Source organism: Sphingomonas sp. PEI4 (assembly GCF_056679955.1).
In genome coordinates, this window is sequence record NZ_CM155258.1 from 57672 (window position 1) to 115342 (window position 57671).

Consider the following 57671-nt stretch of genomic DNA (forward strand, 5'->3'; position numbering starts at 1 on the left):
CGCAATCCTGCTGGTGGGCACCAATCTGCGCTGGGAAGCGCCGTTGGTGAACACGCGGATCCGCAAGGCGATCAAGCGCGGCGCGAAGGTCTTTGCGATCGGGCCGGAGACGGACCTGACGTACAAGGTCGAGTGGCTCGGCGATGATCTGGCGTTGCTCGGCAACCTGCCCGAGGCGGTGACCGAGGCATTCGGCAAGGCTGAACGCCCGATGGTAATCGTCGGTGGCGGCGCGCTGAAGGGTGGCCACGGCGCTGCGCTGAAGCTGGTCGATACGCTGGGCCTCGTGAAGGCGGACTGGAACGGCTTCAACGTCGTGCACATGGCGGCATCGCGGATGGGCGGGCTGATGCTCGGCTATGCGCAGAAGGGCGGCATCGCCGACGTGATGGGGGCGAAGCTCGGCTTCTTCCTTGGCGCGGACGAGGTGGATTACTCGAAGTTTGCGGGCTTCAAGGTGTTCGTGGGGCATCACGGCGACAAGGGTGCGGCGGCTGCCGACGTCATCCTGCCGGGTGTCACCTACGCGGAGAAGTCGGGTACGTGGGTCAATCTCGAAGGTCGTGTCCAGCGCGGCGAGCGTGCGGTGTTCGCACCGGGCGATGCGCGCGACGACTGGTCGATCTTCCGCGCGCTGTCCGATACGCTCGGCCACACGCTGCCGTTCGACAGCCTCGAGGGTCTCCGCGAGGAAATGTACGCGGACGTGCCTGCGCTGCGTCATCAGGCACTCGCGACGTTCGAATGGAACCCGCCTTCGCTCAACGGTGAAGGGCAGGGCGTCCTCACCGGCTATCCGATCAAGGACTTCTACCTGACCAACGCGATCTGCCGCGCATCGCCGACGATGCAGCGCTGCTCGGCCGAACTGCTCCACGGTGAAGACTTCGCGGAGGCAGCCGAATGATCTCCTGGTTCGAATCCTCGCTCGGTTACGACTGGGCGTTCTTCCTCGCGACGATCATCGACATCCTCGTGATCGCACTGCCGTTGATGCTGGCGGTGGCGATGATCATCTATGCCGACCGTAAAATCTGGGCGGCGATGGCGTTGCGGCGTGGTCCCAACGTCGTGGGGCCCTTTGGCCTGCTGCAAAGCTTTGCCGATGGCCTGAAGGTGTTCCTGCAGGAGACGATCGTCCCCGCAGCCGCCAACCGCACGCTGTTCCTGCTGGCGCCGATCATTACCTTCACGGTCGCGCTGATCGTCTGGGCGGTGGTGCCGTTCCAGACCGGCGTCGTCCTGTCCAACATCAACGTCGGCCTGCTCTACGTCCTCGCGGCGTCGTCGCTCGGCGTGTACGGGATCATCCTGTCGGGTTGGGCATCGAACTCGAAATATCCCTTCTATTCGGCGCTGCGTGCAGCCGCGCAGATGGTGTCGTATGAGGTCGCGATCGGCTTCATCCTGATCTCGGTCGTGCTGTATGCGGGGACGTTCAACCTGTCGGGCATCGTGCTCGCACAGCGGAATATGTTCGGGTTGCACATCAACGGGTTCATCATCAATCCACTGATGATCCCGATGGCGGTGATGTTCTTCATCTCGAGCCTTGCCGAAACACAGCGTGCGCCATTCGATCTGACCGAGGCCGAGAGCGAACTCGTCGCCGGCTACCAGACCGAATATTCGTCGATGTCGTTCGCGCTGTTCTGGCTTGGCGAGTACGCCAACGTCATCCTGATGTGCGCGCTGAATGCGATCCTGTTCTGGGGCGGGTATCTGCCGCCGATCGATTGGGCGCCGCTCTATTACGTGCCGGGCATCATCTGGCTGTTCGCCAAGATGGCGTTCTTCTTCTTCCTGTTCAGCTGGGTGAGGGCGACCGTGCCGCGCTATCGCTACGATCAGCTGATGCGGCTCGGCTGGAAGATCTTCCTCCCGGTCTCGCTGTTCTGGGTTTTCCTCGTGTCGGGCGTGCTGATGCTGACGCGCGTTGGAGTGGGTTCATGAGCGTTGCTCAGATCATCAAGTCGTTCACATTGTGGGAGTTCGTGAAGGCGCACGCGTTGACGCTTCGCTATTTCTTCAAGGAAAAGGCGACGATCAACTATCCGTACGAGCGCAATCCGCTGTCGCCGCGGTTCCGCGGCGAGCATGCGCTGCGTCGCTATCCGAACGGTGAAGAGCGGTGCATCGCGTGCAAGCTGTGCGAGGCGGTGTGCCCGGCGCAGGCCATCACGATCGAGTCCGAGCCGCGCGACGACGGCAGCCGCCGCACGACGCGCTACGATCTCGACATGACCAAGTGCATTTACTGCGGTCTGTGTGCCGAGGCGTGCCCGGTGGACGCGATCGTCGAGGGTCCGAACCTCGAATTCGCGACGGAAACGCGCGAAGAGCTGATCTACGACAAGTCGAAGCTGCTCGATAATGGCGACCGTTGGGAAAGCGCGATCGCGGCGAACCTTGCCGCCGATGCGCCGTACCGTTAAGCGCGCCGCACGATGACACAGCAACCCGCCGTCATCCCAGCGCACGCTGGGATCTCCCCGTTTCAGAGCGCGCCCGCGCGGCTTGAGACCCCAGCGTTCGCTGGGGTGACGAGGACCTCATGATCCAGGCCTTAGCCTTTTATCTCTTCGCCTTCGTCGTCGTCCTGTCGGGCGCGCTGACGATCGCGTCGCGCAACCCGGTCCATTCGGTGATGTGGCTGATCCTCGCGTTCTTCAACGCGGCCGGCCTCATGATCCTGGTCGGCGCCGAGTTCATCGCGATGCTGCTCGTCATCGTCTATGTCGGTGCCGTCGCGGTGTTGTTCCTGTTCGTCGTGATGATGCTCGACATCGATTTCACCGAGATGCGTGCCGGCGTTGCGCGATATTTCGGTATTGGTCTTGCACTCGCCGTGGCGCTCGCCGCCGAGGTGATGATCGCGATCGGTGCATGGAGCACCGGCCCGATCCAGCTCGCACGTCGCGCCGCGCCGATCGACGACACCGTTCCGAACATCCAGGCGATCGGTAACCTGCTCTACACGCGCTATCTGTTCGTGTTCGAGGGTGCCGGTCTGGTGCTTCTGGTCGCGATGATCGGGGCGATCGTGCTGACCCACCGCCAGCGTGGCGGCGTCAAGGCGCAGAATGTCAGCCGCCAGAACGCGCGTCGTCCGCAGGATGCCACGCGCAACACGCAGCCAACCGTGGGTGGGGGCGTCGAGATATGATCGCCTCTATCCGTCACCCCGGACTTGTTCCGGGGTCCGCCGTTGCGCTTGATCCATTGGCCGCTGAGTTCGCGGACCAGTGGATGCCGGAACGAGGCTCTCCTGAGCTACGCCGAAGGGCCCGGCATGACGAAGTAGGAGTCGAACTGTGACGATCGGTCTCGTCCATTACCTGGTCGTCGCGGCGATCCTGTTCACGATGGGGGTGCTCGGCATCTTCCTGAACCGCAAGAACCTCATCGTCATCCTGATGGCGATCGAGCTGATCCTGCTGGCGGTGAACATCAATCTCGTCGCGTTCTCGGCGTTCCTCCACGATCTCGTCGGACAGATTTTCGCGATGTTCGTGCTGACGGTCGCCGCGGGTGAAGCCGCGATCGGCCTCGCCATTCTCGTGATCTATTTCCGCGGTCGCGGCACCATCGCGGTCGACGACGTCAACCGGATGAAGGGGTAATACGGTTGATCCAGCTTATCGTCTTCCTGCCGTTACTGGCCGCGATCGTTGCCGGGTTCGGCAATCGCGCGATCGGCAACGTGCCGGCGAAAATCGTCACCACGGCCGCGCTGTTCGCGTCGTGCCTGTTGTCTTGGCCGATCTTCATCGGTTTCCTGTCGGGCACCAGCACGGCCACCGTCGCGCCGCTGCTCGATTTCATCCATTCTGGCGACATGAACGTCGCGTGGTCGTTGCGCGTCGATGCGCTGACCGCGGTGATGCTCGTGGTCGTCACGTCGGTCTCGGCGCTCGTCCATCTGTATAGCTGGGGCTATATGGATGAGGATCCGGATCAGCCGCGCTTCTTCGCGTATCTGTCGCTGTTCACCTTCGCGATGCTGATGCTCGTGACCGCCAACAACCTCGTCCAGATGTTCTTCGGCTGGGAAGGCGTGGGGTTAGCCTCTTACCTCCTGATCGGCTTCTGGTTCCGCAAGCCCTCCGCAAGCGCCGCCGCGATCAAGGCGTTCGTCGTCAACCGCGTCGGCGATCTCGGCTTCATGCTCGGCATCTTCGGCACGTTCCTGGTGTTCGGCACGGTTTCGATCCCCGAAATCCTCGCCGCGGCTCCCGGCATGGCTGGCGCGACGCTCGGCTTCCTCGGCTACCGCTTCGATACGATGACGGTGCTCTGCCTCCTGCTGTTCGTCGGCGCGATGGGTAAGTCGGCACAGCTCGGCCTGCACACCTGGTTGCCGGACGCGATGGAAGGCCCGACCCCGGTGTCGGCGCTGATCCACGCGGCGACGATGGTCACCGCCGGCGTGTTCATGGTGTGCCGCCTGTCGCCGATGTTCGAGATGAGCCCGGTCGCGCTGACCGTGGTCACCTCGGTCGGTGCCGCGACCTGCCTGTTCGCTGCGACCTGCGGCCTCGTCCAGACCGACATCAAGCGCGTGATCGCGTATTCGACCTGTTCGCAGCTCGGCTACATGTTCTTCGCGGCCGGTGTCGGCGCGTACGGCGCGGCGATGTTCCACCTCTTTACGCACGCATTCTTCAAGGCGCTGCTGTTCCTCGGTGCCGGCTCGGTCATCCATGCGATGCACCACGAGCAGGACATGCGCTATTATGGCGGCCTGCGTAAGAAGATCCCGGTGACGTTCTGGGCGATGATGGCGGGTACGCTCGCGATCACCGGCGTCGGCATCCCCGGCATCTTCGGCAACACCGCGATCGGTTTCGCCGGCTTCCATTCGAAGGATGCGATCATCGAGGCAAGCTGGGCTGCGGGTCAGCCGGGCGTGTGGTTCGTCGGCGTGCTCGTCGCGCTGCTGACCAGCTTCTATTCGTGGCGCGTGATGTTCCTGACCTTCTGGGGCAAGCCCCGCTGGGCCGCATCTGAGCACATCCAGCATGCACTCCACGACGCTCATGGGCACGACGCTCACGACGCGCATCATGCGGACGATCATCACGGCAACCCGGCGCAGGCCGAGGGCGCCGGGCATGCACCGCACGATCACCACGACGCGCAGCATGCGCCGGCCGAAGGCGACGGTGGCTATCACCCGCACGAGAGCCCGCTGCCGATGCTGATCCCGCTGATCGTGCTGTCGATCGGTGCGGTCCTCGCCGGCTTCGTGTTCCACGGCTTCTTCATCGAGCCAACCGCAGGCGAGGAGTTCTGGAAGGGCGCAATCGCGTTCCGCGAACATCTAATGCACGAGATGCACGGCGTGCCGTTGCTCATCAAGCTGTCGGCGACCATCGCGATGCTGCTCGGCCTGTTGACCGCCTGGTATGCCTATATCAAGAACCCGTCGTTCCCGGCCAAGGTCGTCGAACAGTTCGGCGTGCTCTACGACTTCCTGCTGCATAAGTGGTATTTCGACGAGCTGTACGACCTGATCTTCGTCCGTCCGGCGTTCGCGATCGGCCGCTTCCTGTGGCATCGCGGCGACGAGAAGACGATCAACCGGTTCGGGCCAGACGGCTCGGCCTGGGTCGTCCAGATCGGCAGTCGTGTCGCCAACCGCTTCCAGACGGGATACCTCTACACCTATGCCTTCGTCATGCTGATCGGGCTGACCGCAGCCGTAACCTGGGCGATCGGACTGTAATGACCGGCTTTCCTATCCTCTCCGTCCTGATCGCGGTCCCGATGATCGCGGCCGTTGCGTGCCTGTTCGTCTCGGCGAACACGGCCCGGATGCTGGCGCTGGCGGCGACGCTCGTCGACTTCGTTCTCGGCATCATGCTGTGGATGAATTACGATATCGGCGGCGCGCAGTGGCAGTTCGTCGAGCATGCCCCCGGCATCTTCGGTCCGTTCGGCTGGTCGCTTGGCATCGACGGCTTTGCGCTGATGCTGATCATGCTCAGTGTGTTCCTCATGCCGATCTGCATCGGCGCCAGCTGGCGTTCGATCACGACGCGCGTGCCGGAATACATGGCGGCGTTCCTGTTCACCGAAGTGCTGATGATCGGCACGTTCGCGGCGCAGGACCTGTTCCTGTTCTACGTGTTCTTCGAAGCCGGCCTGATCCCGATGTACCTGATCATCGGCATCTGGGGTGGCGCGAACCGGATCTACGCGTCGTACAAGTTCTTCCTGTACACGCTGCTCGGCTCGGTCCTGATGTTCGTCGCGATGTTGTACATGGCGAAGACCGCGGGCACGACGAGCATCCCGGCGCTGATGAACTACGACTTCCCGGTGCATGTGCAGATCTGGCTGTGGCTGGCGTTCTTCGCCTCGTTCGCGGTCAAGATGCCGATGTGGCCGGTCCACACCTGGTTGCCCGACGCGCACGTTCAGGCGCCGACCGCAGGCTCGGTCATCTTGGCGGGTGTGTTGCTGAAGCTCGGCGGCTACGGCTTCCTGCGCTTCCTGCTGCCGATGTTCCCCGAGGCCTCGGGCCAGCTCACCTGGCTGATCTTCGGCCTGTCGGCGGTCGCGGTGATCTACACGTCGCTCGTCGCGCTCGTGCAGTCGGACATGAAGAAGCTGATCGCCTATTCGTCGGTCGCGCACATGGCGATCGTCACGATCGGTCTGTTCGCGTTCAACCGGCAGGGCATCGAAGGCGCGATGCTGATGATGCTGAGCCACGGCCTGGTATCGGGTGCGTTGTTCCTGTGCGTCGGCGTGATCTACGATCAGCTCCATACTCGCGAAATCTCGCGCTATGGCGGTCTCGCGATCAACATGCCGAAATACGCGATCTTGTTCTTGTTCTTCACCATGGCCTCGATCGGCCTCCCAGGCACCAGTGGCTTCGTCGCCGAGTTCCTGTCGCTGATGGGCACGTATCAGGTCTCGACCTGGACCGCGCTGCTCTGCACCACCAGCATCATCCTCGGCGCTGCGTACATGCTGTTCCTGTACCGTCGCGTGGTGTTCGGTGAGATCAAGTCGGACGACGTCCGCGCGATGGTCGACCTGTCGGGCCGCGAGATGTGGCTGCTCGCACCGATCGCAGCCGTCGTGCTTTGGATGGGCGTGTACCCCGAGAGCTTCCTGGCACCGATGCGCAAGGACGTGGCCGTGCTTCTCGACCGTGTCGACCACGCCAAGCCGGCCAATGACTCGAACCCAACCGCCGGGCACGCAGCCCCGATTGCAGCGCACGCGGAGGCGCACTGATGGATTATTCCGCAAATCTGGCGATGACCTTGCCGGAGATCGTGCTGTCGATCGGCGCGATCGTGCTGATGCTCGTGTCGGCATGGGGTGGCAACGCCTCGACGCGCGCCGTCTCGTGGGCCTCGGTTGCGGTGCTGGCAGGCGCCGGTATCGCGCTCATCGGCCCCGCCTCCAGCGGCGGATCGGCGTTCGGTGGCCTCTACCGCGCGGATGCGTTCGCAGCGTTCGCCAAGGTGCTGATCTACATCACCACCGCCGTGTCGATCATCATTGCCCCGAACTTCTTCCAGAAGAGCGCGGGCGAAGATCTGCGTCCGGAATATCCGGTGCTGATGCTGCTTGCCGCGGCGGGCATGGGCATGATGGTGTCGGCTGGCGACATGCTGACGCTGTATGTCGGTCTCGAACTGCAAAGCCTGGCGTCGTACGTGCTCGCAAGCTTCATGCGTCGCGACGGTCGGTCGGCTGAGGCAGGCCTCAAGTATTTCGTACTCGGCGCGCTGGCGAGTGGCATCCTGCTCTACGGTATCAGCCTGGTCTACGGCTTCTCGGGCACGACGTTGTTCTCGGGCATCGCCGACGCTTATGCCGGCACGCATTCGATGGGCCTGTTGTTCGGTCTCGTATTTGTGTTCGCGGGCCTTGCTTTCAAGATCGCGGCGGTGCCGTTCCACATGTGGACGCCAGACGTTTACGAGGGCGCGCCGACCCCGGTGACGGTGTTCTTCGCGTCCGCATCGAAGGTGTCAGCGCTGGCGCTCGCGTTGCGGGTCGCGATTGAGGCGATGGGACCGGCGACCGACGAATGGCGCCAGATCGTGATCTTCGCCGCGCTGGCATCGATCATTCTCGGCGCGGTTGCAGCGATCGGCCAGACGAACGTGAAGCGCCTGCTCGCCTACTCGTCGATCAACAACGTCGGCTACGCGCTTGTCGGCCTCGCCGCGGGTACACAGGAAGGCGTTTCGTCGGTGCTGATGTACCTCGTGATCTATATCGCGATGACACTGGGGTCGTTCCTGGTCGTGCTGCAGATGCGTGGGGAAGACGGCGAAGCGATCGAGAGCATTGCCAGCCTGTCGGGCATGTCGCGCACGCGGCCCGCGTTGGCGGCGGCGCTGGCGATCTTCATGTTCAGCCTCGCCGGCATTCCACCGCTGTTCGGCTTCTACGCAAAGTTCGCGGTGTTCAACGCGGCGATTGGTGCGGGTCTCTTCCCGCTCGCGGTGATCGGCTACGTCGCCTCGGTGATCGGTGCCTATTATTACCTGCGCGTGGTGAAGACGATGTACTTCGACGATCCGGCGCCTGCGTTCGCGCCGATGGACAGCAAGGTCGAAGGCGGCCTCATCGCGGTCGCCGCGGTGTTCGTGTCGCCGGTCGGGTACTTCCTCATCCCCGTGCTCGGCGCATGGACGATGACGGCCGCACGGGCGCTGTTCTGAGCATCATTCGCACCGTCGCGGAAACAGGATCGACCAACGCCGACCTGCTGAAGCTCGCACGCGGCGGTGCCGAAGACGGTCTGTGGCTGCGTGCCATCCGGCAGACGGCCGGGCGGGGGCGGCTCGGGCGCGAATGGTCGTCGCCGGAGGGTAACCTTTATGCCAGCACGCTGGTCCGGTTGCGACCAAGCGATCCTCCGGCGGCCAGCCTCGCGTTGGTCGCCGCTGTCGCCTTGCAGGAAACCGTGTCGACGTTCCTTGTCGCCGGGATATGCCAGGGCACGACCGACGCGAGCGAAACGCTGGTCCTGAAATGGCCGAACGACCTTCTGCTCGCGGACGCCAAGCTGTCGGGCATCCTGCTCGAACGTGCGGATAACGCAGTGATCGTCGGCTACGGCGTCAACATCGCACATCATCCCGATCTGCCCGACCGAGCGACGACTGATCTGGCCGCCCACGGCGTCGTGGTCGAGCCGGCGATGTTCCTCGATATCCTCGCCGACAGTTTCGCGCGTTGGATCGGCCGTTGGCGCACCGAAGGCATTGCGCCGGTTCGCGATCGCTGGGTCGACTGTGCCCACCCCGCTGGTACTGCGCTCACGGCAAGACTGCCCGATGGCACCGGGATCGACGGGCTGTTCGTCGGGCTCGACACGGACGGCGCGCTGATCCTCCGCTTGGCGTCTGGCGAGCGGCGTGTCATTCACGCTGCCGACGTCTTCCTGCTTTGAGGCCCCGCTGATGCTGCTCGCGATCGATGCCGGCAATACCAATGTCGTGTTCGCGCTCGTCGAAGCCGGCGAGATCGTAGCGCGCTGGCGGATCGCCACCGATCCGCGGCGCACGGCGGACGAGTATGCGGTGTGGCTGAGCCAGTTGATGCAGCTCGGCGGTCATGATCGTGCTGCCGTCGAGGGCGTGATCATCGCCACCGTCGTCCCGCGCGCGCTCCACAATCTCCAGGTCCTCGCGTCGAAATACTTTCACACCGAAGCGCTGATCGCCGGCCATGCGCCGGTTGAATGGGGCATCGCTATCGACGTCGACGAGCCCGCCTCGCTCGGTGCCGACCGCGCGGTCAACACGATCGCGGCGCACGCGCTGCATCCCGGCGACCTGATCGTCATCGATTTCGGCACCGCGACCACGTTCGACGTCGTCGACTATAGCGGCGCGTACAAGGGCGGGATCATCGCGCCGGGCATCAACCTCTCGCTCGACGCGCTCGTCACTGCGGCCGCCAAGCTGCCGCGGATCGCGATCGAGGCACCGACGGATATCAGCGTCATCGGGCTCAACACCGTTTCGCAGATGCATATCGGCATCTATTGGGGCTATGTCGCGATGATCGAGGGGCTGGTCGCGCGCATGAAGCGCGAGATCGGCCGCCCTGTGAAGGTCGTTGCCACCGGCGGCCTCGCCACCTTATTCGAGAAGCAGACCGACGTGTTCGACGTCATCGAAGCCGACCTGACGATCCAGGGGCTGGCGATGATGTGGGAGCGTCACCATATCTAGGGCCAATTGGGCTCGCGCCGACCGGCCTGCGGGCCATATTCCTGTATAATCCTGAAAGTAATCAATGACTCCGAAGAACGAACTCCTTTTCTGTGGCCTTGGCGGCTCCGGCGAAATCGGCATGAACGTCAACCTGTACGGGTGCCAGGGCAAGTGGGTGATGGTCGATCTCGGCATCACCTTCGCCGATCCGCAATATCCCGGCGTCGACGTGATCCTGCCCGACCTGTCCTTCATCGAGGACCGGATCGACGATTTGCTCGGCATCGTCATCACGCACGGCCATGAAGATCACATCGGCTCGCTGCCGTACCTCGCTGAAGACCTTGGCGTGCCGATCTACGCGACCCCGTTCACGATGGGCCTGATCCGCGGCAAGCTCGAGGAAGAGGGCATCGCCAACCGCGTGAAGCTCAAGATGATCCCGATGGGCGGCAATTTTCAGCTCGGGCCGTTCGGCTTCACCTTCGTCGAGATGTCGCATTCGATCCCCGAGGCGAACGCGCTGCTGATCGACACGCCTTATGGCCGCGTGTTCCACACCGGCGACTGGAAGCTCGATGCGAATCCGGTGATCGGCAATCCGACCAAGCCCGAGGGCTTCATGGCGATTGGCGACAAGGGCGTCGACGTCCTCGTCTGCGATTCGACCAACATCTTCAACACGACCGCGTCGGGCAGCGAAAGCACGGTCCGCAAAGGCCTGTTCGAGGAGGTCAGCAAGGCCAAGGGCCGCGTGATGATCACCAGCTTCGCGTCGAACGCGGCGCGGCTCCACACGTTCGGCGAAGTCGCGAAGGAAACCGGCCGCAAGCTGTGCGTGACCGGGCGTTCGCTCGACCGGATCATCAAGGTGGCGCGTGCGACGGGCTATCTGAAGGATTTCCCGGACACGATCAGCCCCGACGAGGCGATGCGCCTGCCCAAGAACAAGGTCTTGGTCATCGCGACCGGTGGCCAGGGCGAGGAGCGCGCGGCGCTCGCACGCGTCGCCAATGGCAGCCACACGATCACGCTCGATCCCGACGATACGGTGATCTTCTCGTCGAAGCAGATCCCCGGCAACGAGGTCCAGATCGGTCGCATCCAGAACACGCTGGCGGCCAAGGGCATCCGCATGGTCACTGAGCGCCAGGCACACGTCCATGTGTCGGGTCATCCAGGGCAGCCGGAGCTCGCGCAGATGTATGACTGGCTGCGGCCGGACGTGCTGATCCCGACGCACGGCGAGATGCGGCACATGATGGAGCATGCACGCTTCGGTCTCGCGCAGGGCGTTCCGCGTGCGCTGGTCCAGAGCAATGGCGATATCGTTCGCTTGGCGCCAAAGGGCCCGGCGAAGATCGGCAATGCGACGGTCGGACGCCTCGTGCTCGACGGCGACGTGATCCTGCCGGCCGAGGGCGCGACGCTGAACGAGCGCCGGAAGCTGGCAATCAACGGCCAGATCTCGGTCGCCGTCGCGCTTGGCAAGGACGGCCGCATGATGGGTCAGCCCCAGGTGCGCGTGCAGGGCGTGCCGGTCGAGGAAGATCGCGCGGCGTTCATCGCTGATGCGGTGCAGGCGGCAGGCGATACGGCACGCGGCGGCAAGCGTGAAAGCGAGAAGATGCGCGAGCAGATCCGCCTCGCAGTGCGCAAGGTCGCCAAGCGCTGGACCGGCAAGCAGCCTATTGTAGATGTCCTGCTGATCGAGGGCTGAGCCGATGCGGTGGACTTCGGCACTTGCGATCTACGTCCTGTTCTGGTCGTTCTCGGTGTTCCTGGTCCTGCCGTTCGGGGTGAAGACGACGCGTGAGGTTGGGGGCGAGCACGTTCCCGGCCAGGCCGAAAGCGCGCCGCACGAGTTTCACTCGGGGCGGACGGCGTGGCGGGTGACATTGGTGGCGACGGTGTTGTTCGTGCTGTTCCAGCTGAATTATCACTATGGCTGGATCTCGCCGCAGAATGTCGATCTGTTCGACCGCGGCAACATGATCACGCGCTGAGAGTTGGCTTCACGATCCTCCCCCGAAAGGGGGAGGTGGCGCCGAAGGTGACGGAGGGGGAGGATACGGAACAGAAGTTTCCCCTACCTCCCCCTCCGTCTGGCAAGTGCCAGCCACCTCCCCCTGGCGGGGGAGGATTGATGGATCGGCCATCACCCCGGCGACGCGGCCGATCCCGCCAGCAAGCCGCCATCGATATTGATGTCGGTCCCCGTGATATACGTGGCCTCGTCCGACCCCAGCATCACCGCAACCGCGGCGACCTCGTCCGGCATGCCGAACCGCTTCAACGGCGTATCGGCCACCAGCGCCTGCATCCGCTCCTCCCGCGCGGGCCCGGTCCCGAGCATCGGCTCCCAGATCGGCGTCAGGATCGCCGCGGGATGCACCGAGTTGCAGCGAATCTTCCACCCCTGCTGCGCGCAATACAGCGCGACCGTCTTGCTGTGATTGCGGATCGCCGCCTTCGACGACGCATAAGCCGCGGCGAGGGGGACGCCGACCAGCCCGGAGCGCGACGAGATGTTGATGATCGAGCCGCTCCCCTCGGCCTTCATCGCGCCGATCGCATAGCGGCAACCGAGGAACGTGCCGTCGAGGTTGACCGCATGAACCGCGCGCCAATCCGCCAAGCTCGCATGTTCCGGATCGTGCGCCACCATGCCGTGCTCGAAACCGGTTACGCCGGCATTGTGACGACCGCGTCGGCGACCGGGACGATTTTCGCCAGTCGTCGCCAATCCGCTTCGTCTCGAACGTCCAGCCTTTCGAACTGGCATCCGATTGACGCGGCAGTCTCTGTGCCGGTGGTTTCGTCGATATCGGTGAGGATGACGGTCCCGCCTTCGTCATGAAAGCGCTCGGCTATAGCGCGGCCGATGCCACGCGCTGCGCCGGTAATGACGCAAATCTTGCTATTCAGTCTTGGCATTTGAGCCTCGAAATATGAGTCCGGTCGGCGGATTGCTCCGCTGGCGATGGCCGCGTTAGCGGTGACGCTGGATCATTTTTTCGAAAACTCCTATGCGGTCCGGGTCAGCGCAGCCGTTCGATCGCCTGCGCTAGTGCCACGTACAGCTTGCCCATGTCCGACGACAGCAACGTAACGCCAAGCGGCGAGCCGTCGCGTTGCGTCAGGATCGTGCGGAGCATCGCTTCGAAGTCGTGGATGTAGCGGTTGACCATCTCGCGGAACGCTTCGTCCTCGTCGTAGAGGCCGGCAATCTCCCGGACTTCGCTCGCGTCGAGGATCCGGACTGCGCGACGCGTGAAGACGCCGCGGTCGCCCTTCAGATACGCACCCCAGGCGCTGTCGGAGATTTCGGGGGCGATCGCCTTGGTGATGTCGATCGAGGCGGAGTTGAGCGATTCGATCAGCAGGGAGACCCGGCGCGCGAACGTGTCCTGGTCGGCGTCTTCGCGTTCGGTGCGCGCGTCCTGGATCCGCGTTTCGACGATCGCGGTCTGGTCGACGATCGCCTGCACTTCGCGGGCAAGGCGTTCGGTCGCGCCGGTGGCCGCGTCGACCGCCGCACCGGTCGCGTCGGTGAGGGCTTTGACCTGGCGTTCCACGGTGTCGTTGGTCGCGCGGCGCATCGCGTCGGCGCTGGCGGCTTCGAGCGCCGCTGCCGCTTCGGGGATGACCTTCGACAGCGTCTCGCGGGCCTTGTCGGCAGCGACCGCGGCGGTTTCGCGGACGCGGTGGAGCGCTTCGATCAACTGCGGGGCTGCGTCTTCGGCAAAATGCTGGGTACGGCCGATCGCTTCGTCGACCATCTGGCCCAAGGCATCGGCCTTCGCGCGGCCCGTGTTGAGCGTGTTGAGCAGGTCGGTCGAGAGCGTGTCGAGCACATGGCGCTGTTCGCCGATGACGCCCGCGATTGCCTCGATCGCGTCGTGCGTGCTCTCTGCGGCAGTGACGAGCGCGAGCAGTTCGGGGCGTGCCGAGACGACGATGCTCTTGCTGGCGAGCACCTGCGTATCGAGGCGGCCGAGCGCTTCGGGCATCGTCTCGTCGATCTCGCGCGCGGCGGCGTCGAGCGCGACGAGCAGTGTTTCGGTCGTGGCGATCGTACGATGCGCCATGTCGTCGCCAGCCCGCAGCGCTTCGGTCATCGCGTCGGCAGAGCCGCCAAGCGCGCTGATCGACGCTGCCAAGCCTTGGGTACGCTCGGTACCGTGGCGGTGCAGCAGCTCGATCCGTGCCTCGACTTCGCCAAGCCCGGTGTGGAGATCGTCGACGATCCGGTCGCCGGCGCTGCGTTGCAGGTCGAGGCGGATCGCGACGCGTTCGATCGCGTCCTCGACGGTCGCAATGCGGCGAGCGAGCGCTTCCGCGCTGTCGCGTGCGGCGCTGTCGAGCGCGGCCTGGTTGGCGCCTACCATCGCCAGCATAGCGTCACCTTGCGCGGCGATCCCCCGCCGCGACAGGTCGACGGCGTCGGCGGTGCGGTTGAGCAGCGCATCGACCGCGGCGGACATGCCGTCGGTGACCGATTCGAGATGCGCGCCCGCGGTCTGGCTGGTCGCTTCCATGCGGACGATGTGGGCGGCGAGGCGCTGTGCCGCACCGCTCGCCATCGCATCGGCATCGCGGCCGCGTTCGGCGAGTGCGACGATCTGCGCGTCGAGGGCAGCGGCGTGTTCGCTCGCGGACAGGCCTGTGCGTTCGAGGCGCTTGGCGACGTCGTCTATATCTGCCTGCGCGCGGGGAAGGGTGGCTATCAGGACGCCGAGGCTGGTCTGTGCGCCAGCGGTCGAGGTGGCGAGGTTGCGCGCGTGCGCAGCGGCTTGGTCGATTTCGGACACCATGCCGCGACCGATCGCTGCGAGCTGTTCGGTCGCGCCACCACCCATCGCCATCAAGACGTCGACCTGTTGGGCGAGTTGCACGCGGTTGGCGTCGATCGTGTTCGACAGCGCGGCGACCGCACGCTCCAGGCTCGCGGCCTCGTCGCGCATGGCCTGCGCGGTGATACCGAACCGGTGGGCCTCGGCGCGGCTGGTCCGCATCGCGAGCAGCCAGACGATACCGACGAGCGCGGGGACGACGCAGAGCGCGGCGATGAACTGGACGAGCGCGACCGGCTCGATCGTGCCGAGCGATCCGCGTACGAGCCACAGCATCGCGGCCAGCCAGACGACCACGACCACGATCGCAATGCCGGCGAACAGGGCGCCACGTTCGCGCGCAGGTTCTTGATAAACCTCGTCGACGTGAGATTCGGTAACGGTTTCTGACATGTCTTCTATCACCGGATCCATCACGATGTCCGCGCGAATGGGATGGGCATTGCCTGCCGTCGCGCGAAACCCGATCATTGAAGAACCCCCGTTCATGAACAGCGGAAGTATCACGAAACGCCGTCGGACAAAACGCATAGTGCAAGCTTTGCTTAAGCATCCGTCCGGTAAGCAGGGCGGCATGGCGTATGATCCCGGAGCAATCGATGCGACGCTGGCGGCTGCGGTTGGCGACGATCCCGGGCTGATCGCCGACCTGCGAATCGCATTCGTCGAGAGTGCGGAGCGCGCGCTGACGGCGATGACGCTCGCGACCGACGCCGAGGACTGGCGCGTTGCTGCATGGCGATTGAAAAGTCTGGCGGCGAGTTTCGGTGCGGTGCGGTTGATGGCAATGGCGTCCGAAGCCGCCGATGGCCCGCCCGATACAGAGAGTTTGAAGAGACTTCGCCGCGCCGTATCGCGTTTATAACGTAGTCTTGGCCTTGGCGCAGGGCGGTTCGGCCGAACGCGGGCTTTGCAGGACGGCGTGTACCGCCTAACAGCCTGCGATGCTTGCCGGCCTATTATTTGCAATTCACGACGCCGACGATCGTCCCGATCGTCTGGCCGCGACGCTGCCGTTCAGTGGCGTCACGCTCATCGAATACCAGGCGCGGTTGCTGATCGCGGCCGGCGTGGCGCAGGTGATCGTGGTCGTCTCGCGGATGACGCCCGAACTGCTGGGCGCGATCAACCGGATCGGGCGGCGCGGCGTCAGCGTCGATACGGTGCGCTCGGCGACCGAGGCGGTCGAGAAATTGCACCCCCTTGCGCGCGTGCTCATGCTCGGCGACGGGCTGGTCACTACCGAGGCGATCGTCAAGGCGATGGCCGGAGAGGAGGGCGATTGCCTGCTCGTCGTGCCGGAGGGCGATGCGGGGCCAGGCTTCGAACGCGTGGGCGGGCAGATGGCATGGGCCGGTGTCGCGCGGCTGAGTTCGAGCCGGATCGCCGAGGTGGCGGCGTTGCCGCAGGATTACGATCTCCAGTCGTCGCTGCTGCGATTGGCCGTCCAGTCGCGCGCGATCCATGTGCTGTTGCCGACCGATGCGGTGCGCGGCGGGCACGGGATCGAGCGTCAGGCGCGAACCCTGGAGGAGCGCGGCCGCGCGGTGCTGATGACGATCGTGTCGGGGCGGCGCGGCTGGTTCGACCGGTTCGTACTTGCGCCGATCGCGCGGCTGGCGTTGCCGTTGCTGGTCGATCGTGGCGCGGCCGGGACCACGGTCGGTGCGGCCGGCCTTGCGCTGGGGGTGGCGGGACTGGTGACGATCGGCTTCGGGCTGTCGTCGATCGGGCTCGTCGTCGCATTGATCGGGTGCATCGCGTTGGCGCTAGGCTCTGTCCTGAGTGGACTTCGCGACGAAGAGCCGATGGCGCATGGTCAGACCTTGGCGATCGCCGGTGTCGTCGCCGCATCGATCCTCGTGTTCGCATTTTTCGTCAGCGGCTATGCGGGCGAGAACACGGCTTTGGCGATAGGTACTGCCCTTGTCGCGATCGGTGGGCTTGCCGAGCGCGCCATCGTCGAACGCGAACGCCAGCTTTGGTGGGGCAGCCCGGCTGCATATCTGCTATCCGTCGCGGTGTTCGCGCTGATCGGTTTTCCGGTGTTCGGGCTGGGCGTGACGGCAGTCTATGCGACCGCTACGCTGGCGGCGGTAATCGAACGATTGCGTCGGGCGCCTTAGGCGGACCTTAACGACCGGTGGTTAAGCACGGGATCATGTCGGTCGGCCCAACGATGCAAGACGCTATGCCGTCCTATGATCCAGTGCAGCGCGCCGAGACTGCGCGCCTGCGTGCCGAGACACGTCTGACGGGGACGATCGCCGACTTTTTCCTCGATGCGGATGCGCGGCTCGACGACCGAACGCGGCTGATGCTAGCGCAGGTGCTCGGCGCGATCGTCGCGGCGATCGAATGGGACATCCGGCGACATGCGGCGCGGTTGCTCGCCGGAAGCGGGGCGACGCGGGCGGGCGAGGCGATCCTGAAGGCGGGGGCGGGGACCGTCCTGCAACGCCTGACGCGCGCGGGCCTGCTGCGTGACGAAGAACTGATGGACGAACTGATCGCTCGCGTCCGCCATGATCTGATCGCCGCATCGTTGCCGGTCGAGGTCGCCGAACCCGACGAGGCGAGCCTGCTCGTGCGATTGGCCGGAGTGCCCGACAGCGTCGTGGCCTCGGCGGCGTCGGCGTTGCTCGCTGCCGAAAGCCGGCGGCGGGTGGCGAACGAGCAGGGCTCGGTCGGGGGCAGCGAATTGCCTGCCGAACTTCACCACCGGCTGGTCTGGTGGGTGGCGGCAGCGATTCGCGACGGCTTGAAGTCGGCGACCCGCGAGAGCGACCGCGCGATCACCGATGCGGCGCAACGCAGCCTCGCGGCGCATGATGAGGGCGAGCGGCCCGATGCGGTGGCGACGCGGCTGGCGGGCGCGCTCGACGCGCGGCCCAATGAACTGGCGGCGGTGCTGGTGGAATCGATCGGCGATCGACGTTTGTCGCTATTCGTCGCGGTACTCGCGCATGCGCTCGGCATCGCGTTCGATCAGGCGCGTTCGATCACGCTGGAGCCGGATGGCGATCGCCTTTGGCTTGCCTTGCGCACGCTCGACATGGATCGGCCGACGATCGCCAAGATCGGTCTCGCACTGTCGGAGGCCGATCCACGGCGCGATATCGAGGCGTTTGCGGACGCCTTGGATGCCATCGTATCGATCGGCGTCGACGATGCGCGGGCGTCGATCGCACCATTGGCACTGAACCGCGATTTTCGGATGGCGTTGCGCGCGCTGGCGCGTACGGATCGGCGATGAGCGTGTTCGAACCTTCGATCGAAAGTCCCATCGCGCACGCCATCGTTGCGCCGGACGGGTCGCTGTCGTTCGCCGACCCGGCGCTGATCGCGTTGAACCAGCGCGCGGGCGGGATGCGCGGCGCGCCGCTGGCGGTACCGCAGTTAGCGACGATCGCGCGGCTTGCACGGCGGCTTGGCATCGTCGTCTCGCGGGGGGTGGTAGTCGCGGACGATGAGGCCGACGTCGACCTTTGGGTACGCGCGCAGCCTGACGGAGAGAATGTACGGCTGACGGTCAGTGGCTGGCGCGAGATCGCGGCGTGGCGTCCGACACGGCCCGCACCCGATGCTCAGGATGATTTCCTCGGCAGCGATACCGACTGGCGATGGGAGACCGACTCCGCGCTGCGGCTGACGTTCGTGACGCTGGATGCGGGGCCGAAGCACGGTTTCGACGCGTTCGCGCTGCTCGGTCAGCCGCTCACCGCGATGTTCTCGCTCGATACCGGATCGGACGGGACGCTGCCGATTCTCGATTCGCTGGCACGGCGGCGGGCGATGACCGCGCAACCGGCTAGGCTGCGGAGTTCTGGACGTGCGGTGACGCTTACCGCGAACGTCCGCCACGATGCGTCGGGCGATTTCGCAGGCTTCGTCGGCGCGGCGCGGATGGTCGTCGACGATGTCGCACCGTCGGCTGAACCTGCGACGCTGTCGCCGACCTTCACGAGTGGACTCGACAAGGCATTGCGGATTCCGCTCGCGCGGATCGTCGCCAACGCCGACAGCATCAATGCGCAGGCCGATGGTCCGGTGCAGGCGGACTATGCCGATTACGCCGCGGATATCGCCAGCGCTGGCCGGCATCTGCTCGAGCTGGTCGACGACCTCGTCGATCTCCAGGCCGTCGAGCGGCCGGACTTTGCGCTCGCACCCGAGCCGATCGACCTTGCCGATGTCGCGCGTCGTGCGGCAGGGCTGCTGACGGTGCGCGCCGCGAACGCCAAGGTGACGATCGTCCGGCCGGCGATGGACGCGCGCATGCCGGCGCTCGGCGATTTCCGTCGCGTATTACAGATCCTGGTCAACCTGGTCGGCAACGCAGTGCGCTATTCGCCGGCGGGATCGCACGTCGCCGTGTCAGTGGAGCGCAACGATACGCAGGCGATCGTCGTCGTCGCCGATCGGGGCAAGGGTGTCGCGCCCGAGGATCAGATGCGGATTTTCGAGAAGTTCGAGCGGGTCGATCCGTCGGAGGCCGGCGGCAACGGGCTCGGCCTGTACATCGCGCGGCGCCTGGCGCGGGCGATGCAGGGGGATCTCACGATCGAAAGCGCACCCGGCGACGGCGCGCGGTTCGTGTTGACGTTACCGGCGGATCCGGCGCGCAACCAGGATCAGCGCTAAACCGAACGCGGCGAGGAATGCGCCGCGATCCGCCCATGGCCGCTGGTCGAGCATGAAGCTCGATTGCGGCCAATGGACGTATCCGAGCCCCTGGCCGATCCAGAGCAGACCCATCAGCGCGCAGAGCACGCCGATGACCATCAGGATCGGCCGGAGCGTCTTCATCAGCGTGACGCCATCGGGACGTAGTCGCGCGCGGTCGGGCCGCTGTAGAGCTGGCGCGGACGGCCGATCTTCTGGTCGGGATCGGTGATCATCTCGTTCCACTGCGCGACCCAGCCGACGGTGCGGGCGAGCGCGAAGAGGACGGTGAACATCGACGTCGGGAAGCCGATCGCCGACAGGATCACGCCCGAATAGAAGTCAACGTTCGGGAACAGCTTCTTCTCGATGAAGTACGGATCGCTCAGCGCGAGACGCTCGAGTTCGATCGCGACGTCGAACACGGGGTCGGTGACGCCCAGTTCGCCGAGCACTTCCTTGACCGTCGTCTGCATGACGGCCGCACGCGGATCGTAGTTCTTGTAGACCCGGTGACCGAAGCCCATCAGGCGGAACGGATCGTTCTTGTCCTTGGCGCGGGCGATATACTCGGGGATCCGGTCGACCGTGCCGATCTCATGCAGCATGTTGAGCGCGGCTTCGTTCGCGCCGCCGTGCGCGGGGCCCCACAGGCAGGCGATGCCGGCCGCGATGCACGCGAACGGGTTGGCGCCAGACGAACCGGCGAGACGGACGGTCGAGGTCGACGCGTTCTGCTCGTGATCGGCGTGGAGGATGAAGATGCGGTCCATCGCCTTTTCGACGATCGGGTTCACGACATACTTCTCGGCCGGCACGCCGAACGTCATCTTCAGGAAATTGCCGGTGTAGCTCAGCGTGTTGTCCGGATAGACGAACGGCTGGCCGACGCTGTACTTGTACGCCATCGCGGCGATCGTCGGCATCTTGGCGATCAGGCGATGCGACGCGATGACGCGCTGTGCCGGATCGTGGATGTCGGTCGAGTCGTGGTAGAAGGCCGAGAGCGCGCCGACGACGCCGCACAGGATCGCCATCGGATGCGCGTCGCGGCGGAAGCCACGGAAGAACTGCGCGAGCTGCTCGTGCACCATCGTGTGGCGCGTGATCGTGTTCGAGAAGTTCGCCAGCTCGTCCGCGCTCGGCAGTTCGCCGTTGAGCAGGAGATAGGCGACTTCCATGAAGTTCGACTGTTCGGCCAGTTCGCCGATCGTGTAGCCGCGGTGCAGCAGCGTGCCCGCGTCACCATCGATATAGGTCAGCTTCGACTGGCACGACGCCGTCGAGGTGAAACCCGGATCATAGGTGAAATTGTCCGTCTGGGCGTACAGCTTGCGGATATCGATGACGTCGGGTCCGACCGTTCCGGACATCACCGGATAATCGAAATCCTTGCCGTCGACCTTGAGGGTTGCGGTCTCGCTCATGCTTGTATCCTTCCTCGAAATCTTATCAGCTAGCCATCCGGTCGGCGATCCGTCCCAGGCTCTCGTCGCGCCCGAGCAGCTCGAGCACATCGAAGATCCCCGGCGACGTCTTGCGTCCCGTCAGCGCGGCGCGAAGCGGCTGTGCGACCTGGCCGAGCTTTACGCCTCGGGCTTCGGCCACGCGCCGTACCGCGCCTTCGAGCGCCTCCGTATCCCACTCGGCGAGCGCGTCAAGTTCGGCATGGACATTGACCAAAATCGCACTCGCTTCACCCTGTAAAAGGCTCGCCGCGGCGTCATCCATCGCCAAAGGACGCTGGCTGAACAGGAAATTCGACCCTTCGGCCAACTCGTTCAGGTTTGCGGCACGCGGCTTCAGGACGGGCATTGCGCGAGTCAGAAGATCGAGTCCGCCGTCCGGCAGGCCGTGACCGAGCCGATCGGCGGTCAGTTGCGCAAGGCGCGCGTCGTCGGCTTCGCGGATATAGTGGCCGTTGAGGTTCTCGAGCTTCTTCAGGTCGAAGCGCGACGGCGACTTGCCGACGCCCGACAGGTCGAACCATTCGACCGCCTGTTCGCGGCTGATGATCTCGTCGTCGCCGTGGCCCCAGCCGAGCCGGAGCAGGTAATTGTCGAACGCTTCGGGGAGGATGCCCATCTCGTCGCGATACGCTTCGATGCCGACCGCGCCGTGACGCTTCGACAGCTTGGCGCCGTCGGAACCGTGGATCAGCGGGATATGTGCGTAGATCGGCTCGGGCCAGCCCATCGCGCGGTAGATCGGCAACTGGCGGAACGCGTTGTTCAGGTGATCGTCGCCGCGGATGACGTGCGTGACGCCCATGTCGTGATCATCGACGACGACCGCGAGCATGTAGGTCGGCGTGCCGTCGGAGCGGAGCAGGACGAGGTCGTCGATCTCTTCGTTGCGGACTGTGACGGCGCCCTGGACGCGGTCCTCGATCGTGACGGCGCCTTCCTGCGGCGCGCGCAGGCGGACGACGTGGGGGAGGTTCGGTGCTTCGCTTTCGGGGCGATCGCGCCACGGGCTGCGGATGCGGAGCGGCTTCTTCGCGGCCTGCGCCTCGGCGCGCATCGCGGCGATCTCGTCGTTGGTCATGTAGCAGCGATACGCGTGGCCGTTCGCGACCATTTCGTGCGCGACCTGTGCGTGGCGTTCAGCACCGGCGAACTGCATGACGACATCGCCGTCCCAGTCGAGCCCAAGCCAGCGCATACCGTCGATGATCGCGTCGATTGCTGGCTGGGTCGAGCGGACCCGGTCGGTATCCTCGATCCGCAGCAGGAACTTGCCGCCATTCGCCTTGGCAAACAGCCAGTTGAACAGCGCGGTGCGCGCGCCGCCGAGATGCAGGAACCCCGTCGGCGACGGAGCGAAACGGGTAACCACGGGTGCGGCCGAATTGGCGGTGCCCGTATCAGATATTGCGCCCAACCGCGGGTGCTCCCAGACTGTGAAACAATGGAGAAACGATGGCCATGACAGCCGTCGCCGCCCCTAGCATGCGTCCTTGGCGGCGACAAATGGGCGTGCCGCGATGGGGGGGCGTCGTCGGGCTTGCCGTGGAACGCTGGCTGGAGGCGGAGCGCGACCAACTGGTGTTGTGGCTGCCGGTGATGCTGGGCGGCGGGATCGCACTGTGGTTTGTGCTGCCCGATCCTTCGGCGTGGTCGGTTGCGATATTGGCGTTGGTGGCGAGTGGGCTTGCGAGTCTGGCGGTCGGGCAGGGCGGGCGCGCAGCACGGGCGCTGGCGATCGGGATGCTGGCGATGGCGTTGGGGCTTGGGCTGGTCTGGGCGCGATCGGAATGGGTCGCGCGACCGGTACTGGGTGGGCCGACGATCGCGAGTTTGTCGGCAAAAGTGGAGGCAATCGAACCTTTGGTGGCCCGGAAGCTGGTGCGTCTGACGGTCCTGCCGATCGGTGAGGGGGCGGGGACAGATGGCGAGCCGGTCGCCTTGCCGTATCGGGTGCGTGTTAATCTGGCCGAAGTAGACGCGCCCAAGCTGCTGGGGACGGGCGCCATAGTCCACCTGCGGGCACGGCTGATGCCGCCACCGCTCCCGGCGGTCCCCGGCGCCTACGACTTCGCGCGCGTCGCGTGGTTCGGTGGGATCGGCGCGACGGGGCGAGGCTTCGCACCGGTAGTCGTCACGACGCCGAGCGAGTCGGGAGCGGGCATCCGCGTCGCGCTCTCGCACCACATCGTATCGCGATTGGACGGCAGCGCAGGCGGCATCGCAGCGGCACTAGCGACCGGCGACGTCGGCGCGATCAGCGAAGAGGATTCGGAGGAGATGCGGCGGGCGGGGCTCGCGCATCTATTGTCCGTGAGCGGGCTGCATATCACGGCGGCGGTGGCGGCAACGATGCTCATCGTTTTGCGTCTGCTGGCGCTCAGTCCTTGGCTGGCGCTGCACGCGCGCCTGCCGTTGATCGCAGCGCTTGCGGGGGCCGCGGCGGCAATCGGTTATACGTTGCTGACCGGCAGCCAGGTTCCAACGATCCGGTCCTGTGTCGCTGCGTTACTCGTCTTGGCGGCGCTGGCGATGGGGCGCGAGGCGATGACGTTGCGGCTCGTCGCGGCAGGCGCGGCGTGCGTGATGCTGGTCTTGCCCGAATCGGCGGCAGGACCGAGCTTCCAGCTGTCGTTTGCCGCGATCACGGCGATCATGGCACTGCACGAACACCCCTCGGTTCGCGCGTTCTTCGGGCCCCACGAGGAGGGACGAGCGCGTCGTCTCGCTCGCGGGCTGGCTTCACTGCTGCTCACCGGGCTGCTCGTCGAGTTCGCGCTGATGCCGATCGCGGTCTATCATTTCCACAAGGCGGGGCTTTACGGCGCCTTTGCCAACATCATCGCCATCCCGCTGACGACATTCGTGGTCATGCCGCTGGAGGCGCTGGCCCTGTTTCTTGACGTTGGCGGGATTGGCGCACCGGTCTGGTGGCTCGTTCAGCGGTCGCTCGACGCGCTGCTGTGGCTCGCGCACGTCGTGGCCAGCGCGCCCGGATCGGTGCGCTCGCTGCCAGCGATGCCGACGGCGGCGTTCGCGCTCATGGTCCTGGGTGGGATCTGGCTTGCCTTGTGGCGGACCCGGTTGCGGCGGTTGGGCCTGATACCGCTCGCGGTCGGTGCCGTGTGGGCGCTGACGACACCGCCGCCTGATATCCTGGTGACGGGCGACGGCCGCCACGTTGCTGTCCGGACCGCTGCCGGGCTCGCGATGTTGCGCGACAGGGCTGGCGACTACACGCGGGACACGCTCGCCGAGAACGGTGGGGTCGACGGCGAACCTCTGTTGCTGGCCGATCAGCCCGATGCGCGGTGCAGTCGTGATCTCTGCATGACGGACATCGTTGCTGATCGGCGGACGTGGCGCGTACTTGCGACCCGCAGCGCGTACATGGTGCCGATCGCGGAACTGATCGCGGCGTGCCGATCGGCGGATATAGTGGTCAGCGAACGCAGGTTGCCCAAGCGCTGCACGCCACGGTGGCTGAAGCTGGATCGGCGTGTCTTGAAGACGACTGGTGGGGTTGCGTTGACGCTGGGTACGGGACGGATGGTAACGATCCTGCACCCCGGCGATCGCCATCCGTGGCGGGGTCCGCCGACACTCGGGCAGAGGTTCGGAAGCAGGGACGGCAACCGGTAAATCCGGAGGCGGCCATCCTCGTGTCCGCATCGATGACCCGTCCGTTGCGGTCGCAGCCGAGACGGTCGGTTCGGCGGATATCGTCCTCACGCAGGGACTATTTCCGAAAGTCGCATTATCACGAATGAAGCGGTGTCGACCGGCGAACCTTACCCAGTCGCCAAGCGCACCGGTATGCTGCGGCGGAGACTTTCGCGACCGCATCGTTCCATGTGGCAACCGCGCTAGGAGGCGAGTTTCAGCATCAAGCGCGCGCGGTTATGGGTTGGCCGGAGCGTGCGCGGTGCGGTGCGAACGCCGCGTTTGGCGACTGTCTGTACGGGCTCCGCGACAAGGCTGGTTGCCTGGACGGACAGCGTCGCAAGTACCTCTTCATACAGTCGTGCGAGCATTTCGTGCGCCTTGCGTGCGCAGGGTCCCGCCGCCGCGTCGGCCATCGCTTGCGTGGCATCGAGACGACGCTGAAAATACAGCATCTCGGCATAGATGATGTTCATACGCAAAATCCCCGTTGGCTTGCCTTCGTTGCCGCACGCTGCGGATATCGATGGCTGACCAGTGGACGTTATCGCAGCCAGACGCATGTGTCGGGCCTCGGAAAGCACGTACTCAGTGGTTTGGCCGGACTAGCGCCGCGGCGTGAAGCGCGATCTGCGCGTCCTCCTGCGACGGCAGGATCCGAACGTCGAGCGCAGGCACCCAGGCGAGCCCCGCACGGATCGCTTGGCCGGTCGGCGCATCGTTCTCGCCGATCCCGCCGGTCAGCACGAGCATGTCGGCGCCCCCGAGCGCGGCGATCATCGCCGCAACCTGCTTGCACACCGATCGCTCGAACATCCGGACCGCGAGGTCGGCGTCAGCGGTCCCGGCGGCGCGCAGGACGCGCATGTCGCCGGACAGCCCCGAGATACCCGTCATCCCCGAAGCATGATCGACCATCGTCGCCAGCGCTTCCGCGTCCAGCCCCGTTTCACGCAAAAGGTACAGCAACGCGCCCGGATCGATATCCCCCGTCCGCGTCGCCATCATCACGCCGCCCGACGGGGTCAGCCCCATGCTGGTGTCGATCGAACGGCCGTCCAGCACTGCCGTAACGCTCGCGCCGTTGCCGAGATGTGCGATCACCAGACGCGGCGGCATGTCCTCGCCGAGCTGACGGACGATCGACTCGCAGGACAGGCCGTGGAAGCCGTAGCGCCGCACGCCGCCCGTTCGGTACGCGCGCGGGATCGGCAACGTCTTGGCGATGTCCGGCATCCCCGCATGGAACGCCGTGTCGAAACACGCGACCTGTGGCACGCCCGGATAGCGTGCGTCTGCGGCCCGAATTAGCGCCAGCGACGCAGGGCCGTGCAGCGGCGCGTACGCACACGCCGCCTCCAGATCCGCCATCACCGCGTCGTCGATCCGGCAATGTGCGTCGCGGTGCGGGCCGCCGTGGACGATCCGGTGACCGATCACCGTCGGTGCCGGCCACGCCATTAACGCCGCCTCGATCGCATCGAAAAACCGCCCGTGATCGTCGCCATCATCGCGAGCCGTCTCGATCGTGCCGCCGACCAGCAGGACCGGATCGGCGTCCACCGCGTACAGACCGTATTTGAGCGACGACGAGCCGCTGTTCAGCGCGAGAACTACCGAGTCCATTGCCAGTCACGCACCTCCGGCAGATCGTCGCCCTGCTCGGCGATGTAGAGCTTGTGCCGCTCCATCGTCGTCCAATAGCGCGCCGTCTCGCGCGGCACCCGGTCCCGCAACCGCGGTATCCGCTCGATCGCGTCGAGCGCCAGACGGTAGCGGTCGAGATCGTTCAGCACGACCATGTCGAACGGCGTCGTGGTCGTCCCCATTTCCTTGTACCCCCGGACGTGGATGTTCGCATGGTTCACGCGCCGGTAGGTCAGCTTGTGGATCATCGCCGGATAGCCGTGGAATGCGAAGATCACCGGCTTGTCCGCGGTGAACATCGCATCGAACTCGCGCTCGTCCAACCCGTGCGTGTGCTCCGAGCGTGGTTGCAGCACCATCAGGTCGACGACGTTGACCACCCGGATGCGAATGTCCGGAACGTAGGCGCGCAACATCGTCACCGCCGCCAGCGTCTCCAGCGTCGGCACGTCGCCCGCGCAGGCCATAACCACGTCGGGGTCGGCATCGTTGCCCGCCCACTCCCAGATCCCGGCACCCGCCGTACAATGGCGCACAGCCGCGTCGATCCCGAGCCATTGCCATTCGGGCTGCTTCCCCGCGACGATCACGTTCACATAGCCCCGACTGCGCAGGCAGTGATCGCCGACCGACAGCAAGCAGTTCGCATCGGGCGGCAGGTAGATCCGCGCGACGTCCGCGGTCTTGTTCGCGACGTGATCGATGAACCCCGGATCCTGGTGCGACAGCCCGTTGTGATCCTGCCGCCACACATGCGAGGTCAGCAGGTAATTGAGCGACGCGATCGGCCGTCGCCACGGGATCGCCTTGGTCACCTTCAGCCACTTGGCGTGCTGGTTGACCATCGAATCGACGATGTGGACGAACGCCTCGTAGCACGAGAACAGCCCGTGCCGCCCGGTGAGCAGATACCCCTCCAGCCAGCCCTGGCAGAGATGCTCGCTCAGCACCTCCATCACGCGCCCGTCGGGGCCGAGATGCTCGTCGACCGCCTCGACCTCCGCCATCCAGACTTTCCCGGACACGTCGTACACGTCGGCCAGCCGGTTCGACGCGGTCTCGTCGGGCCCGAACAGCCGGAAGTTCACGCTCGCCAGGTTGAGCTTCATCACGTCGCGCAGATACTGCCCGAGCACCCGCGTCGCCTCCGCCTTCACCTTGCCCGGCGCGTCCACCGCCACTGCAAAACTTCGGAAATCGGGCAGCGACAACGGCACCATCAGCTCGCCGCCATTGGCATGCGGGTTCGATCCCATCCGCCGATGCCCGGTCGGGGCTAGCGAGGCGTATTCCTCCCGGAACTTGCCCGTCTCGTCGAACAGCTCTTCCGGCCGGTAACTCCGCATCCAGTCTTCGAGCTGACGCAGATGTTCGGGATCCTTGAAGTCCGCGATCGGCACCTGGTGGGCTCGCCACGTACCCTCGACCGGCTTGCCGTCGACGAACTTCGGCCCGGTCCATCCCTTCGGCGTACGGAACACGATCATCGGCCAGCGCGGACGCTCGGGCGTCACGCCCGGTACCCGCGCCGCCGCCTGGATCGCCTGGATTTTCGCCAGTGCACGATCGAGGGCAGCGGCGAGGTGCTGGTGGACGATCGCCGGGTCGCTGCCCCCGACATAATAGGGCTCGTACCCATAGCCGCGCAGCAATGCGTCGAGCTCATGTCCATCGATCCGCGCGAGGATCGTCGGGTTGGCGATCTTGAAGCCGTTGAGATGCAGGATCGGCAGCACCGCGCCGTCGCGCGCAGGATTGAGGAACTTGTTCGAATGCCAGCTCGCCGCCAGCGCACCCGTCTCCGCCTCGCCGTCGCCGACCACGCACGCGACGATCAGATCGGGATTGTCGAACGCCGCGCCATACGCATGCGCCAGTGAATAGCCGAGCTCGCCGCCTTCGTGGATCGACCCCGGTGTCTCGGGTGCGACATGGCTCGGGATGCCGCCCGGCCACGAGAATTGCCGGAACAGCCGGTGCATGCCGCTGCTGCTCCGCTCGATCGCCGGATAGCGTTCGGTGTACGAGCCCTCGAGATACGTGTTCGCCACCAGCCCAGGCCCGCCATGCCCCGGCCCGATGATGTTGATCATGTCGAGGTCATGCTCGACGATCAGCCGGTTGAGATGGACGTAGAGGAAGTTCAACCCCGGCGTCGTCCCCCAATGCCCGAGCAGCCGCGGCTTGACGTCGGCGATCGTCAGCGGTCGATCGAGCAACGCATTGTCGCGCAGGTAGATCTGCCCGACCGACAGATAGTTCGCGGCGCGCCAATAGGCGTCCATCCGGTGCAGCATGTCGTGGGACAGCGGGTGCGTCTTGGCCGGTGCCGGCGTTGCGGAATTGGCCATTTTCAGTTCCCGAAATCGAGGACTACGCGCGACGCGACCTGCCCGTGTTCGAGCCGGTCGAAGATATCGTTGATCGCAGACAGAGGTTGCACTTCGATGTCAGCCTTCACCTTGCCATCGGCGGCGAACGCGAGCGCCTCGGCCATGTCCTTGCGCGTCCCGACGAACGATCCGCGCACCGTGATGCACTGCGCCACCACGTCGAACAGCGGTATCGGAAAGTCACCCGGCGGCAGGCCGACGAGGACGCACGTCCCCTTTCGCCGCGTCATCGCCACGCCCTGGTTGAACGCGGTCAGCGACGGCGCGGTGATCAGGACGCCGTGGGCGCCGCCACCCGTCCCGTCCTTCAGCGCCGCGATCGCATCGGGCTTTCGTGCGTCGATCAACAGTTCCGCGCCCAGCGCCTGAGCATGTGCCAGCTTGCCGTCGTCGACGTCGACGGCTGCAACGCGCAACCCCATCGCCTTGGCGTACTGCACCGCCAGATGGCCCAGACCGCCGACGCCCGAAATCGCGATCCACTCGCCCGGCCGCGCTGCGGTTTCCTTGATGCCCTTGTACGTCGTGACCCCCGCGCAGATGATTGGTGCAGCCTCGACCGCGGACAGCCCAGCGGGAATATGCGCCACGTAGTTCGGGTCGGCGAGGATATACTCCGCGAACCCGCCGTTGCGCGTGTAGCCACCGAACTCAGCCTCGGCGCACACGGTTTCCCATGCGGAGAGACAGTATTCACAGTGCCCGCACGCCGAATACAGCCAAGGTACGCCGACGCGGTCGCCGAGCTTGACGATCGTCACCCCGGCGCCAACCTCGACGACGATACCGATCCCCTCATGCCCCGGAATGAAGGGCGGCGTCGGCTTGACCGGCCAGTCGCCATTCGCGGCATGCAGATCGGTGTGGCACACCCCGCACGCCTCGGTCTTGACGACGATCTGTCCCGGGCCGGCGACCGGCACCGGCCATTCGCGCAGGGTCAGGGGCTTGCCGAACGCCTCGACGACGGCGGCTTGCATCATACGGGTCATGGAATTTCCTTGAAGATGCGAAGGTGTCAGTGCGCCATTCGGCTTACGAGCGAAGGATCGGCCAGCAGCGCCTCGTCCCCGTACGCGATCTGCGCGCAGGTCCGCTGCGCCTGGACGGCGACGTCACGAAGATACTGGGCGGCGAACTGCTGGCGGAGATCCTGCGTGATATGCGCGAACCGTCGATGCTCCTGCGATCGCATCCCGAACGCGTGGACGATATACTGGTCGAAGACGCTGTTCAGCCCTTGCCCTTGCCCCTGTTCGTCCAGCCAGATCTTGCTCGCCGCCGAGGTCGAGAAGCTGAGCAGGCGTTTGCCTCCAAGCAGATCGGTCCGCGCGCGGCCTTGCAGTGCCTCCGGCTGTACGCCGGCACCGAATACGCGCTCGACATAGCCCTTCAGCATTGCCGGCGGCGTGCCGAACCAGATCGGGTAGATGAGCACGAACACATCGCAGCCCGCAATCGCATCGACCTCGGCGAGCACGTCGGCCCCATATACCGCGGCGATATTGGTAGGCCGTTCGGCGGCCTTCAACAAGGGATCGAACCCGACAGCATATAAATCGCGCAGCACGACGTCCTGGCCTGCGGCCCGGACCGCGTCGCAATAGGCGGCCGCGATCGCATGGTTGAAGCTCGACGGATCGGGGTGGCACAGGATCACCGCGTGGCGGCCCGCCGTTGAAACTCGCTCGCCAACCACCATCGTACCGTCCCCGCCAAGCTGTCACGATCCCCGCCGGACCGCATCACTGCGGCACGAGAGATTACGTCAAAGCATTTAGCTGTCGGCAGGCTGCGGGGTGACCCTCGGAAACTACGCAGGTTTCGACCCACGGACGTCGGACGCGCGCTTTATAATTACTGCAGCGCTGCGCTGTGGAAACAGCGACTATCAAGTCGTTAGGAGCCTTGCCTCGCCCGGGCACCCGCGTCCGCAGGACTGCGAGTGCCGAACGAGGCAGGGGTTTAGAGGACTATATTGGGGCAGGGTGCAAAAGTTAATTCGCCTTCTTCGCCTTTGCCGGCTTCTTCGGCTCGGGCTTCTGTGAGGGGGACTTCTTCTCGGCCGCGTCCTTCGCGCGCAACGCCGGCGCCGCAATCGCCGCTGCGATCCCTGCGATCACCGTCGCGCCAACCGCAATCGCCGTCTTCGGGTGCGACTTCACCGCGTCGGTCGCCGTTGCCAAGCCGGCCTTCGCCGCATCGGTCGCGTCCTCGACCCAGTCGGTCGCTGCCGACGTCTTCTTGGTCTCGGGCTTAGGCTTGTGGTCGTCGTCGTGATGGACCTTGGCGTGCGGCATGGCTGAGTTGGGGATCGACGACATCGGGCGTTCCTTCGGTAGGGGATGATGCCCGATAAACCGATCGCCTCCGTGACGGTTCCGTTACGGTCACCCGCTTACCGCGCCAAAGTCACCGTTTGCGCGTCAATTCGCGCATCGCATCGTCCAGGCCTGCGAGACTCAGTGGGTACATCCGGTCGGTCATCAGCTCGCGGATGATCCGCACCGACTGCGAATAGCCCCATTGCGCTTCCGGTACCGGGTTCAGCCACGCCGCCGCCGGATAGGTGTTGGTTAGCCGCTGCATCCACACCGCGCCCGGCTCTTCGTTGAAATGCTCGACCGAGCCGCCGGGATGCGTGATCTCGTACGGGCTCATCGACGCGTCGCCGACGAAGATCAGCTTGTAGTCGTGGCCGTATTTGTGGAGCAGATCCCACATCGGCGTGCGCTCGGCAAAGCGGCGCGTATTGTCCTTCCAGACGCCCTCGTACGGGCAATTGTGGAAGTAGAAGAATTCGAGGTTCTTGAACTCGGTGGTCGCGGCCGAGAACAGCTCCTCGCAGAGCTTCACGAACGGATCCATCGAGCCGCCGACGTCGAGGAACAGGAGCAGCTTGACCGCATTGCGGCGCTCGGCGCGCATGACGATGTCGAGATAGCCTTGCCGCGCGGTGCCGGCGATCGTTCCGTCGATGTCGAGTTCGTCGGCGGCGCCGTCGCGGGCGAAGCGGCGGAGGCGGCGCAGCGCCACCTTGATGTTGCGGGTGCCGAGTTCCTTGGTGTTGTCGAGGTTGCGGAACTCGCGCTGGTCCCAGACTTTCAGCGCGCGCTTGTGCGTGCTCTCGCCGCCGATGCGGACGCCTTCGGGGTTGTAGCCGCCGTTGCCAAAGGGCGACGTGCCGCCGGTGCCGACCCATTTCTTGCCGCCCTGATGGCGTTCCTTCTGCTCCTCGAGGCGTTTCTTGAGCGTCTCCATGATCTCGTCCCACGAGCCGAGCGATTTGATCGCCGCCATCTCCTCGGGGGTCAGGAATTTCTCGGCGACCGCTTTCAGCCAGTCCTCGGGGACTTCGCCGGCGGGTGTTCCGTAGCTGGTGGCGAGGCCGCGGAAGACCTTGGCGAAGACCTGGTCGAACTTGTCGAGTAGGCCCTCGTCCTTCACGTACACCGCGCGGGAGAGGTAGTAGAAATCCTCCGGGGTCCGCTCGATCACCTCGGCGTCGAGCGCTTCGAGCAGGATGAGGTGCTCCTTGAGGCTTGCCGGGATGCCGGCGCTGCGGAGTTCGTCGAGGAAGTTCAGGAACATGGTGTCACTCCAAGGCCTTCGTCATGCCGGGCTTGTTCCGGCATCCACGGTTCCGCGCGCTCGATAGTCGTGAGTTTGCGGCACGGTGGACCCCGGAACAAGTCCGGGGTGACGGAGGGTTGGTGGCGGATGGTTGCGTCAAAGTCTCACCGCGCAATCGGCAGTTCGATCGCACTCGCCTGCGCGGCCGAGTGGAAGACGCTGATCGTGGCCTTGCGGTAGTCGGCGGGTTTCGCGTCGAAGATGTTGGGGACGTAGGTCTGCGGGTTGCGGTCGTAGAGTGGGAACCAGCTCGACTGGACCTGGACCATGATGCGGTGGCCGGGGAGGAAGACGTGGCTGGCGTTGGGCAGGACGATGCGGAAGTGCGTCGGCTGGCCGGCAACGATCGGCGTCGGCTTGTCGAAGCCATCGCGGTAGCGACCGCGCAGGATGTCCATCGAGACGGCGAGTTGGTAGCCGCCCATCTCGGGCTTGTCGGAATATTCGGCTGGGTAGACATCAATCAGCTTCACTACGAAATCGCCGTCGGTGCCGGTGGTGCTGGCGATCAGGTCGGCGACGGGGGCACCGGCGATCGCCACCGCGCTCGTCAGTGGGGGCGTTTGGTAGGTCAGGACGTCGGTGCGGTCGGAGAAGGGGCGCTGGTCGTCGACGAGCCATTGCCGCCAGGTGGAGCCGGTCGCGTAGGTCGGGCGGATCGGGCGGAGGCGGTAGGGGATCGGCTTGGTGGGGTCGGAGATATAGTCGTCGTGGCCTTCGCCGACGGGGGCGGTCGGGGCGAGGACGCTCGCTGGCTGGAAGTAGAGTTTCTGCGTGGCGGTCGAGTTCGGCCAGCCGGCCAGCGTCTGCCACTGGTTGGTGCCGGTCTGGAAGGCGGTGACGGGGGCAAGCGCAGGCGGTGTCGCGCTGGTCTTCAGCGCGCCGTTGAGGAACGGAAGCAGGACGTTCTTTCTGAACCAGAGCGCGGTGTCGGAGTCGAAGCGGATCGCGCCGAGCGTCGAGCCGTCGCCGTTCGCGCCGCCATGCGCCCAAGGGCCTATAGCGAGGTGGTTGACGTGATTCGGATCGACCTTCGACACCGCCTCATAGGCCGCGATTGCGCCGTAGATGTCCTCCTGGTCCCATTGGCTGGCGACCCAGAGCGTCTGCACCGTCTGCGGTTGCTTCGGCAGGATCGTCTCCAAAGCCTGCCCTTGCCAGAACGCATCGTACGCCGGGTGATCGTGAAGGCGGCGAACGAACGGGAGTTGTTCCAGCCCGCGGCTTTTCACGAACGCGCTGGCGGACCCCGCGCGGAGGAACGTGTCATAATCGTCGTACGCGTCGCGCCAGAGGTCGCCGGCTTCGCCCTTCGCCGCGTCCTGGCTGTAGTAATAATCATAGCCGATCTGGCGGAAGGCGCCGCCGTGGAAGTCGTCGTCGCCCTTCCAGGTGTTGATGACCGGGTTCATCGGCACCGCGGCTTTCAGCGCGGGGTGTGGGTTCACCAGCGCCATCGCCGCCATCATGCCGTCGTAACTGCCGCCGATGATGCCGACGCGACCGTTGCTGTTTTTCAGGTTCTTCACGAGCCAGTCGATCGTGTCGTAGGCGTCGGTGGAGTGATCGACCTTGGTTGTGTTGAGCGGGCCGATCAGCGGGCGCTCGTTGATATAGGCGCCATTCGAGCCGTTCTTGCCGCGGACGTCCTCGAACACGCGGATATAGCCTGCGTCGAAGAACATCGCGTCGGACGCGCGCAGGTTCATCGCGCCGCTGGGGCTTGAGAATCGGCTGGCGGCGCTCTCGGCGTTGTACGGCGTGCGCTGGAGCAGGATCGGAGCATCGGTCAGGCCCTTGCGCTGGACGATGACCGCGTGGAGCGTGACGCCGTCGCGCATCGGGATGTCGACCTCGCGGCGGTCGAAGTCGAAGCTCGCATTGGCAGGGACGAACTTGGCGGGGATGTCGCCGCCGGGGGGCGGGGACTTTTCCTTCTGCGCACCGACGATCGCGGGGGCGGTGGTCGCGAGCAAGGCCAGCGTGACCGTCGTAAGAGCCTTGAACCGCATCGTTATCCTCACCGTCTTTGAGGTACGGTGGTGGCACGGTTTCGAGGGTGGCGGCAATCCCTCCCCGACGTCCTGTCGTCATCCTGACTTTCGTCAGGATGACGAATTACCGGGCGATCGGTTCGCCGCTGACCGGCACGTACGCGTCGATCAGCGCGCCGACGTAGTCGGGGTTGCGGCTGGTGAGTTCGGTGGCGGCATGCGCCTTGCCGTAGATAAAGCCGTAGACCGGGTAGATCCCGCCGCCGAGGCCATCAACGTCCTTGTACCAGACCTTCACGTCGCTCCAGTCGTTGTTGCGCGAGACGTCGAACAGCGTAACGTCCTGCTCGGCATGCCCGCGTTCGCCGTTCTGGCGCGACCAGTTGGCATGCGTAAGCATCACGACGCGCTTCTCGACCACCCGGCTGACCACCGCGACATGGCCCATCGGCAGGCGCTTGGTCTTCTCGAACACGATCACCGCGCCTTCCTTGGGCTTGTGCGTGCGTTCGTATTTGCCGTCCGCCTGCTCCCACCAGGTCCAGGCGTTGCCGTAGATCTGGATACCCGATGCGGCACGGGCAAAGGGGACGCACTGTCCGACATAATCGAGCAGCGAACTGGCGTTGGCGCTGGCAGCCGTCGTGGCGGCAAGGGCAAGGCAGAGGAGCGTTCGGGGGATTCGCTTCATGCTTCCCGGATACGAAGTCGATGATGACCGGTCAGTTCCCACCTATGGTTAACGCGCTCGTTCGGCCCGTTTTTCGGGCAGATGAGCGCGTGGTTTGCGTCTAGCCCTGATTTTTCTGCCGTTTCGCCATGAAGGCGAGACGTTCGAACAGCATGACGTCCTGCTCGTTCTTCAGCAGCGCGCCATGCAGCGGCGGGATCGCCTTGGTCGGGTCTCGGTTCTGGAGGATGTCCAGCGGCATGTCCTCGTGGAGGAGCAGCTTCAGCCAGTCGAGCAGTTCGCTGGTCGAGGGCTTCTTCTTGAGGCCCGGTACGTCGCGGACGTCGTAGAACAGGTCCATCGCCTTGCTGACGAGGATCTTCTGAATGCCGGGGAAGTGGACATCGACGATCGCCTGCATCGTCTGGCGATCGGGAAACTTGATGTAGTGAAAGAAACAGCGGCGGAGGAATGCATCGGGCAGTTCCTTCTCGTTGTTGCTGGTGATGATGACGATCGGACGCTCGACCGCGCGGACGGTCTCCTTGGTTTCGTAGACGTGGAATTCCATCCGATCGAGTTCCTGCAGCAGGTCGTTCGGAAACTCGATATCGGCCTTGTCGATCTCGTCGATCAGCAGGACCGGCGGGGCAGGTTGCGTGAACGCCTCCCACAATTTTCCCTTGCGGATATAGTTGCCGATGTCGTGGACACGCGCGTCGCCGAGCTGCCCGTCGCGCAGGCGGGCGACCGCGTCATACTCGTACAGGCCCTGCTGCGCCTTGGTGGTCGACTTGATGTTCCATTCGATCAGCGGTGCGCCGAGCGCTTTGGCGATCTCATAGGCGAGGACGGTCTTGCCGGTGCCGGGTTCGCCCTTGATCAGCAGCGGGCGTCGCAGCGTGACGGCAGCATTGACCGCGACCTTCAGGTCGTCGGTTGCGACGTAGCTCTGGGTGCCCTCGAAGCGCTTCATGCGATGTCCCGTCCGGTTCTGAATACCGGGTATGGATAGAGGGTGTCAGGCGGTCGACGCAAGCGGGTTACAGGTCGCCGCGGGCACTCGCGCGGGCTTCGAGCAGCGACCAGAGGCCCCGGTGCTGCGCGAAGAGTTGTTGCGCACCGAACAGGATCGCGCGTTCTCGACCGGGCAACGCGCCAAGGCTGGTAATCGCGGCGGCCGTTTCCAACGCGGGTGGAAAGGTCGGGGGAGGCGCCGCGACACCGAACCGGTCTGCGGCAGCGTCAAGGACACGCCGGACGGCGGCCCAGTCGTAGATCAGGGCGGCGACCGCGCCGGTCGCGCATCCCGTGCGCTCCGAGCGGGCGAGCATCTCGAGGGCATGGCGTTCGCCGACCAGCGCGGACTCGCTCTCCGCCTGGCCTGGAGTCGAAGGCAGCGGCCCGACCGCGGCGGTCAGTTGGGCGAGATACGCACGTTCGTCGGCAAACCCGGCCGCCACAGCAGTCAGCCAGTCGGTCGCTTCGGGTTGGACGGCTTGGCCGAGAACGTCGGCGACCATGCCGGGATGATGGCAGTGGATGGCGCATACCGCGTGGATCGCGTCGGAGAGGTTGCGCTGCGCCGGGCCGGCACCGATCAGGCGATGCATGTGCGGGTGCGCTGCGCTGCCGTCGGCCACGCCCAGGCGGACGAGCGCGTCCCATGCGCTTGACGGCTCGACCTGTGTTACCGCGTTGGAAATCATCATATCCCGGACGTAATGCAGCGCCGCAAACCTCAACCGCGCTCCCTTGTCTGCGTTATCCTTATACGAAGCGCGTAAAGACACGGTGAACGTGACACCAGGTATCGCAGGATGCAGTAAGGTGTGATCGCGCCTCCCGTTGCCCCCGGAGCGCTCACCTCACAATGCGGACTTTACGCAGCCGTGTGGCACCGCGATAACGCGCCGCGTCGCCACTACGGCTAGGCGGCATGATCCCACGGAGACTACAGGATGCGCACATGGTTGCTCGGGCTTGCACTTGCTTCGGTCGGAACCGCCGCGATGGCCGCTGATCAGGTAGCGCCGGCGGCGGCTCCGGAGCCCGTCAAGCCGGTCGAGGCCGCCAAGCCCGGCGACCTGACGATGGCGCGCGTGTTCGGCAACCCGGACCTGTCGGGGCAACAGCCGCGCGCGGTGCGCCTCTCGCCCGACGGGACGCTGCTGACGTCGCTCCGCAACCGTGCCGACGAGAAGGAGCGCTTCGATCTGTGGGCGGTCGATACCGCGACGGGCCAAGCGCGAATGCTGGTCGATTCGAAGACCGTCGGCAGCGGCGCCGAACTGACCGAGGCCGAGAAGATGCAGCGCGAGCGGGCGCGGATCGGCGGCTCCAAGGGTATCGTCGCCTATGACTGGGCCCCCGATGGCAAGTCGATCCTCGTGCCCCTCGACGGCGACCTGTATGTCGCCGGGCTCGACGGCAAGGTGAAGCGGCTGACCAACACGCCGGGCGGCGAGCTGAACCCGGTGGTCAGCCCCAAAGGCAGCTTCGTCTCGTTCGTCCGCGACCAGAACGTGTTCGTCCAGCCGCTCGCCGGTGGCGATGCGCGCGCCGTCACGACCGGCGGCGGCGGCACGGTGCATTTCGGCGAGGCGGAGTTCGTCGCGCAGGAGGAAATGGACCGCCGCACCGGCTATTGGTGGTCGCCCGACGAGCAGTATGTCGCGGTCGAGCGGTTCGACGAGGCGCCGGTCCATACCGCGACGCGCGCGTCGATCGGCGCGACCGGGACCAAGGTCTACGAACAGCGCTATCCGGCCGCCGGCACGCCCAACGTGCTGGTCGACCTGTATGTCATGAAGCCCGATGGTTCGGGTCAAGTGAAGGTCGATCTAGGCACCAACCCCGACATCTATCTCGCACGCGTAGACTGGACGCCGGATGGCCGCATGCTGCTGGTCCAGCGCCAGAGCCGCGACCAGAAGCTGCTGGAGATGCTCCGCGTCGATCCGGCGACGGGCAAGTCGACGATCCTGTTCACCGAGAAGTCGGGCGTGAAGAGCTGGCTGAACCTGTCCGACGCGTATCATGTCCTCAAGGACGGGAGCCTGATCTGGCGGTCGGAGCGGAGCGGGTACGGCCAGCTCTACCGGTTCGCATCGGGCAAGTGGACGCAGCTTACCAAGGGCGACTGGGTCGTCACCGATCTGGTCGGGGTGGATGAGGCGAAGGAGCGCCTGTTCTTCCTGGGCAACAAGGACGACGTCCTCGAACAGCAGCTCTATTCGGTCGATGTCGCCAAGCCGAACGTCATCACCAAGCTGACCGAAGCGGGTTGGTGGAACAGCGCGACGATGGATGCGGCCGCGAGCCGTTTCATCATTTCGCGCTCGAACCCCAAGCAGCCGACGCAGGTGTATCTGGCGGACGCGACCGGCAAGCGGATCTCGTGGATCAACGAGAATGCGGTGGTCGAGGGTCACCCATACTACCCGTATCTGGCCAGCCACCAGGAGACCAAGTTCGGCACGCTGAAGGCCAAGAACGGCATGACGCTCCATTACGAGATGATCACGCCGCCGCTGGAGCCCGGCAGGAAATACCCGGTCTTCTTCGAACATTACGGCGGCCCCGGCACCGGTCAGCAGGTCACGCGCGGCTGGCAGGGGGCGCTGCCGCAGTATCTCGTCGATCGCGGCTGGATCTACTTCAAGATCGACAACCGCGGCTCGTATAACCGCGGCAAGGCGTTCGAGGACCAGATCTATCATGCGATGGGGACGGTCGAGGTCGAGGACCAACTGTCGGGTGCGAATTACCTGAAGTCGCTGCCGTTCGTCGAGCCGAGCAAGATCGCGACCTACGGCTGGTCTTACGGCGGCTATATGTCGTTGAAGATGCTGGAGAAAACGCCGGGCGTGTATGCGGCGGCTGTCTCGGGCGCGCCGGTCACCGACTGGCAGTTGTACGACACGCATTATACCGAGCGCTATCTCGGCGATCCGGCGAAGGACCCGGCGAGCTACTCCACGTCCGCGGCGGTCGAGGAGGCGAACAAGATCGTCGATCCGTTGCTGCTGATCCACGGAATGGCGGACGACAACGTGTTCCTCGACAATTCGACCAAGGTGGCCGCGCGGATGCAGGCGACCGCGACGCCGTTCGAGATGATGTTCTACCCCGGCTACACGCACCGTGTGTCGGGGCCGGGGATCAGCGAGCATGTCTGGGGGACGATCCTGAACTTCCTCGACCGGACGGTAAAGGACAAGCCGGTGCCCGAGGCGGCTGCCGTCCCGGTTAAGTAAGCGCCGGTGCGGTTCGTCGAGACGGTCGGTATCCGACCGTCTCGCGACGTGCTCGCGAACTGGGGTACAGTATTTGTAGAGTAACCGCCCTCGGGCGAGCAGACCGTGGATGCTGTATCAAACGCTGCTCGTACGACGCTCGGGGGCTGAAAACGCCAATTGCAGAGATTGACGGCTCCTTCGGAAGTTGACAGCGTGGCGGTATGAAGTTCCGCACTCTGATGGCTGTTATCGTTGCCTTGTTCATGGGCATTTCAGCAGGTTGGGTTGGTCACGGCTTCGTTGCGAATGACCGTTGTTTAGATCGCGGTGGCGCTTGGGATCGCGATCTAGACGCTTGCAGGCTGCCAGTCGTGAACGGCAGCTAACCTCCCAAACCGGACATCAACTCTACCACGGATTTTGAAAATCTACTGGCGATGTGAGTAGAAGATGGTCCGGCACTAGGGGCTCCACCCCGGCGAAGGCCGGGGCCCAATTGGAGGATGGCGCTAACTGAGCGCTATTCTCCGTTACTGCGATCTTTCCAATTGGGCCCCGGCCTCCGTCGGGGTGGTGCACGGGAGAACAATGAAGGGAGGGCGCAGTCTCCCCGAGCGCGCCTCCCAAACCCCCACTATCCGCGCAACAAGTCGAAAGCCGTTGGACCTCGCCACGCAACGTCGGTACTGCGCGGCCAAGTCCAATCGGAGTTGAAACATGGGTTATCGGGTGGTGGTCGCAGGGGCGACCGGCAATGTCGGGCGCGAGATGCTCAATATCCTGGCGGAGCGCGAGTTTCCGGCGGACGAGATCGCCTGCGTCGCGTCTTCGCGCAGCCAGGGGTTGATGGTCGATTACGGCGACACCGGCAAGCAGATCAAGTGCACGAACATCGAGCATTTCGACTGGAACGGCTGGGACATGGCGTTGTTCGCGATCGGCTCGGAGGGCACCGCGATCCACGCGCCGATCGCCGCCGCTGCCGGCTGCGTCGTGATCGACAATTCGTCGCTGTACCGCATGGATCCCGACGTGCCGCTGATCGTGCCCGAGGTGAACCCCGAGGCGATCGACGGCTATCGCGCGAAGAATATCATCGCCAACCCGAACTGCTCGACCGCGCAAATGGTCGTCGCCCTGAAGCCTCTACACGATGCTGCGGTGATCAAGCGCGTGGTCGTCTCGACCTACCAGTCGGTATCGGGCGCGGGCAAGGCTGGCATGGACGAACTGTTCGAGCAGAGCCGCAACATCTTCGTCGGCGATCCGGCCGAGCCCAAGCTGTTCACCAAGCAGATCGCCTTCAACGTGATCCCGCACATCGACAGCTTCCTCGACGACGGCTCGACCAAGGAAGAATGGAAGATGGTCGTCGAGACCAAGAAGATCCTCGATCGCAAGATCAAGGTCACCGCGACGTGCGTGCGCGTGCCGGTATTCGTCGGCCATTCGGAAGCGATCAACATCGAGTTCGAGAACGAGATCTCGGCCGAGGAAGCGCAGAACATCCTCCGCGAGGCGCCCGGCATCATGCTGGTCGATAAGCGCGAGGACGGCGGCTACATCACGCCGATCGAATGCGTCGGCGACTTCGCGACGTACATCAGCCGCGTGCGCGAGGATCCGACCGTCGAGAACGGCCTGAACCTGTGGTGCGTCAGCGACAACCTTCGCAAGGGGGCCGCGCTGAACGCGGTGCAGATCGCCGAATTGCTCGGGCGTCGGCATCTGCAGAAGGCGTAAAACGGCGGGGTGATTCGCCCCGGCTTCGCATTTCGACCGGAATGACCGCGTCGCCATCCCGAATGGCGGCGCGGTTTTTCGTCATCTGACGAACAGGTTAAATTTTCGTCGCCCGCGTACCGCCGGTTCCATCCATTTCGACAATCGATCCGATCGGCGACTAATCTTGAATTGGATCGATTGGTTGGTGCAGCATGCCAGTGCACGGGTTAAGCGGAATAGTTAATATCTCACATCATCGGTTAATCTGCTCAAAGGTAGAACCGTTATAAGTATAAAATACTGAAATAGACAACATCCATACAGATCATTGCCGTTTTATCGGGTAACTTACTGTTAGTAGTAGGGAGCCAAGACATCATGAGTTCCGGTAACTTGGTCGGTAGTCGACTGGGAGCTGGTAATGATTGGGCTGCAGCGGCAGTCGTTAGTGGAGGTTATCGGCATGTCTATCGCGTCGGCTTATCGGAATGCGTCGGAAACACGGAATTCGGGTGGAATCACACCCAGGCTGCACGAAACCGTCAGGACGCGCCGCGACACCGGCATCTTGCGGCAGATCCGCGGCGGCGTATCGCTGATCGGGCTGGCCGCCGCGACCACGCTCGCGTCGCAACCGGCCGCCGCCCAAATCGTCCCGCCACCCAACGTCGTCGGCGTGTGCTCCGGCATCAGCCTTCCGAAATCGGTCATTACCGAGATCATTCGTCCGGTCATCGGCGGGGTCGTCACGCCGATACAGAACACGCTCAATCCTGTCCTGACGAGCGTGAATCGAGTTCTCCTCGTGCCATTGCTGGGTGGGCTAATTCCTGCCGTTCCATCGACGACAGAGACCATCGACGTAGATGGGTTGCTGACCGCTGCGGCCGATGGCGATGATATCACGCTGAGCGTACTTGACGTAAACGGAAATGCGGTTGGACCCAATTCCAACTGCGTCTCGCAGGCGGACGGTTTCTCGTTGCGGACGCCGGCCGGCATCGCGATCGGCGGCAACCGCATCACCGGGCTGGGTGCGACGGGTGCCCAAGCGTTTGCAGGCGAGGCGAACTCGATCGCATTCGGCAACAGGGCGCTGACCAATGCGACCGCGCTCGGCTCGATCGCGCTCGGCAGCGATGCGACCGTCGGCGCCGACGCGACTGGCGCGATCGCGCTGGGTACGGCTGCCAGCGCCACCGGAGCGAACGGTGTCGCTCTTGGCGCAGGCAGCGTCGCCGCACGCGGACCAGTGGCAGGCTATACCGCGGTCGGCCTTGGCACGGCGGTGCAGAATTCGGCGGGCGAGGTTTCGGTCGGCACCGCAACCGCTCAGCGGCAGATCACCAACGTCGCCGCCGGTAGCGCGGCAACCGATGCGGTCAACGTCGCACAGCTCACCGGCGTCCAGGCGCAGATCGGCACGGTCGCAAGCGGTGCGGTACAGTATGACGATGCGACCCGGGCAAGCGTGACGCTGGCCGGTGTCGGCACCGGCGCGGCCCCGGTCGCACTCCGCAACGTTGCGGCAGGCGCGCTTGGCGCGGCCTCGACCGACGCGGTCAACGGCAGCCAGTTGTTCGCGACCAACACCAACGTCTCGAACCTGACGACCAACATCAACAACGGCGCGATCGGTGCGGTGCAATATGCCAATGCCGCGACGCCGACGGTGCCGAACGGTGGCACGCCGACCAACGACGTCGCGCTGGTCGGCGCGGCGCCGGGCGCAGTCGGGCTGCATAATGTCGCAGACGGGACGGTAGCCGCAGGGTCGACCGACGCGGTCAACGGCGGACAGCTTGCCACGGTAACGGGGCAGGTCGGGACCCTCGCGACGCTGGCGGTGCAGTATGACGATGCGACGCGCACGCGGGCGACGCTCGGCGGCGCTGGCACGGGTGCGGATCCGGTCGCGCTCGGCAATGTCGCGGCCGGCACACTCGGTGCGACCTCGACCGAGGCAGTCAACGGCAGCCAGCTGTTCGCGACCAACACCAACGTCACGAACACCAACACGGCGCTGACCAACCTCACGACCAGCATCACCAATGGTGGCGTCGGCGCGCTGCAATATTCGAATGCGGCGACGCCGACCGTGCCCAATGGCGGCGTACCGACCAACGACGTTGCGCTGGTCGGCGCGGCTGCTGGACCCGTTGCGCTCCATAACGTCGGCGACGGCGTCGTGGCGGCGGGTTCGACCGACGCGGTAAACGGCGGCCAGCTTGCCACCGTATCGGGTCAGGTCAGCGGATTGTCCGCGCTTGCGGTGCAGTATGATGACATCGGTCGGACGCGTGTGACCTTGGGCGGCGTCGGCACCGGCGCGGCACCCGTCGCGATCGGCAACGTCGCAGCCGGCGCGCTCGGCGCGGGCAGCACCGATGCGGTGAACGGCGCACAGCTCGGCGCCACCAACGATGCGGTGGCGACCAACACCACCAACATCGCCAACGTCTCGACGAGCGTCACCGCGCTCCAGACCGACGCCTTGCTCTATGACGGCACGCTGCAGGCCTACAATGCTGCGCGCGGCGGGGTGGCGCAGCAGATCACAAACGTCGCGGCCGGCGCGCTCGGCGCGGGCAGCACCGATGCGGTGAACGGCGCACAGCTCGGCGCGACCAACGATGCGGTGGCTACCAACACCACCAATATCGCCAACGTCTCGACGAGCGTCACCGCGCTCCAGACCGACGCCTTGCTCTATGACGGCACGCTGCAGGCCTACAACGCCGCGCGCGGCGGGGTGGGGCAGCAGATCACAAACGTCGCGGCCGGCGCGCTCGGCGCGGGCAGCACCGATGCGGTAAATGGCGCACAGCTCGGCGCCACCAACGATGCGGTCAGCGTCAACACGACCAACATCGCGAACATCAATACCAGCGTTACGGGCCTTCAAACCGACGCCTTGCTGTACGACGGCACGCTTCAGGCGTTCAATGCGAACCGTGGCGGGGCGGCGCAGCGCATCACCAACGTGGCTGCGGGTGTGCTTGGCGCCGGCAGCCTGGATGCGGTCAATGGCGGGCAGCTGTTCGGGCTGGGCAGCAGCCTTGCCTCCGCACTCGGCGGGAGCTCGACCTACAATCCGGGTACGGGCGCGGTGACTGCGGGCATCCTCTATGGCGGCACGACCTATGGCAGCGTGCAGGGTGCCGTGTCCGCGATCGAGACATCGATCGGCGGCATCTCGCCGGGCACCGATCTGCGCTATTTCAACGCGACTTCGGTCATGGCGGATTCGCAGGCAATGGGTACCGATTCCACGGCGATCGGCCCGAACGCCGTCGCCAGTGCCGATGGTTCCATCGCCGCCGGGCGCAACACGGTCGCTTCGAGCGCGGGATCGGTGGCGATCGGCGACGGATCCAGCGCGATCGCCGGCAGGGCGGTGGCGATCGGTTTCGCCAATATCGCTTCCGGTAACGGCGCGGTGGCGATCGGCGATCCCAATATCGCGATCGGCGACGGTGCGGTCGCGCTTGGCCGCGACAACCAGGCAACGGGGATCGGCGCGGTGGCGCTGGGCGACACCAACTTCGCCACCGGCAACGGATCGGTATCGATCGGCCAGACCAACCAGGCGACCGGCAACGGGACGATCGCGATCGGCACGAGCAACGTCGTCAACGGTCTTGGCGCGCTGGCCCTGGGCAACCGAAACCAGGTGAACGGCGACGGCTCGCTCGCCTTTGGGTCGGACATCGTGACCGGCGGCGTCAACACGCTGGCGGTCGGCAACGCCAGCGCCGCCACGGGGGACTTTGCCGCCGCTTTCGGTAACAACTCGGCAGCGAGCGGGCTGAACTCGACGGCGCTCGGCACAGAAGCGTTGGCCTCGGCGGACTATACGCTTGCCGTCGGCGAACGCTCCGTTGCCTCCGGCTTCGGTTCGTCCGCGCTCGGCACGCTCTCGTCGGCCACCGCCTTCGCCTCGACCGCGCTTGGCGCAGGGGCGATCGCCAATCTCGAAAACAGCGTCGCGCTGGGCAGCGCCTCCTCGACGTTGCGGGGTGGGGTCGCCAGCTACACTGCGTTCGGCGTCACCGGCACGCAAGCCTCGATCGGCGAGATCGCGGTCGCCCGCACAGCCGACTATATCGATCCCGCCACCGGGACGTTCGCGCCGCTCGGCACACGCCAGATCACCGGCGTCGCCGCCGGCAGCGAGGATACCGACGCGGTCAACGTCGCGCAGTTGCGCGGTGTCTCGAACACGCTGGGCAACGCGTTCGTCGCAGGCCTCGGCGGCGGCGCGGCGTACAACGTCACGACCGGCGCGATCACCGGTCCGAGCTACGTCATCAACGGCACGACCTATACCAATGTCGGCGATGCGCTTGCCGGCGTTGGCGGGCAGATCGGCCAGGTGGCGACGAACAGCGTGAGCTACGACAATGCCGCACAGACCTCAGTGACGCTCGGTGGAGCGGGCGGCACGACGATCGGCAATGTCGCGGCGGGCGCGGTCAACGCCACGTCGACCGACGCGGTGAACGGCGCGCAGCTCGCCGCCACCAACCAGGCGGTCGCCTCGAACACCACGGCTATCACCAATCTCGGCAATACGGTGACCGACCTCTCGACCACGGTCACCAATCTCGGGGGTACCGTCGCCAATCTCGGCGCCTCGGTGACCAATGTCAGCACCGCCGTCACCAATCTCGGCAACGATATCAACAACGGCGCGATCGGGACGGTGCAATATTCCAACCCCGGCAGCCCCACGACGCCCAATGGCGGCACGCCGACCAACGACCTGACCCTTGTCGGGGCGGCGGCAGGGCCGGTTGGCCTGCACAACGTCGCTGGCGGCTCGATCGCGGCGGGATCGACCGACGCGGTCATTGGCGGGCAGGTCTATGCCTTGGCGCTGACGGCCGTGAACGCGGTGTCGTACAACACCGACGCCAATGGCGCGCGGACCAACACCGTGACGCTCGCGGGCGGCAATGCGGCGGCGCCGGTGACGATCGCCAACGTGGCCGCAGGTACGGTCGCGGCGGGCTCGGCCGAGGCAGTGAACGGCGGGCAGCTCTACACCACCAACCAAGCGGTCGCGACCGCACAGGGCACCGCGGACACTGCCCTCGCGCTGGGCAGCAACTCGGTGCAATATGGTCCGTCGCGTACCAACGTGACGTTCAATGCAGGCGGCGCGGCGACCGTCCTGAGCAACGTCGCAGCAGGCGTGTCGACCACCGATGCGGTCAATGTCGGGCAGCTGAACTCCGGCATCAACTCGGCGGTCACGCAGGCCAACAGCTATACCGACGGGCAGATCGCGGCGCTGAACTTCGACCTGCGCTCGGTCCGGCGCGACAGCTATGCGGGAACGTCGAGCGCGCTCGCCGCTGCGGGGCTCCCCCAGGCGTATGAAGCCGGCAAGGGCATGGTTGCGGTCGGCGGCGGCACCTATGCCGGGCAGTCGGCGGTCGCGGTCGGCATGTCCAAGGCCTTCAACGACGGACATACCGTGGTCAAGCTGAGCGGGACGTACGACTCGCAGGGCAAGGCCGGCGCGTCGGGCGGGATCGGGTATCAGTTCTGATCTGCCAGTTCTGATCGTCCAATGATGACGGAGCGGGCGGCCTTCGGGTCGCCCGTTTTCGTTTGGGAGACGTTGACAGACGGCGGTTGCTCTCCGAACTGGCGGCGAACCAAGTACAGGATGAGACCGTGGCCAGCACCCCGAGCGAGACTCAGTATTTCGAAAGCTTCGACGGCACGCGGCTGGCGTGGCGTGAAGTCGGCGAGGGCCGGCCGGTGGTGCTGATCCACGGCTATTTTTCCGACGCGAAGACCAACTGGATTCGCTACGGCCATGCCGCGAAGATCGCCGCCAAGGGGTTCCGCGTGATCCTGCCGGACCTGCGCGCGCACGGCGAAAGCGGCAAGCCGCATGGTTTGGAGGCGTACCCGGCGGACGCGTTGACGCAGGACGGCCATGCCTTGATCGCGCACCTCGGGCTGACCGAGTATGATTTGGGTGGCTATTCGCTGGGCGCAAGGACGACGTCGCGGATGCTGGCGACGGGAGCGACGCCGCGGCGCGTGATCTTCTCGGGCATGGGTCTGGAAGGGCTTACCCAGACGTCGCGCCGTGCCGGGCATTTCCGGAACATCCTGACCAGGCTCGGCCAGCACGTGCAGGGCACGCCCGAATGGCTGGCGGAGGCGTTCCTGAAGACTACGGGCGGCGATCCGGTCGCGCTGCTCGGCATCCTCGAGACGTTCGTCGACACGCCGCTGGCAAGCGTAAAGGCGATCCAGCAGCCGACCCTGGTCGTGTGTGGCGGCGAGGATCAGGACAACGGCTCGGCTCCCGATCTTGCTGTCGCCCTGCCAAACGGGATCTATGTCGAAACGCCCGGCGGCCACATGAGCGCGGTGGTAAAGCCCGAACTCGGGCAGGCGATCGCGGACTTCCTCGCGCGCTGAGGGATCGCGACCTCACCCAACCCCGTCCGTCATCCTGACGAAAGTCAGGACCCAGAGCCACACGGGATGACGCTCGTTAACCTGGGTCCTGACTTTCGTCAGGATGACGAGGGGGGCACGTGACGTGGCTTGACCGACAGGCCATCGACCCGCAATCAATGCCCCATACAAAGGGGAAAATGATGGTTCGGTTCAGCGTTTCGATGTTTGCTCTGGCCGGCGCGCTGTGTGCCGTGCCGTCCGTTGCAGGTGCTCAGGTCGCCACCAAAGTCGCGACGGGCAAGCCGACCGTCGCGCAGGCGGATGCGTTCGTCGCCGAGGCCGAGAAGGTCATGGCCGCCGCGTCGCTCGACGCGAACCGCGTGGCATGGGTCAACGCGACCTACATCACCGACGATACCGACGCGCTGGCCGCAAAGTCGGGTGCGGAGATGACCGATCTCGGGGTGAAGTATGCGCTCGGCGCGGCGCGCTATGCATCGCTTCCGGGGCTGTCGTTCGATACGAAGCGCAAGCTCGACCTGCTGCGCGGCGGGCTGACCCTGCCGGCGCCGACGCGCGCGGGCGCGTCCGAGGAGCTGTCGACGCTGACCACAAAGATGTCCTCCTCCTACGGCAAGGGCATGGGAACGCTCGACGGCAAGCCGATCAACGGGTCCGATATCGAGGCGGCGATGGGCTCCACGCGCGATCCCGCCAAGCTGACCGAGATGTGGACGAGCTGGAACGACAAGGTCGGTGCGCCGATGCGCGGCGACTATGCGAAGATGACCGCGATTTCCAACGAGGGCGCGCGTGAGCTTGGCTACAAGGACGTCGGTGCACTGTGGCGCTCGGGCTACGACATGACGCCGGAGCAGTTCGCGGCGCTGACCGACAAGATCTGGAAAGAGGTCGAGCCGCTCTACATGGCGCTCCACACCTATACGCGGTGGAAGTTGAACGAGAAATACGGCGACGCGGTGCAGGCGAAGACCGGACCGATCCGCAGCGACCTGCTCGGCAATATGTGGGCGCAGGAATGGGGCAATATCTACGACATCGTCGCACCCAAGGGCGCGGGCGATCTTGGTTTCGATACCGGTGAGCTGCTAAAGGCGAAGGGCTATGATCCGCTCAAGATGGTGAAGCAGGGCGAGGGCTTCTATTCGTCGCTCGGCTTCGCAGCCCTGCCCGACACGTTCTGGAAGCGGTCGCAGATTACCAAGCCGGCCGACCGCGACGTGATCTGCCATGCGTCGGCCTGGGATCTCGACGCCAAGGACGATATCCGGATCAAGATGTGCACGAAGGTCAACGCCGACGACTTCGTCACGATCCACCACGAACTCGGCCACAATTACTATCAGCGCGCGTACAAGGCACAGCCGTTCCTGTACGCGAACGGCGCGAACGACGGTTTCCACGAGGCGATCGGCGACACCGTCGCGCTGTCGATCACACCGGATTACCTGGTGAAGATCGGCCTGCTCGATCAGGCGAAGGTGCCGAGCGCGGACAAGGACATCGGGTTGCTGCTGCGGCAGGCGATGGACAAGGTCGCGTTCCTGCCGTTCGGGCTGCTGATCGACAAATGGCGCTGGGGCGTGTTTTCGGGTCAGATCCCCGCGACCGGCTATCAGGCGGCGTGGGACCAGTTGCGGCTGCAATATCAGGGCATCAAGCCGCCGGTCGCGCGCGACGAGACGAAGTTCGATGCCGGCGCTAAATACCACATTCCCGCGGCGGTGCCGTACACCCGCTACTTCCTGGCGCGGGTGCTGCAGTTCCAGTTCTACAAGGCGGCGTGCGACCAGTCCGGCTGGAAGGGGCCCCTGCATCGGTGCTCGTTCTATGGCGACAAGGCGGTCGGGACGAAGCTGAACGCGATGCTGAGCATGGGGCAATCGAAGCCTTGGCCGGATGCGTTGCAGGTGTTCACCGGCAGCCGCGAGATGTCGGGCGCCGCGCTCGTGGAGTATTTCGCGCCGTTGAAGGCGTGGCTGGACGTGCAGAACAAGGGGAAGCCGACTGGTTGGTGAGGGGGGGTGCCGATTTCCCAACGCCTTGTTCCCCCGCGAAAGCGGGGGCCCAGGATCACGAACGCTCCCATGATTTAGCTGGGCTCCCGCATCCGCGGGGGAACGGTTAGACACGCGCTATCCGTTTCTACCACCCCGGCGAAGGCCGGGGTCTAATTGGGAAACTCCGTCAATCGAGCGGTGCGCTTCGTTACCCAGGACGTTCCAATTGAGCCCCGGCCTCCGCCGGGGTGGAATGGTAGAGCTACTCCGGAATCGTACCTTCGTCCGCGATCCCAGCCTCGAACGACTTCGACGAGTCCGTACCGTCCGCCTGATGCGCATGCCTGTCCTCGGGCTTGGGCAACGCGGGAACCTTGGGCGTGCTTCCCCGCAAGGTGAGCAACGCGCCGACCGCCGCTCCGGCAACCGCGACACCGCTGAAGATCGCCGCCGCACCCCATTTGCCGCGCGTCTTCTCCGGCACCTTGGCAACCACGATCGGCGCGACGGTCTTGCGGGCGGGGGCAGGGCGGGGGGTGCTCCGCTTGGTCGAGCGCGGCTTGGGCACTGGTTTGGCGGCGGCCTTCGGCGGCGGCGCGGCAGCTTCAGCCTTCTCCACGACCGGCTTTGCCGCGACCGGCTTCGCAGACGACGCAGCGGCCGGAGCGGCCTTCGGCGCACTCGTCTTCCGCGGAGCGCGACGGCGGGTGACAGGCTTCTTTGCTTCCGTATCGGGCGTGTCGGTGTCGGCCACTTCTATCTTCCCTCAGCAATGATTCCGGATGCGTAACGCATTCCCGCGCGATCCGCTCCAGTTTTTACCTAACGCCTTATCTGAACGGGGGCTCGTCGAACGCACGGAGCTTGCGGCTATGCAGCTTGGCCCCTTCCAGACGGAGCTGTTCGCAGGTCTCGATCCCGATCCGCAGATGCTCGCTGATCGCGCGCTCGTAAAAGCGGTTGGCCTGGCCCGGCAGCTTCAACTCACCGTGGAGCGGCTTGTCCGAGACACAGAGCAACGTGCCGTAGGGGACCCGGAAGCGATAGCCTTGCGCGGCGATCGTCGCGGATTCCATGTCGATGCCAACCGCGCGTGAGAGCGAAAAGCGAAGCGCCGACTTCGAATAGCGCAGCTCCCAGTTGCGGTCGTCGGTCGTCACGATCGTGCCGGTACGCAGGCGGCGCTTGAGTTCCTCGCCCGACTGGCCCGAGACGATCTCGGCGGCCTTGGCCATCGCGAGCTGGACTTCGGCGATCGCGGGAATGGGGATTTCGGGCGGCAGGACGTCGTCGAGGACATGGTCGTCGCGCAGGTATGCATGCGCGAGGACGTAGTCGCCGATCCGCTGGCTGGGGCGCAGGCCGCCGCAATGCCCGATCATCAGCCATGCTTCGGGGCGCAATACGGCCAGATGGTCGCAGATCGTCTTCGCGTTCGACGGGCCCACGCCGATATTGACCAGCGTGATGCCGGTGCGGTCGTCCGCCATCAAATGATAGGCGGGCATCTGGTGCCGCCGCCACGCGCTGTCGGAGATGATCTTGTCGATGTCGTCCCCCGACGAGATCGTGATCCCGCCCGCGCCCGACAGGCTCGTGAAGCGCGACCCTTCCCCCAACTGCGTACCGGCCCAGCGGACGAACTCGTCGACGTAACGGTGGTAGTTGGTGAACAGCACGAAGCGCTGTGCGTGCTCGGCCGGCGTGCCCATGTAGTGGCGCAGGCGGGCGAGGCTGAAATCGGTGCGCAGGCCGTCGAATAGCGCGAGCGGGCGCGTCTCGTCGTGCGCGACCCACAGACCGTCGGCGATCTCGTCGCCGATATGCGCGAGTTCGGTCGCGGGGAAATGACGCGACAATTCGGTCGCGGACACCTCGTCGAGGCTCAGCGCGTGGCCGGGTTCGATCACGTAGGGGAACGGAATTTCCTGGCGGCCCTCGACCGCCTCGACGGTGACGTCGTAATCCTCGATCAGCAAGGTCAACTGCTCGGTCAGGTACTCGGCGAAGATCGCGGGCTTGGTGACGCTGATCCGATATTCGCCGGCGGTGACGAGGCGGCCGAACGAGCGGAGTGGGGTGGGGCGATCGACGCCGCCCTTATAGGTAAGCCGGATCTCGGGATAGGCGAACGAGCCGTCGGCGCGGCTGGCCGGATCGGGCGTCGTGCCGTCGGCGATATACGCGCTCATCGCGGATTGGAGGCGCTCGACCGAGGCGCGGTAGAGGCGGTCGAGGTCGGCGACGAGGTCGGATGCGATTGTCATTGCACAGTGTTACGTGGGCGATGTTGCGGTGGCAAGACGCCGGGGAAACCTGCGCGTATTGGAGTCCGTCATTCCCGCGGAGGCGGGAACCCATACTGGCTGACGTCACGGTTCAATCACCGTGGTTCGCCAATCTGGATCCCCGCCTGCGCGGGGATGACGGAACTGAATATAGCCTCTGTGCCGGCTCGCTCAGATTGCGCTCAGCAGATGCTCCGCCGAGCTCACGTTGAACTCGCCCGGTGCCTCGACGTTCAGCTGTTCCACCACGCCATCGTTGACGATCATCGAATAGCGCTGGCTGCGGATGCCCATGCCGTAGCCCGATCCGTCCATCGTCAGCCCGATCGCCTTCGCGAAATCGCCATTGCCGTCCGCCAGCAACGTGATGTCGCCCGCACCCGCCGACTTGCCCCACGCGCCCATCACGAACGCGTCGTTGACCGAGACGCACGCGACCTCGTCGATCCCCTTGGCCTTCAGCTCCGCTTCCTTCTCGACAAAACCGGGCAGATGCTTGGCCGAGCAGGTCGGCGTGAACGCGCCGGGAACGGCGAACAACGCGACCTTGCGGCCCTTGAAGAAGCTGTCGGTGTCGACCTGATCGGGGCCATCAGCCATGGCCTTGACGAGAGTGGTAGTGGGAAGCCGGTCGCCGACGCTGATCGTCATCTGAAATCTCCTGTCGCCGCGAGCTGGTCTCGGGCGAGCCGTACCTTGGACGCGGCCACGGGTATTTCAAGCGTGGCGGGGGACCCTGTGCGTCGCTATGGTGCAACGCATGGACAAGACGCCCTTTCTTTCCGGACAATTCCTGCTCGCGATGCCGGGGATGAGCGACCCGCGGTTCGCGCGCGCGGTGATCGCCATCTGCAGCCATGACGAGAGCGGTGCGATCGGCATCGGGATCGGCGCAACGATCGACGGGCTCGGCTTCCACGATCTGCTGGAACAGTTCGGGATCCAGCCCGGCGACGCGCCCAACGCACCGGTGCATTTCGGTGGCCCGGTCGAGCCTCGTCGCGGGTTTGTGGTGCATTCGTCCGACTGGGGCGGGCAGGATTCGGTGGACGTCGCCGGCCGCTGGAAGCTGTCGAGCACGGTCGACGTGCTGCGCGCGATCGCCGAAGGGAAGGGTCCTTCGCAGTGGGTCGTGGCGCTGGGCTATGCCGGCTGGGACGGCGGGCAGCTGGAGGGCGAATTGTCGCGTCCGGGGTGGTTCAACGTCCTCGGGGATGCCGAACTTCTGTTCGATACCGCGGCAGAGGACCGTTGGACGATGGCCTTCGCGCAGGCCGGCGTAGACCCAAGGCTGCTCGTTGCGGAAACGGGGAGAGCCTGACCGCCCGTTCTCCTGCGAACGCAGGAGTCCAGGGTAACGAACGGTGTCCCGCGCAATCCTGGGCTCCTGCGTTCGCAGGAGAGCAGAAGGTCCGCATCTCATCCTGAGGCATCATATAAAGATATCTTTATATTTGATCTGAGGCCCTCGATCCTCTAAGGCGCAGGCCATCCGGCACGGGCATGAGGCTCGCCGATCAAAGATTTTCTAGGAGACTCCTCGTGGCCACCGCAATCGCGCCTACGAAGAACGACTATGTCGTCGCCGACATCAGCCTCGCCGATTTCGGCCGCGCCGAGATCAACATCGCCGAGACCGAGATGCCCGGCCTGATGTCCCTGCGCACCGAATTCGGTCCTACGCAGCCGCTGAAGGGCGCGCGGATCACCGGTTCGCTGCACATGACGATCCAGACCGCCGTCCTGATCGAGACGCTGACCGCGCTCGGCGCCGATGTCCGCTGGGCGACCTGCAACATCTTCTCGACGCAGGACCATGCCGCCGCCGCGATCGCCGCGACGGGCGTGCCGGTGTTCGCGATCAAGGGTGAGAGCCTCGCGGATTACTGGAACTATGTCGGCGACATCTTCGCATGGGATCGTGAAGTAGAAGGCCAGACCGCCAACATCATCCTCGATGACGGCGGCGATGCGACGATGTTCGCACTCTGGGGCGCCAAGCTCGAAGCCGGCCACACGATGCCCGAGCCCGAGAACGAGGAAGAGGTCGAGATGCAGCGTGCGCTCAAGGCGTACGTCGCGAAGAACCCGGGTTACTTGACCGAGACCGTCAAGAACCTGAAGGGCGTTTCGGAAGAGACCACCACCGGCGTTCACCGCCTGTACGAGATCGCCAAGAAGGGCGAGCTTCCCTTCCCTGCGATCAACGTCAACGACTCGGTCACCAAGTCGAAGTTCGACAACCTCTACGGCTGCAAAGAATCGCTGGTCGACGCGATCCGTCGCGCGACCGACGTCATGCTCGCCGGCAAGGTTGCCGCGGTTGCCGGTTTCGGTGACGTCGGCAAGGGCTCGGCCCAGTCGCTCCGCAACGGCGGCGCGCGCGTGATGGTCACCGAAGTCGATCCGATCTGCGCACTGCAGGCGGCGATGGAGGGCTTCGAGGTCGTGACGATGGAAGAGGCCGTGACCCGCGCCGACATCTTCGTGACCGCGACCGGCAACGCCGACGTCATCACCGCCGATCACATGAAGGCGATGAAGCCGATGTCGATCGTCTGCAACATCGGCCACTTCGACTCGGAGATCCAGATCGCCGCGCTGTCGAACTACGAGTGGACCGAAGTGAAGCCCGGCACCGACCTCGTGAAGTTCCCGGACGGCAAGCAGATCATCATCCTGGCGAAGGGTCGCCTGGTGAACCTCGGTTGCGCCACCGGCCACCCGTCGTTCGTGATGTCGGCCTCGCTCACCAACCAGACGCTCGCGCAGATCGAGCTCTGGACCAAGGGTGAGAACTACAAGAACGAAGTCTACGTCCTGCCCAAGCACCTCGACGAGAAGGTCGCGATGCTCCACCTCGAAAAGCTCGGCGTGAAGCTGTCGAAGCTTTCGGACAAGCAGGCCGGCTATATCGGCGTGCCGGTCGAAGGCCCGTTCAAGCCGGACCATTACCGCTACTAAGATAGCCGCCGCGACCGTCGGTTAAGAGGCCGCGTCCGCCATTTGGTGGGCGCGGCCTTTTTACGTCCGAGCAGGGGCACAAGGGCCGATGGAACCCAGACAGCATCTCGGCCGGGCAGGTAGATTAAGACGGAACGTCACGGCCGGAAGCGTCGATGCCTGGAAGCGGATCATCCGCCGACGTGTCGCGATGGCGGGTTCTTGCGTTGCTAACCAAGGACATCGACCCCGACCCAGATCGCCGCGAGGCTGCAATCCTGCCCGAGCGAATGGCCCTGCCTCGATCAGATCGCGAGGGCTGCTGCTGCCCCGGGCAGAATAAAGGCGCTAATCCGCTTTTCCTTGGTGGACGAGTTCGTGATCATCGGGCGACGACTGCGACTATATTGTCATCGCTGTTGCGGTCGACATAGAGGGTATAGGGATCGATCCCTGCAAAGGCAGGACGCCGTTTCGTAACTATGCGCACGCTTTGCACCCCCGACTTTATCGGACGGCGTTTCTTCAGGATGACATCCTTCGCAGCAAAACTGCCGAGGCCGGGACGCTGATCGAAGACACCGATGTCGATGTCGTCGTTCAAGCGTGCGGATTTCTCCACGCCGGCGCCGTTCGCATAAACCTTGCTCGCCTCCACGATGAGCGTTGTTTCGAAATTCCCGCCGGCCAGCTTGCGTGTCGTGGCGGATGTCGCCTTGAGGTCGTACACGGTAATGCGGTCGAGTAGATCGAGGACGAGTTCGCGCTCTGCCGGTGTTCGCGCCAGAGACAGGAAGCCGTCGACCAGTTCAGTCGAGCGAGGGTAGGGGCGGCCCTTGAACCGGTAGCGGTTCAGGAGGTCGCGCAACATCGCGTTGACGCGCGCCTCTCCCAGCCGATCCTGCAGCAGGTACATCACGACCGAGCCCTTGCGGTAGTGGATATAGCCCTGGTTCTCGACGCGATCGAGCGGAACCTCCTCCACGACTTCGCCGCCGCGTGAGCGAAGATAGGTATCGAGTTCGTATTTCAGAAAGCGCCGGATTTTATCCTCGCCGTACACATGCTTCATGACCATTAGCGCGGAGTATTGCGCCATGGTCTCGACCAGCATCGATCCGCCCTGCATGTCGGCGCTGACCAGCTGGTGTCCCCAATATTGATGGCCCAGCTCATGCGCGGTGACATAGCTGACATAGTCGATCTTCTCGGGGTTTCGCGTGTCGGCGATGAAGCCGATGCGCTCCGAATAAGGGATCGTGCCGGCAAAGGCCTGCGCAAAGCTCTGATAGCCCGGAAACTCGATGATCCGCGCATAATCGAACTGATAGGGTCCGAAGTTGCTGCGGTAATAGCGCAACGACGTCTGCATCGCGTCCAGCATCCGATCGACGTTGAACGCGTGTTGCGGATCGTAGAACACGGTGAGTGCGACGCCGTCGACGAGTTTCGACTTCTGTGCGTAGGCCGCGGACTGAACCGAGAAGAACGCGAGGATCGGCGCGCTGGAGACGAAGCGCGCGGTGCGGCGACCGCCCGCGACAGTATCGCTGACCTTGCGTCCGGGGGCGATCGGTACCTGGCCCGCGATCGTCGAGACGGTGATGTCCGAATTCACCCAGGGTGCGTTGACGATCAGGTTGCGGTCCTGCGCCGATCGGTCCTCGAGCTTGGCCGGACGCAGTTCGGGGGAAAGGCCGTATTTGCGTCGCTTGGCACGGTCCTGCAGCAGGCCGTTGCGGTCCATGCCGAGTTGCGGCGCGAACTCGCCGTTGTTCAGGAAAGTACCGTTGCCGACCAGTCGCGTATCGTCGTTGTTGGCGACGAGGCCACGCTGCCATCGTTGTGATCGGAAGGCGAGACTACCCTTGGCGCCGACTGCCATCGGGGTCGTGAACCGGTAGATGCGGTAATGCAGGTCGGTATCGTCCATCACCAGCCGTGCGCCGGGGATCGTGATGGCACGAATGTGCGTCAGATCGTCCATCAGCCGGACATGGAGGTCGCGTAGCGGCGCACCGGTGTCGTTGACGAAGGCATAGGTGCCATTCGCCTCCATGCGTCGCTGATCGGGATCGAGCGCGATGGCGAGTTGCATGTCGGTGATCGAAGGCTGTTTCAGCGCCGCATATTTGAGATATTTCTTCTCGTACGCCGCCAGCCGCGCCTCACCGTCCTGTTTGGTGCGATAGACGTTCACGACGTCCATATCGTGGTACAGGAATGCACCGGTCGCGGCGGTTACGTACAAGGCACCAGTAAGGATCGCGCCCGGTACGCCGATCAGGCGGCGCGGCATCTGTGCCAGTCGAACCTTGAGTCGCGTCTCAGTCCCGCGCCGCCACAGCAGATGCGCGAACACGCCGAGCGCGACCGCGACGCCGCCCCAATAGAGCCGCAACCACCAGCCCGCCGGGCCGCCGATCTGATCGCCGTTCATGTCGGACAGCTGGGTGTTACCCGTGCTGCCATATTGATAAAGCGGGTGTTCGAACCCGATATTGGTGAGCGTGATCGTGCCCACCAGATAGACGACCATCACTGCCCAACCGACATATTTGTTTGGGCTGATCGCCTGCACAAACACCGCGAGGATGGCGATCAGCAGGCTGTCCGCAGTCATCGGCAGCAGATACCAGAGCAGGTAATGGCCAAGCGCCAAATCGGTCTGGCCGCGTGCGAGCTGGATCATGCAGGCAGTGATCACCGATATGACCAGCGTCGCGAACAGCACCAGCGTTACCGCCAGCACCTTGGGCACGAGGTACGCCCAGTTGGGCAGCGAGGTTGCGTCGATGATCTCGTGCATCCCGCGCTCGCGGTCGCGCCATACGA

Annotated in this window: 43 protein-coding genes and 1 pseudogene (2 of these 44 cut by a window edge); 24 read left to right on the top strand and 20 right to left on the bottom strand. The window is 65.0% G+C overall.

Annotation, left to right across the window (positions count from 1 at the left end; genetic code table 11):
• The 12 genes from nuoG to AC1MLZ_RS00390 all read left to right on the top strand — a co-directional run.
• Window positions 1-907: the final stretch of an NADH-quinone oxidoreductase subunit NuoG gene (gene nuoG, locus AC1MLZ_RS00335; RefSeq protein ID WP_480959924.1), read on the top strand. 1088 nt of this gene lie to the left of the window's left edge; 907 of the gene's 1995 nt are visible here — the last part of the coding sequence; its start codon lies off the left edge, out of view; the stop codon is at window positions 905-907.
• The gene (nuoH, locus tag AC1MLZ_RS00340) at window positions 904-1953 is read left to right on the top strand and encodes an NADH-quinone oxidoreductase subunit NuoH (RefSeq protein ID WP_480959925.1); all 1050 of its coding nucleotides are present in this window, start codon (window positions 904-906) and stop codon (window positions 1951-1953) included. The genes nuoG and nuoH overlap by 4 nt, the downstream gene beginning before the upstream one ends.
• Window positions 1950-2435 carry an NADH-quinone oxidoreductase subunit NuoI gene (nuoI, locus tag AC1MLZ_RS00345; protein ID WP_480959926.1) on the top strand — a complete coding sequence of 162 codons (486 nt, stop codon included), beginning with the start codon at window positions 1950-1952 and terminating at the stop codon, window positions 2433-2435. Before nuoH ends, nuoI begins: the two co-directional genes overlap by 4 nt.
• 119 nt (window positions 2436-2554) lie before the next feature.
• A complete protein-coding gene (locus AC1MLZ_RS00350; RefSeq protein ID WP_480959927.1) occupies window positions 2555-3166 on the top strand; it encodes an NADH-quinone oxidoreductase subunit J in 612 nt (203 codons plus the stop codon).
• Between the two features lie 199 nt (window positions 3167-3365).
• Entirely contained in the window at window positions 3366-3623 is a 258-nt protein-coding gene (nuoK, locus tag AC1MLZ_RS00355) for an NADH-quinone oxidoreductase subunit NuoK (protein ID WP_480961422.1), read from the top strand.
• A gap of 5 nt (window positions 3624-3628) precedes the next feature.
• Entirely contained in the window at window positions 3629-5728 is a 2100-nt protein-coding gene (gene nuoL, locus AC1MLZ_RS00360) for an NADH-quinone oxidoreductase subunit L (RefSeq protein WP_480959928.1), read from the top strand.
• Window positions 5728-7254: an NADH-quinone oxidoreductase subunit M gene (locus AC1MLZ_RS00365; RefSeq protein WP_480959929.1), complete on the top strand. Its 1527-nt coding sequence runs from the start codon at window positions 5728-5730 to the stop codon at window positions 7252-7254. Before nuoL ends, AC1MLZ_RS00365 begins: the two co-directional genes overlap by 1 nt.
• Complete coding sequence (gene nuoN / locus AC1MLZ_RS00370) at window positions 7254-8699, top strand: NADH-quinone oxidoreductase subunit NuoN (RefSeq protein WP_480959930.1); 1446 nt, start codon at window positions 7254-7256, stop codon at window positions 8697-8699. The genes AC1MLZ_RS00365 and nuoN overlap by 1 nt, the downstream gene beginning before the upstream one ends.
• Window positions 8666-9433 carry a biotin--[acetyl-CoA-carboxylase] ligase gene (locus tag AC1MLZ_RS00375; protein ID WP_480959931.1) on the top strand — a complete coding sequence of 256 codons (768 nt, stop codon included), beginning with the start codon at window positions 8666-8668 and terminating at the stop codon, window positions 9431-9433. The genes nuoN and AC1MLZ_RS00375 overlap by 34 nt, the downstream gene beginning before the upstream one ends.
• 10 nt (window positions 9434-9443) lie before the next feature.
• Window positions 9444-10220, top strand: coding sequence for a type III pantothenate kinase (locus AC1MLZ_RS00380; protein WP_480959932.1), 777 nt, complete (start codon window positions 9444-9446; stop codon window positions 10218-10220).
• Window positions 10221-10284: 64 nt separating this feature from the next.
• The gene (locus AC1MLZ_RS00385) at window positions 10285-11922 is read left to right on the top strand and encodes a ribonuclease J (RefSeq protein ID WP_480959933.1); all 1638 of its coding nucleotides are present in this window, start codon (window positions 10285-10287) and stop codon (window positions 11920-11922) included.
• Window positions 11923-11926: 4 nt separating this feature from the next.
• Complete coding sequence (locus tag AC1MLZ_RS00390) at window positions 11927-12208, top strand: DUF1467 family protein (RefSeq protein WP_480959934.1); 282 nt, start codon at window positions 11927-11929, stop codon at window positions 12206-12208.
• A gap of 152 nt (window positions 12209-12360) precedes the next feature.
• Here the strand turns inward: AC1MLZ_RS00390 and AC1MLZ_RS00395 are convergent.
• Window positions 12361-13139, bottom strand: a pseudogene (locus AC1MLZ_RS00395) (SDR family oxidoreductase).
• 104 nt (window positions 13140-13243) lie between these two features.
• Window positions 13244-15529, bottom strand: a complete 2286-nt coding sequence (locus AC1MLZ_RS00400; protein WP_480959935.1) for a coiled-coil domain-containing protein — start codon at window positions 15527-15529, stop codon at window positions 13244-13246.
• A gap of 103 nt (window positions 15530-15632) precedes the next feature.
• Between AC1MLZ_RS00400 and AC1MLZ_RS00405 the strand changes: the two genes are divergently transcribed.
• From AC1MLZ_RS00405 to AC1MLZ_RS00420, 4 genes are all read left to right on the top strand, one after another.
• Window positions 15633-15923, top strand: coding sequence for an Hpt domain-containing protein (locus AC1MLZ_RS00405; RefSeq protein ID WP_480959936.1), 291 nt, complete (start codon window positions 15633-15635; stop codon window positions 15921-15923).
• A gap of 79 nt (window positions 15924-16002) precedes the next feature.
• The gene (locus AC1MLZ_RS00410; RefSeq protein WP_480959937.1) at window positions 16003-17184 is read left to right on the top strand and encodes a hypothetical protein; all 1182 of its coding nucleotides are present in this window, start codon (window positions 16003-16005) and stop codon (window positions 17182-17184) included.
• 17 nt (window positions 17185-17201) lie between these two features.
• Window positions 17202-18314, top strand: a complete 1113-nt coding sequence (locus AC1MLZ_RS00415; protein WP_480959938.1) for a DUF2336 domain-containing protein — start codon at window positions 17202-17204, stop codon at window positions 18312-18314.
• Window positions 18311-19702: a sensor histidine kinase gene (locus AC1MLZ_RS00420; protein WP_480959939.1), complete on the top strand. Its 1392-nt coding sequence runs from the start codon at window positions 18311-18313 to the stop codon at window positions 19700-19702. Before AC1MLZ_RS00415 ends, AC1MLZ_RS00420 begins: the two co-directional genes overlap by 4 nt.
• Here AC1MLZ_RS00420 and AC1MLZ_RS00425 read toward each other — a convergent pair.
• From AC1MLZ_RS00425 to gltX, 3 genes are read right to left on the bottom strand one after another with little or no spacing between them, the layout of a single operon-like run.
• On the bottom strand, window positions 19664-19867 hold the full coding sequence (locus tag AC1MLZ_RS00425; protein ID WP_192975791.1) for a hypothetical protein: 204 nt from the start codon (window positions 19865-19867) through the stop codon (window positions 19664-19666). The two genes, AC1MLZ_RS00420 and AC1MLZ_RS00425, sit on opposite strands and share 39 nt — an antisense overlap.
• Window positions 19867-21150, bottom strand: coding sequence for a citrate synthase (locus AC1MLZ_RS00430; RefSeq protein WP_254687336.1), 1284 nt, complete (start codon window positions 21148-21150; stop codon window positions 19867-19869). The genes AC1MLZ_RS00425 and AC1MLZ_RS00430 overlap by 1 nt, the downstream gene beginning before the upstream one ends.
• A gap of 25 nt (window positions 21151-21175) precedes the next feature.
• Window positions 21176-22606, bottom strand: a complete 1431-nt coding sequence (gltX, locus tag AC1MLZ_RS00435; RefSeq protein ID WP_480959940.1) for a glutamate--tRNA ligase — start codon at window positions 22604-22606, stop codon at window positions 21176-21178.
• Between the two features lie 89 nt (window positions 22607-22695).
• Between gltX and AC1MLZ_RS00440 the strand changes: the two genes are divergently transcribed.
• Window positions 22696-24831, top strand: a complete 2136-nt coding sequence (locus AC1MLZ_RS00440; RefSeq protein ID WP_480961423.1) for a ComEC/Rec2 family competence protein — start codon at window positions 22696-22698, stop codon at window positions 24829-24831.
• 224 nt (window positions 24832-25055) lie between these two features.
• On the opposite strand, the gene AC1MLZ_RS00445 is transcribed toward AC1MLZ_RS00440, so the two are convergent.
• The 11 genes from AC1MLZ_RS00445 to AC1MLZ_RS00495 all read right to left on the bottom strand — a co-directional run bounded on the left by AC1MLZ_RS00445 (window position 25056) and on the right by AC1MLZ_RS00495 (window position 36901).
• Window positions 25056-25328, bottom strand: a complete 273-nt coding sequence (locus AC1MLZ_RS00445) for a hypothetical protein (RefSeq protein WP_480959941.1) — start codon at window positions 25326-25328, stop codon at window positions 25056-25058.
• A gap of 112 nt (window positions 25329-25440) precedes the next feature.
• Window positions 25441-26478, bottom strand: a complete 1038-nt coding sequence (locus AC1MLZ_RS00450) for an acetate/propionate family kinase (RefSeq protein WP_480959942.1) — start codon at window positions 26476-26478, stop codon at window positions 25441-25443.
• Window positions 26466-28850 (bottom strand): phosphoketolase family protein, encoded by a 2385-nt coding sequence (locus AC1MLZ_RS00455; protein ID WP_480959943.1) that lies wholly within the window; start codon window positions 28848-28850, stop codon window positions 26466-26468. Before AC1MLZ_RS00455 ends, AC1MLZ_RS00450 begins: the two co-directional genes overlap by 13 nt.
• 2 nt (window positions 28851-28852) lie before the next feature.
• Window positions 28853-29884, bottom strand: coding sequence for an alcohol dehydrogenase AdhP (adhP, locus tag AC1MLZ_RS00460; RefSeq protein WP_480959944.1), 1032 nt, complete (start codon window positions 29882-29884; stop codon window positions 28853-28855).
• 26 nt (window positions 29885-29910) lie between these two features.
• Window positions 29911-30594 carry an NAD(P)H-dependent oxidoreductase gene (locus tag AC1MLZ_RS00465; protein WP_480959945.1) on the bottom strand — a complete coding sequence of 228 codons (684 nt, stop codon included), beginning with the start codon at window positions 30592-30594 and terminating at the stop codon, window positions 29911-29913.
• 295 nt (window positions 30595-30889) lie between these two features.
• Complete coding sequence (locus tag AC1MLZ_RS00470; protein ID WP_480959946.1) at window positions 30890-31216, bottom strand: hypothetical protein; 327 nt, start codon at window positions 31214-31216, stop codon at window positions 30890-30892.
• An 88-nt stretch (window positions 31217-31304) separates the two neighbouring features.
• Window positions 31305-32483: a vWA domain-containing protein gene (locus AC1MLZ_RS00475; protein ID WP_480959947.1), complete on the bottom strand. Its 1179-nt coding sequence runs from the start codon at window positions 32481-32483 to the stop codon at window positions 31305-31307.
• 146 nt (window positions 32484-32629) lie between these two features.
• Window positions 32630-34537: a CocE/NonD family hydrolase gene (locus AC1MLZ_RS00480; RefSeq protein WP_480959948.1), complete on the bottom strand. Its 1908-nt coding sequence runs from the start codon at window positions 34535-34537 to the stop codon at window positions 32630-32632.
• Window positions 34538-34643: 106 nt separating this feature from the next.
• Window positions 34644-35210, bottom strand: a complete 567-nt coding sequence (locus AC1MLZ_RS00485; protein WP_480959949.1) for a CHAP domain-containing protein — start codon at window positions 35208-35210, stop codon at window positions 34644-34646.
• 100 nt (window positions 35211-35310) lie between these two features.
• The gene (locus AC1MLZ_RS00490) at window positions 35311-36165 is read right to left on the bottom strand and encodes an AAA family ATPase (RefSeq protein ID WP_060525606.1); all 855 of its coding nucleotides are present in this window, start codon (window positions 36163-36165) and stop codon (window positions 35311-35313) included.
• A 67-nt stretch (window positions 36166-36232) separates the two neighbouring features.
• Window positions 36233-36901 (bottom strand): DUF6975 family protein, encoded by a 669-nt coding sequence (locus AC1MLZ_RS00495; protein WP_480959950.1) that lies wholly within the window; start codon window positions 36899-36901, stop codon window positions 36233-36235.
• A 249-nt stretch (window positions 36902-37150) separates the two neighbouring features.
• Here AC1MLZ_RS00495 and AC1MLZ_RS00500 point away from each other — a divergent pair, with 249 nt between their 5' ends.
• The 5 genes from AC1MLZ_RS00500 to AC1MLZ_RS00520 all read left to right on the top strand — a co-directional run bounded on the left by AC1MLZ_RS00500 (window position 37151) and on the right by AC1MLZ_RS00520 (window position 49623).
• Entirely contained in the window at window positions 37151-39448 is a 2298-nt protein-coding gene (locus tag AC1MLZ_RS00500; RefSeq protein ID WP_480959951.1) for a S9 family peptidase, read from the top strand.
• A gap of 699 nt (window positions 39449-40147) precedes the next feature.
• Complete coding sequence (locus AC1MLZ_RS00505; protein ID WP_480959952.1) at window positions 40148-41173, top strand: aspartate-semialdehyde dehydrogenase; 1026 nt, start codon at window positions 40148-40150, stop codon at window positions 41171-41173.
• 550 nt (window positions 41174-41723) lie between these two features.
• Complete coding sequence (locus tag AC1MLZ_RS00510; RefSeq protein WP_480959953.1) at window positions 41724-46712, top strand: beta strand repeat-containing protein; 4989 nt, start codon at window positions 41724-41726, stop codon at window positions 46710-46712.
• 128 nt (window positions 46713-46840) lie between these two features.
• A complete protein-coding gene (locus AC1MLZ_RS00515) occupies window positions 46841-47602 on the top strand; it encodes an alpha/beta fold hydrolase (RefSeq protein ID WP_480959954.1) in 762 nt (253 codons plus the stop codon).
• 182 nt (window positions 47603-47784) lie between these two features.
• Window positions 47785-49623: a M2 family metallopeptidase gene (locus AC1MLZ_RS00520; protein ID WP_480961424.1), complete on the top strand. Its 1839-nt coding sequence runs from the start codon at window positions 47785-47787 to the stop codon at window positions 49621-49623.
• 244 nt (window positions 49624-49867) lie between these two features.
• Here AC1MLZ_RS00520 and AC1MLZ_RS00525 read toward each other — a convergent pair whose 3' ends face one another.
• The 3 genes from AC1MLZ_RS00525 to AC1MLZ_RS00535 all read right to left on the bottom strand — a co-directional run bounded on the left by AC1MLZ_RS00525 (window position 49868) and on the right by AC1MLZ_RS00535 (window position 52544).
• Complete coding sequence (locus AC1MLZ_RS00525) at window positions 49868-50359, bottom strand: hypothetical protein (RefSeq protein WP_480959955.1); 492 nt, start codon at window positions 50357-50359, stop codon at window positions 49868-49870.
• A gap of 76 nt (window positions 50360-50435) precedes the next feature.
• On the bottom strand, window positions 50436-51872 hold the full coding sequence (locus AC1MLZ_RS00530) for an AMP nucleosidase (protein WP_480959956.1): 1437 nt from the start codon (window positions 51870-51872) through the stop codon (window positions 50436-50438).
• A gap of 192 nt (window positions 51873-52064) precedes the next feature.
• Window positions 52065-52544, bottom strand: a complete 480-nt coding sequence (locus tag AC1MLZ_RS00535; protein ID WP_480959957.1) for a redoxin family protein — start codon at window positions 52542-52544, stop codon at window positions 52065-52067.
• Between the two features lie 109 nt (window positions 52545-52653).
• Here AC1MLZ_RS00535 and AC1MLZ_RS00540 point away from each other — a divergent pair, with 109 nt between their 5' ends.
• Both AC1MLZ_RS00540 and ahcY read left to right on the top strand, forming a co-directional pair.
• A complete protein-coding gene (locus tag AC1MLZ_RS00540; RefSeq protein ID WP_480959958.1) occupies window positions 52654-53214 on the top strand; it encodes a YqgE/AlgH family protein in 561 nt (186 codons plus the stop codon).
• A 221-nt stretch (window positions 53215-53435) separates the two neighbouring features.
• Window positions 53436-54857: an adenosylhomocysteinase gene (gene ahcY, locus AC1MLZ_RS00545; RefSeq protein WP_480959959.1), complete on the top strand. Its 1422-nt coding sequence runs from the start codon at window positions 53436-53438 to the stop codon at window positions 54855-54857.
• A 361-nt stretch (window positions 54858-55218) separates the two neighbouring features.
• On the opposite strand, the gene AC1MLZ_RS00550 is transcribed toward ahcY, so the two are convergent.
• Window positions 55219-57671, bottom strand: the 3' portion of a protein-coding gene (locus tag AC1MLZ_RS00550; RefSeq protein WP_480959960.1) for an ABC transporter permease/M1 family aminopeptidase. Its footprint extends 1138 nt past the window's final position; only the last 2453 of its 3591 coding nucleotides appear in the window; the start codon falls outside the window, past its right edge — the gene reads right to left on this strand; its stop codon occupies window positions 55219-55221.

Excerpts from the sequence above, each read along its gene's own strand:
- AC1MLZ_RS00520 (WP_480961424.1), top strand. The coding sequence starts at position 47,785 with ATGGTTCGGTTCAGCGTTTCGATGTTTGCTCTGGCCGGCGCGCTGTGT.
- AC1MLZ_RS00480 (WP_480959948.1), bottom strand. The coding sequence starts at position 34,537 with ATGCGGTTCAAGGCTCTTACGACGGTCACGCTGGCCTTGCTCGCGACC.
- AC1MLZ_RS00400 (WP_480959935.1), bottom strand. The coding sequence starts at position 15,529 with ATGATCGGGTTTCGCGCGACGGCAGGCAATGCCCATCCCATTCGCGCG.
- AC1MLZ_RS00430 (WP_254687336.1), bottom strand. The coding sequence starts at position 21,150 with ATGAGCGAGACCGCAACCCTCAAGGTCGACGGCAAGGATTTCGATTAT.
- AC1MLZ_RS00420 (WP_480959939.1), top strand. The coding sequence starts at position 18,311 with ATGAGCGTGTTCGAACCTTCGATCGAAAGTCCCATCGCGCACGCCATC.
- AC1MLZ_RS00410 (WP_480959937.1), top strand. The coding sequence starts at position 16,003 with ATGCTTGCCGGCCTATTATTTGCAATTCACGACGCCGACGATCGTCCC.
- AC1MLZ_RS00470 (WP_480959946.1), bottom strand. The coding sequence starts at position 31,216 with ATGTCGTCGATCCCCAACTCAGCCATGCCGCACGCCAAGGTCCATCAC.
- nuoK (WP_480961422.1), top strand. The coding sequence starts at position 3,366 with ATGGGGGTGCTCGGCATCTTCCTGAACCGCAAGAACCTCATCGTCATC.
- nuoH (WP_480959925.1), top strand. The coding sequence starts at position 904 with ATGATCTCCTGGTTCGAATCCTCGCTCGGTTACGACTGGGCGTTCTTC.
- AC1MLZ_RS00465 (WP_480959945.1), bottom strand. The coding sequence starts at position 30,594 with ATGGTGGTTGGCGAGCGAGTTTCAACGGCGGGCCGCCACGCGGTGATC.
- AC1MLZ_RS00535 (WP_480959957.1), bottom strand. The coding sequence starts at position 52,544 with ATGACGATCAGCGTCGGCGACCGGCTTCCCACTACCACTCTCGTCAAG.
- AC1MLZ_RS00440 (WP_480961423.1), top strand. The coding sequence starts at position 22,696 with ATGGGCGTGCCGCGATGGGGGGGCGTCGTCGGGCTTGCCGTGGAACGC.
- AC1MLZ_RS00350 (WP_480959927.1), top strand. The coding sequence starts at position 2,555 with ATGATCCAGGCCTTAGCCTTTTATCTCTTCGCCTTCGTCGTCGTCCTG.
- AC1MLZ_RS00500 (WP_480959951.1), top strand. The coding sequence starts at position 37,151 with ATGCGCACATGGTTGCTCGGGCTTGCACTTGCTTCGGTCGGAACCGCC.
- AC1MLZ_RS00385 (WP_480959933.1), top strand. The coding sequence starts at position 10,285 with ATGACTCCGAAGAACGAACTCCTTTTCTGTGGCCTTGGCGGCTCCGGC.
- AC1MLZ_RS00505 (WP_480959952.1), top strand. The coding sequence starts at position 40,148 with ATGGGTTATCGGGTGGTGGTCGCAGGGGCGACCGGCAATGTCGGGCGC.
- AC1MLZ_RS00365 (WP_480959929.1), top strand. The coding sequence starts at position 5,728 with ATGACCGGCTTTCCTATCCTCTCCGTCCTGATCGCGGTCCCGATGATC.
- AC1MLZ_RS00485 (WP_480959949.1), bottom strand. The coding sequence starts at position 35,210 with ATGAAGCGAATCCCCCGAACGCTCCTCTGCCTTGCCCTTGCCGCCACG.
- AC1MLZ_RS00390 (WP_480959934.1), top strand. The coding sequence starts at position 11,927 with ATGCGGTGGACTTCGGCACTTGCGATCTACGTCCTGTTCTGGTCGTTC.
- AC1MLZ_RS00445 (WP_480959941.1), bottom strand. The coding sequence starts at position 25,328 with ATGAACATCATCTATGCCGAGATGCTGTATTTTCAGCGTCGTCTCGAT.
- AC1MLZ_RS00380 (WP_480959932.1), top strand. The coding sequence starts at position 9,444 with ATGCTGCTCGCGATCGATGCCGGCAATACCAATGTCGTGTTCGCGCTC.
- nuoI (WP_480959926.1), top strand. The coding sequence starts at position 1,950 with ATGAGCGTTGCTCAGATCATCAAGTCGTTCACATTGTGGGAGTTCGTG.
- AC1MLZ_RS00475 (WP_480959947.1), bottom strand. The coding sequence starts at position 32,483 with ATGTTCCTGAACTTCCTCGACGAACTCCGCAGCGCCGGCATCCCGGCA.
- AC1MLZ_RS00530 (WP_480959956.1), bottom strand. The coding sequence starts at position 51,872 with ATGACAATCGCATCCGACCTCGTCGCCGACCTCGACCGCCTCTACCGC.
- AC1MLZ_RS00495 (WP_480959950.1), bottom strand. The coding sequence starts at position 36,901 with ATGATGATTTCCAACGCGGTAACACAGGTCGAGCCGTCAAGCGCATGG.
- nuoN (WP_480959930.1), top strand. The coding sequence starts at position 7,254 with ATGGATTATTCCGCAAATCTGGCGATGACCTTGCCGGAGATCGTGCTG.
- AC1MLZ_RS00425 (WP_192975791.1), bottom strand. The coding sequence starts at position 19,867 with ATGAAGACGCTCCGGCCGATCCTGATGGTCATCGGCGTGCTCTGCGCG.
- AC1MLZ_RS00540 (WP_480959958.1), top strand. The coding sequence starts at position 52,654 with ATGGACAAGACGCCCTTTCTTTCCGGACAATTCCTGCTCGCGATGCCG.
- AC1MLZ_RS00455 (WP_480959943.1), bottom strand. The coding sequence starts at position 28,850 with ATGGCCAATTCCGCAACGCCGGCACCGGCCAAGACGCACCCGCTGTCC.
- AC1MLZ_RS00490 (WP_060525606.1), bottom strand. The coding sequence starts at position 36,165 with ATGAAGCGCTTCGAGGGCACCCAGAGCTACGTCGCAACCGACGACCTG.
- AC1MLZ_RS00375 (WP_480959931.1), top strand. The coding sequence starts at position 8,666 with ATGGACGATGACGGCCGCACGGGCGCTGTTCTGAGCATCATTCGCACC.
- adhP (WP_480959944.1), bottom strand. The coding sequence starts at position 29,884 with ATGACCCGTATGATGCAAGCCGCCGTCGTCGAGGCGTTCGGCAAGCCC.
- AC1MLZ_RS00450 (WP_480959942.1), bottom strand. The coding sequence starts at position 26,478 with ATGGACTCGGTAGTTCTCGCGCTGAACAGCGGCTCGTCGTCGCTCAAA.
- AC1MLZ_RS00405 (WP_480959936.1), top strand. The coding sequence starts at position 15,633 with ATGGCGTATGATCCCGGAGCAATCGATGCGACGCTGGCGGCTGCGGTT.